At 62.8% G+C, this 55475-nt stretch carries 53 protein-coding genes and 1 tRNA gene (2 of these 54 only partly in view); 25 read left to right on the forward strand and 29 right to left on the reverse strand.

All coding sequences use genetic code 11. The features are described from left to right. Positions 1 to 19, reverse strand: the beginning of a protein-coding gene (tauA, locus tag R9B85_RS13685) for a taurine ABC transporter substrate-binding protein (protein WP_112251292.1). It extends 953 nt beyond the left edge of the window; the window shows 19 of its 972 coding nt (coding positions 1-19); it begins with the start codon at positions 17 to 19; its stop codon lies off the left edge, out of view. A gap of 621 nt (positions 20 to 640) precedes the next feature. Here tauA and R9B85_RS13690 point away from each other — a divergent pair. The 8 genes from R9B85_RS13690 to R9B85_RS13725 all read left to right on the forward strand — a co-directional run bounded on the left by R9B85_RS13690 (position 641) and on the right by R9B85_RS13725 (position 7770). Beyond that, entirely contained in the window at positions 641 to 1966 is a 1326-nt protein-coding gene (locus R9B85_RS13690; protein WP_274078830.1) for an OprD family outer membrane porin, read from the forward strand. Between the two features lie 165 nt (positions 1967 to 2131). After that, complete coding sequence (locus R9B85_RS13695; protein WP_015268594.1) at positions 2132 to 2770, forward strand: peroxiredoxin; 639 nt, start codon at positions 2132 to 2134, stop codon at positions 2768 to 2770. A 289-nt stretch (positions 2771 to 3059) separates the two neighbouring features. After that, on the forward strand, positions 3060 to 3653 hold the full coding sequence (gene ssuE, locus R9B85_RS13700) for an NADPH-dependent FMN reductase (protein WP_112251296.1): 594 nt from the start codon (positions 3060 to 3062) through the stop codon (positions 3651 to 3653). A gap of 84 nt (positions 3654 to 3737) precedes the next feature. Continuing rightward, a complete protein-coding gene (locus R9B85_RS13705; protein WP_252378462.1) occupies positions 3738 to 4703 on the forward strand; it encodes a sulfonate ABC transporter substrate-binding protein in 966 nt (321 codons plus the stop codon). Positions 4704 to 4761: 58 nt separating this feature from the next. Next, complete coding sequence (gene ssuD / locus R9B85_RS13710; protein WP_025337326.1) at positions 4762 to 5910, forward strand: FMNH2-dependent alkanesulfonate monooxygenase; 1149 nt, start codon at positions 4762 to 4764, stop codon at positions 5908 to 5910. 10 nt (positions 5911 to 5920) lie between these two features. Next, positions 5921 to 6718: an aliphatic sulfonate ABC transporter permease SsuC gene (ssuC, locus tag R9B85_RS13715; protein WP_112251300.1), complete on the forward strand. Its 798-nt coding sequence runs from the start codon at positions 5921 to 5923 to the stop codon at positions 6716 to 6718. Next, on the forward strand, positions 6715 to 7527 hold the full coding sequence (gene ssuB / locus R9B85_RS13720) for an aliphatic sulfonates ABC transporter ATP-binding protein (protein WP_423770298.1): 813 nt from the start codon (positions 6715 to 6717) through the stop codon (positions 7525 to 7527). The genes ssuC and ssuB overlap by 4 nt, the downstream gene beginning before the upstream one ends. A gap of 27 nt (positions 7528 to 7554) precedes the next feature. After that, entirely contained in the window at positions 7555 to 7770 is a 216-nt protein-coding gene (locus R9B85_RS13725) for a TOBE domain-containing protein (RefSeq protein WP_003255829.1), read from the forward strand. 128 nt (positions 7771 to 7898) lie between these two features. On the opposite strand, the gene R9B85_RS13730 is transcribed toward R9B85_RS13725, so the two are convergent. From R9B85_RS13730 to R9B85_RS13745, 4 genes are all read right to left on the reverse strand, one after another. Next, positions 7899 to 8525, reverse strand: coding sequence for a TetR/AcrR family transcriptional regulator (locus R9B85_RS13730; RefSeq protein ID WP_423770299.1), 627 nt, complete (start codon positions 8523 to 8525; stop codon positions 7899 to 7901). Further along, positions 8525 to 10102 carry a glutamate--cysteine ligase gene (gene gshA / locus R9B85_RS13735; RefSeq protein ID WP_215521027.1) on the reverse strand — a complete coding sequence of 526 codons (1578 nt, stop codon included), beginning with the start codon at positions 10100 to 10102 and terminating at the stop codon, positions 8525 to 8527. The genes R9B85_RS13730 and gshA overlap by 1 nt, the downstream gene beginning before the upstream one ends. Positions 10103 to 10388: 286 nt before the next feature. Then, positions 10389 to 10772, reverse strand: coding sequence for a PaaI family thioesterase (locus tag R9B85_RS13740; protein ID WP_112251310.1), 384 nt, complete (start codon positions 10770 to 10772; stop codon positions 10389 to 10391). Beyond that, on the reverse strand, positions 10772 to 13096 hold the full coding sequence (locus R9B85_RS13745) for a Tex family protein (RefSeq protein ID WP_112251312.1): 2325 nt from the start codon (positions 13094 to 13096) through the stop codon (positions 10772 to 10774). Before R9B85_RS13745 ends, R9B85_RS13740 begins: the two co-directional genes overlap by 1 nt. A gap of 217 nt (positions 13097 to 13313) precedes the next feature. Between R9B85_RS13745 and ompR the strand changes: the two genes are divergently transcribed. Both ompR and R9B85_RS13755 read left to right on the forward strand, forming a co-directional pair. Continuing rightward, positions 13314 to 14054 carry a two-component system response regulator OmpR gene (ompR, locus tag R9B85_RS13750; protein ID WP_112251314.1) on the forward strand — a complete coding sequence of 247 codons (741 nt, stop codon included), beginning with the start codon at positions 13314 to 13316 and terminating at the stop codon, positions 14052 to 14054. A 13-nt stretch (positions 14055 to 14067) separates the two neighbouring features. Next, positions 14068 to 15381, forward strand: coding sequence for an ATP-binding protein (locus R9B85_RS13755; protein WP_112251316.1), 1314 nt, complete (start codon positions 14068 to 14070; stop codon positions 15379 to 15381). 114 nt (positions 15382 to 15495) lie between these two features. Here the strand turns inward: R9B85_RS13755 and rimK are convergent, their stop codons facing one another. Further along, positions 15496 to 16401, reverse strand: coding sequence for a 30S ribosomal protein S6--L-glutamate ligase (gene rimK, locus R9B85_RS13760; RefSeq protein WP_015268602.1), 906 nt, complete (start codon positions 16399 to 16401; stop codon positions 15496 to 15498). Beyond that, positions 16398 to 16880 carry an ATP-dependent zinc protease gene (locus R9B85_RS13765; RefSeq protein WP_041166351.1) on the reverse strand — a complete coding sequence of 161 codons (483 nt, stop codon included), beginning with the start codon at positions 16878 to 16880 and terminating at the stop codon, positions 16398 to 16400. The genes rimK and R9B85_RS13765 overlap by 4 nt, the downstream gene beginning before the upstream one ends. A 109-nt stretch (positions 16881 to 16989) precedes the next feature. Between R9B85_RS13765 and R9B85_RS13770 the strand changes: the two genes are divergently transcribed. Next, the gene (locus R9B85_RS13770) at positions 16990 to 17391 is read left to right on the forward strand and encodes an RNA-binding S4 domain-containing protein (protein ID WP_013970457.1); all 402 of its coding nucleotides are present in this window, start codon (positions 16990 to 16992) and stop codon (positions 17389 to 17391) included. A gap of 111 nt (positions 17392 to 17502) precedes the next feature. On the opposite strand, the gene R9B85_RS13775 is transcribed toward R9B85_RS13770, so the two are convergent. After that, the gene (locus R9B85_RS13775) at positions 17503 to 18297 is read right to left on the reverse strand and encodes a phosphatase PAP2 family protein (RefSeq protein WP_112251318.1); all 795 of its coding nucleotides are present in this window, start codon (positions 18295 to 18297) and stop codon (positions 17503 to 17505) included. A gap of 120 nt (positions 18298 to 18417) precedes the next feature. Here R9B85_RS13775 and hslO point away from each other — a divergent pair, with 120 nt between their 5' ends. The 3 genes from hslO (at position 18418) to R9B85_RS13790 (ending at position 21714) form a co-directional block, all read left to right on the forward strand. Continuing rightward, positions 18418 to 19317, forward strand: coding sequence for an Hsp33 family molecular chaperone HslO (gene hslO / locus R9B85_RS13780; RefSeq protein WP_015268604.1), 900 nt, complete (start codon positions 18418 to 18420; stop codon positions 19315 to 19317). A 179-nt stretch (positions 19318 to 19496) separates the two neighbouring features. Continuing rightward, positions 19497 to 21038 carry a phosphoenolpyruvate carboxykinase gene (locus R9B85_RS13785; RefSeq protein ID WP_133969941.1) on the forward strand — a complete coding sequence of 514 codons (1542 nt, stop codon included), beginning with the start codon at positions 19497 to 19499 and terminating at the stop codon, positions 21036 to 21038. Between the two features lie 235 nt (positions 21039 to 21273). After that, positions 21274 to 21714, forward strand: a complete 441-nt coding sequence (locus R9B85_RS13790) for an acyl-CoA thioesterase (protein WP_112251320.1) — start codon at positions 21274 to 21276, stop codon at positions 21712 to 21714. A 55-nt stretch (positions 21715 to 21769) separates the two neighbouring features. Here the strand turns inward: R9B85_RS13790 and R9B85_RS13795 are convergent, their stop codons facing one another. The 3 genes from R9B85_RS13795 to fdhD all read right to left on the reverse strand — a co-directional run bounded on the left by R9B85_RS13795 (position 21770) and on the right by fdhD (position 25751). After that, the gene (locus R9B85_RS13795) at positions 21770 to 22252 is read right to left on the reverse strand and encodes a glycine zipper domain-containing protein (RefSeq protein WP_112251322.1); all 483 of its coding nucleotides are present in this window, start codon (positions 22250 to 22252) and stop codon (positions 21770 to 21772) included. Positions 22253 to 22569: 317 nt separating this feature from the next. Further along, positions 22570 to 24915 (reverse strand): FdhF/YdeP family oxidoreductase, encoded by a 2346-nt coding sequence (locus R9B85_RS13800; RefSeq protein ID WP_423770300.1) that lies wholly within the window; start codon positions 24913 to 24915, stop codon positions 22570 to 22572. Positions 24916 to 24920: 5 nt separating this feature from the next. Continuing rightward, positions 24921 to 25751, reverse strand: a complete 831-nt coding sequence (gene fdhD, locus R9B85_RS13805; protein WP_313857480.1) for a formate dehydrogenase accessory sulfurtransferase FdhD — start codon at positions 25749 to 25751, stop codon at positions 24921 to 24923. A gap of 180 nt (positions 25752 to 25931) precedes the next feature. Between fdhD and lysM the strand changes: the two genes are divergently transcribed. Next, positions 25932 to 26372, forward strand: coding sequence for a peptidoglycan-binding protein LysM (gene lysM / locus R9B85_RS13810; RefSeq protein WP_215521029.1), 441 nt, complete (start codon positions 25932 to 25934; stop codon positions 26370 to 26372). Between the two features lie 83 nt (positions 26373 to 26455). On the opposite strand, the gene yrfG is transcribed toward lysM, so the two are convergent. Next, positions 26456 to 27136, reverse strand: a complete 681-nt coding sequence (gene yrfG, locus R9B85_RS13815; protein ID WP_112251329.1) for a GMP/IMP nucleotidase — start codon at positions 27134 to 27136, stop codon at positions 26456 to 26458. A gap of 64 nt (positions 27137 to 27200) precedes the next feature. Between yrfG and nudE the strand changes: the two genes are divergently transcribed. Together nudE and cysQ are read left to right on the forward strand one after the other, a co-directional pair. After that, positions 27201 to 27767, forward strand: coding sequence for an ADP compounds hydrolase NudE (gene nudE / locus R9B85_RS13820; RefSeq protein WP_015268611.1), 567 nt, complete (start codon positions 27201 to 27203; stop codon positions 27765 to 27767). Further along, complete coding sequence (cysQ, locus tag R9B85_RS13825) at positions 27764 to 28582, forward strand: 3'(2'),5'-bisphosphate nucleotidase CysQ (protein ID WP_112251331.1); 819 nt, start codon at positions 27764 to 27766, stop codon at positions 28580 to 28582. The genes nudE and cysQ overlap by 4 nt, the downstream gene beginning before the upstream one ends. 171 nt (positions 28583 to 28753) lie before the next feature. On the opposite strand, the gene R9B85_RS13830 is transcribed toward cysQ, so the two are convergent. The 4 genes from R9B85_RS13830 to rfbC are packed head-to-tail and all read right to left on the reverse strand — an operon-like array spanning position 28754 to position 33014. Further along, positions 28754 to 29209 (reverse strand): YiiD C-terminal domain-containing protein, encoded by a 456-nt coding sequence (locus tag R9B85_RS13830; protein ID WP_112251333.1) that lies wholly within the window; start codon positions 29207 to 29209, stop codon positions 28754 to 28756. Further along, positions 29209 to 30615 (reverse strand): sigma-54-dependent transcriptional regulator, encoded by a 1407-nt coding sequence (locus R9B85_RS13835; protein WP_112251335.1) that lies wholly within the window; start codon positions 30613 to 30615, stop codon positions 29209 to 29211. Before R9B85_RS13835 ends, R9B85_RS13830 begins: the two co-directional genes overlap by 1 nt. Continuing rightward, positions 30612 to 32426 carry a sensor histidine kinase gene (locus tag R9B85_RS13840; RefSeq protein WP_207879670.1) on the reverse strand — a complete coding sequence of 605 codons (1815 nt, stop codon included), beginning with the start codon at positions 32424 to 32426 and terminating at the stop codon, positions 30612 to 30614. Before R9B85_RS13840 ends, R9B85_RS13835 begins: the two co-directional genes overlap by 4 nt. Positions 32427 to 32468: 42 nt before the next feature. Further along, positions 32469 to 33014 carry a dTDP-4-dehydrorhamnose 3,5-epimerase gene (gene rfbC / locus R9B85_RS13845; protein WP_112251601.1) on the reverse strand — a complete coding sequence of 182 codons (546 nt, stop codon included), beginning with the start codon at positions 33012 to 33014 and terminating at the stop codon, positions 32469 to 32471. A gap of 279 nt (positions 33015 to 33293) precedes the next feature. Between rfbC and aguA the strand changes: the two genes are divergently transcribed. After that, positions 33294 to 34400, forward strand: coding sequence for an agmatine deiminase (aguA, locus tag R9B85_RS13850; protein WP_112251339.1), 1107 nt, complete (start codon positions 33294 to 33296; stop codon positions 34398 to 34400). A gap of 184 nt (positions 34401 to 34584) precedes the next feature. Further along, on the forward strand, positions 34585 to 34782 hold the full coding sequence (locus tag R9B85_RS13855) for a hypothetical protein (protein ID WP_080563721.1): 198 nt from the start codon (positions 34585 to 34587) through the stop codon (positions 34780 to 34782). A 133-nt stretch (positions 34783 to 34915) separates the two neighbouring features. On the opposite strand, the gene R9B85_RS13860 is transcribed toward R9B85_RS13855, so the two are convergent. Next, on the reverse strand, positions 34916 to 36991 hold the full coding sequence (locus tag R9B85_RS13860; RefSeq protein ID WP_423770301.1) for a TonB-dependent receptor: 2076 nt from the start codon (positions 36989 to 36991) through the stop codon (positions 34916 to 34918). Positions 36992 to 37496: 505 nt separating this feature from the next. Here R9B85_RS13860 and R9B85_RS13865 point away from each other — a divergent pair. Then, positions 37497 to 38816 carry an OprD family porin gene (locus tag R9B85_RS13865; protein WP_112251343.1) on the forward strand — a complete coding sequence of 440 codons (1320 nt, stop codon included), beginning with the start codon at positions 37497 to 37499 and terminating at the stop codon, positions 38814 to 38816. Positions 38817 to 38950: 134 nt separating this feature from the next. Here the strand turns inward: R9B85_RS13865 and R9B85_RS13870 are convergent, their stop codons facing one another. The 3 genes from R9B85_RS13870 to R9B85_RS13880 form a co-directional block, all read right to left on the reverse strand. Continuing rightward, positions 38951 to 40618: an FMN-binding glutamate synthase family protein gene (locus R9B85_RS13870; protein WP_112251345.1), complete on the reverse strand. Its 1668-nt coding sequence runs from the start codon at positions 40616 to 40618 to the stop codon at positions 38951 to 38953. Positions 40619 to 40871: 253 nt separating this feature from the next. Continuing rightward, positions 40872 to 42239, reverse strand: a complete 1368-nt coding sequence (locus tag R9B85_RS13875) for an ATP-binding protein (protein ID WP_207879662.1) — start codon at positions 42237 to 42239, stop codon at positions 40872 to 40874. A 1-nt stretch (position 42240) separates the two neighbouring features. Next, positions 42241 to 42960, reverse strand: coding sequence for a response regulator (locus R9B85_RS13880; RefSeq protein WP_112251347.1), 720 nt, complete (start codon positions 42958 to 42960; stop codon positions 42241 to 42243). Between the two features lie 140 nt (positions 42961 to 43100). Between R9B85_RS13880 and R9B85_RS13885 the strand changes: the two genes are divergently transcribed. Further along, positions 43101 to 45398, forward strand: coding sequence for a TonB-dependent siderophore receptor (locus tag R9B85_RS13885; protein WP_112251349.1), 2298 nt, complete (start codon positions 43101 to 43103; stop codon positions 45396 to 45398). Between the two features lie 447 nt (positions 45399 to 45845). Here the strand turns inward: R9B85_RS13885 and R9B85_RS13890 are convergent, their stop codons facing one another. Further along, complete coding sequence (locus R9B85_RS13890) at positions 45846 to 46052, reverse strand: DUF3079 domain-containing protein (RefSeq protein WP_112251351.1); 207 nt, start codon at positions 46050 to 46052, stop codon at positions 45846 to 45848. Positions 46053 to 46229: 177 nt separating this feature from the next. Here R9B85_RS13890 and R9B85_RS13895 point away from each other — a divergent pair, with 177 nt between their 5' ends. Next, positions 46230 to 46583: a type II toxin-antitoxin system HigB family toxin gene (locus R9B85_RS13895; protein WP_112251353.1), complete on the forward strand. Its 354-nt coding sequence runs from the start codon at positions 46230 to 46232 to the stop codon at positions 46581 to 46583. Between the two features lie 46 nt (positions 46584 to 46629). Then, complete coding sequence (locus R9B85_RS13900; RefSeq protein WP_061550697.1) at positions 46630 to 47103, forward strand: helix-turn-helix domain-containing protein; 474 nt, start codon at positions 46630 to 46632, stop codon at positions 47101 to 47103. 78 nt (positions 47104 to 47181) lie between these two features. Here the strand turns inward: R9B85_RS13900 and R9B85_RS13905 are convergent. After that, positions 47182 to 47257 (reverse strand) — tRNA-Thr (locus tag R9B85_RS13905). A gap of 98 nt (positions 47258 to 47355) precedes the next feature. Next, on the reverse strand, positions 47356 to 47604 hold the full coding sequence (locus R9B85_RS13910) for a hypothetical protein (RefSeq protein ID WP_112251364.1): 249 nt from the start codon (positions 47602 to 47604) through the stop codon (positions 47356 to 47358). A gap of 572 nt (positions 47605 to 48176) precedes the next feature. Here R9B85_RS13910 and R9B85_RS13915 point away from each other — a divergent pair. Then, positions 48177 to 48452, forward strand: coding sequence for a DUF3077 domain-containing protein (locus tag R9B85_RS13915; protein ID WP_207879648.1), 276 nt, complete (start codon positions 48177 to 48179; stop codon positions 48450 to 48452). Positions 48453 to 48816: 364 nt separating this feature from the next. Here the strand turns inward: R9B85_RS13915 and R9B85_RS13920 are convergent, their stop codons facing one another. The 5 genes from R9B85_RS13920 to R9B85_RS13940 form a co-directional block, all read right to left on the reverse strand. Further along, positions 48817 to 50022 (reverse strand): methyltransferase, encoded by a 1206-nt coding sequence (locus R9B85_RS13920; protein WP_423770302.1) that lies wholly within the window; start codon positions 50020 to 50022, stop codon positions 48817 to 48819. A gap of 127 nt (positions 50023 to 50149) precedes the next feature. After that, positions 50150 to 50839 (reverse strand): ABC transporter permease, encoded by a 690-nt coding sequence (locus R9B85_RS13925; RefSeq protein WP_085677908.1) that lies wholly within the window; start codon positions 50837 to 50839, stop codon positions 50150 to 50152. Next, the gene (locus tag R9B85_RS13930; protein ID WP_112251370.1) at positions 50839 to 51531 is read right to left on the reverse strand and encodes an ABC transporter permease; all 693 of its coding nucleotides are present in this window, start codon (positions 51529 to 51531) and stop codon (positions 50839 to 50841) included. The genes R9B85_RS13925 and R9B85_RS13930 overlap by 1 nt, the downstream gene beginning before the upstream one ends. Positions 51532 to 51585: 54 nt before the next feature. Beyond that, positions 51586 to 52341: an ABC transporter substrate-binding protein gene (locus tag R9B85_RS13935; RefSeq protein WP_075044342.1), complete on the reverse strand. Its 756-nt coding sequence runs from the start codon at positions 52339 to 52341 to the stop codon at positions 51586 to 51588. A gap of 11 nt (positions 52342 to 52352) precedes the next feature. Beyond that, on the reverse strand, positions 52353 to 53126 hold the full coding sequence (locus R9B85_RS13940; RefSeq protein WP_003255746.1) for an ABC transporter ATP-binding protein: 774 nt from the start codon (positions 53124 to 53126) through the stop codon (positions 52353 to 52355). A gap of 663 nt (positions 53127 to 53789) precedes the next feature. Here R9B85_RS13940 and gabP point away from each other — a divergent pair. Further along, entirely contained in the window at positions 53790 to 55175 is a 1386-nt protein-coding gene (gene gabP / locus R9B85_RS13945; protein WP_112251372.1) for a GABA permease, read from the forward strand. Between the two features lie 181 nt (positions 55176 to 55356). On the opposite strand, the gene R9B85_RS13950 is transcribed toward gabP, so the two are convergent. Continuing rightward, positions 55357 to 55475, reverse strand: partial view of a hypothetical protein gene (locus R9B85_RS13950; protein WP_112251374.1) — the final stretch only. Its footprint extends 325 nt past the window's final position; 119 of the gene's 444 nt are visible here — the last part of the coding sequence; its start codon lies beyond the right edge, outside the window; the stop codon is at positions 55357 to 55359.

Genomic DNA, 55475 nt, shown 5'->3' on the forward strand with positions numbered 1-55475 from the left:
GCGGAGCGTGCGGGATCATGGTGAACCTCTCGTCAGGCAATCGGGTGTGATGGATGGCGAGAAGGCTAAATGATCTAAGAAAACTAAAATAAATAACTTTTTTGCATTAGCTTAGGAGCCAATTGCTAATCCATGCCACCGTAGTGCGACCGATGTGGGAGCGGGCGTGCCCGCGAACACCGGCGACGCCGGTGCCATCCACCGCGTCGCCTGCTTCGCGGGCATGCCCGCTCCCACATCGATCGCATTACGGCGCGACTCGGGGTGATTTCGCTCAATGGCGAAACCAGAGACCGCTGCTAGGCTTTTCCGTCCCGATAGAACGATCCGGAATTAGGTTATGAGCAAACGTTTGCAAATAACCTTTAGTTATGACAATGGCCGTTGATACAACGAAATGCAGTAACAGTTCCTAACATATTCCGTAAAAATCTTAGCAATTCATAAAACGGTCATTTTGGATTTATAGGATTGTCATTATCCTGTAGCGCAGCTGGCGTCTTAGACCAAAGTCGCGAAACGTTTAGAAACGATTGACTTCATGGTCACGCTTTGGGACTAAATCGCCAATCCACGGTGAGCGGGGCAGCAGATCCCACCGCCAGAGATACACAAAAATTAGAACGTAGAGGAGCAAAACATGTACAAGTCCAGCCTGGCCCTGGCCGTGGCACTGGGGGTTCTCGCCCAACAAGCAGGCGCTGCCGGTTTCGTTGAAGACAGCAAACTGTCGCTCAGCTCGCGCACCATGTACTTCAACGATGACAACCGCGAAGGTGGTGCTGACAACCGTGAGTCGGGTCAGGGCTTCAAGCTCGACTACCTTTCCGGTTTCACCGAGGGCACCGTAGGCTTCGGCGTAGACGTACAAGCTCTGTGGGGGATCCACCTCGACGGCGGTCGCGGCAAGCACCCGAATAGCAGCACCTTCTTCCCGAGCGACACCGATGGTTCCGCCGTGAGCCAGTGGGCTCGTATTGGTGGCAACGCCAAGGCTCGTTTCTCCAAAACCGAGGCCCACTTCGGTAGCGCCCTGGCGCCGAACCTGCCGATTCTGGTCTCCAACGATGGTCGTTTGCTGCCGCAAACCTTCGAAGGCGGCACCATCCAGTCGAAAGAAATCGACAACTTGACCATCAACGCCGGTCAGCTGACCCACGCTATGGGGCGTGCTTCGAGCAACCGCACTGGGCTGTCGGTCAACGGTGCTACTGCCGACAGCAACAAGTTCATCTACGGTGGCCTGGACTACAAGCTCACCCCTGACCTGACGCTGCAGTACTACTACTCGAATCTGAAAGACTTCTACAAGCAGCACTTCCTGGGTGCTACCCACATCTTCAAGATTTCCGATGACCAATCGTTCAAGACAGATCTGCGATACTTCGACAGCAGTAGCGATGGCAAGAACGGGCCTGGCGAATACAGCTTCAACAACAACGGCGGCTATCGCAAGAACAATGGCGAGGTCGACAACAAGACCTGGTCTGCCATGTTTACCTACAGCTTGGGTGGCCATGCCTTGATGCTGGGTCATCAGCAAGTTAGCGATGACGGTGGTTTCGTCTGGTTGAACCAAGGTTCGGTGACCGATGGCAATGGCCGACCAGAAGGTGCAGGTGGCGCGAGCTTCTACCTGTTCACCGATAGTATGATCAACCAGTTCGCCCGTGCTGGTACCAACACCACCTTCGGCCAGTACAGTTATGACTTCGCCCGCGTTGGCGTGCCTGGCCTGAAGGCTTCGGTCGCCTACCTGCGCGGTACCGATATCCGTAACTTCTCCGGTAACGGTACTTACCACGAGTGGGAACGTGACGCTCGTATCGACTATGTCATCCAGGAAGGCACCCTCAAGGGCCTGGGCGCTAGCCTGCGTCACGGTGTCTACCGTGGTGAGGGTGAAGCGCCAGTCGACAAAGATCAGACTCGCTTCATCGTGAACTACACTTACAACTTCATGTAAGCAGTAGCTGAACAAGAAGCCTCGCCTAGTGCGAGGCTTTTTTATGTCTGAAATTCTAAATTCCTGCAGGTTATAAATAAATCAGTATTTATTCTTTTTATTTTTAATCGAATGCAGGCACATTGAACCCATACGGTACAGAACCCAGCACAGGAGCCGCAGCCCATGAGCCTAAAACTCGGCGATATCGCCCCCGATTTCGAACAGGATTCCAGCGAAGGCAAGATCCGCTTCCATGAGTGGCTGGGCAACAGCTGGGGGGTTCTGTTCTCCCACCCGGCCGACTTCACCCCGGTTTGCACCACCGAGCTGGGCCTGACCGCCAAGCTGAAGGACGATTTCGCCAAACGCGGTGTCAAGGCCATTGCCCTGTCGGTAGACCCGGTCGATTCGCACCACCGCTGGATCGATGACATCAACGAAACCCAGAACACCGTGGTCAACTTCCCGATCATCGCCGACGCCGACCGCAAGGTGTCCGACCTGTACGACCTCATCCACCCGAACGCCAGCGACACCCTGACCGTGCGCTCGCTGTTCGTCATCGACCCGAACAAGAAGGTGCGCCTGACCATCACCTATCCGGCCAGTACCGGGCGCAACTTCAACGAAATCTTGCGGGTGATCGACTCGCTGCAGCTGACCGACAACCACAAGGTCGCCACGCCAGGGAACTGGCAGGACGGTGACGATGTGGTGATCGTGCCGTCGCTGAAGGATGAGGAAGAGATCAGGCAGCGCTTCCCCAAAGGTTACCGGGCGGTCAAACCCTATTTGCGGCTGACCCCGCAGCCCAATCGTTAAAGGATTCCTCGTTGCATTGCTCTTAGCCATAGCAGGGATATTCGGGCCGTTTCGACGGCCCTTTTTTATGCCTGCTGAAACTGCATGGGCTTCTTCGCGGGTAAACCCGCTCCCACAGGGATAACGGAAGCCCCAGGCCTGGTGCGGTCCCTGTGGGAGCGGGTTTACCCGCGAAAGGGCCAAAATAGGAAATTGATAAAAATGGAATAAACAAATGAAAAAATATGATTTCTAGATATATGCGTCGGCTGTTAATGTCACCTCCAACAGAACACAAGGAAGCGCTGCAATGCTGGTCGTATCAATCGGTGGAAGCCCCAGTACCCGTTCACGCTCCGGCGTGCTGCTGGAGCGTTCTCGCCAGTGGCTGCAGGACCAGGGCGTCGAGGTAGTGACGTTCCAGGTACGTGACTTTCCCGCCGAAGACCTGCTGCACGCCCGTTTCGACAGCCCGCAGGTGCAGCACTTCCAGCAGCTGGTGGCCCAGGCCGATGGCCTGATCGTCGCCACTCCGGTGTACAAGGCCTCGTTCGCCGGTGCCCTGAAAACCTTGCTCGACCTGCTGCCCGAACGCGCCCTGGCACACAAGATCGTGTTGCCAATCGCCACCGGCGGCAGCATCGCCCACATGCTGGCGGTGGATTACGCACTGAAACCCGTGCTGTCGGCACTCAAGGCGCAAGAGACCCTGCAAGGGATCTTCGCCGACGACAGCCAGGTCGCCTACGCAGAAGGCAGCAGACCCGCGCAGCTGGCAGCGGCGCTGGAAGAACGCCTGCAGGACGCGCTGGAAACCTTCCATGTTGCGCTGGCCCGCCGGCCGCGCCCCGTGGCTCCCGGCGTATTGAACGAACGCCTGATCAGCGCTCGCTGGAGCATCTGACTGGCTTGACCCGCTTCACCACCTTACTCGCCCGACAACGAGGCAAGCAGGTGCAACCCGAACCCACTCGCACAGGAGAGCGCCATGCGCACAGTCTTCTTGCGTCGCGGTCTGGTCGCCCTGTTTGCGGCGGCTGTGTCCTTCGGCGCCATTACCCAAGCCCAGGCCGAGAGCCTGCGTATCGGTTACCAGAAATACGGCACCCTGGTGCTGCTCAAGGCCAAGGGCACGCTGGAAAAGCGCCTGGCCGAGCAGGGCGTGCAGGTGCAATGGACCGAGTTCCCCGGCGGCCCGCAACTGCTTGAAGGGCTGAACGTTGGCTCCATCGATTTTGGCGTGACCGGCGAAACCCCACCGGTGTTCGCCCAGGCTGCCGGTGCCGACCTGCTGTACGTCGCCTACGAGCCGCCAGCGCCGCACAGCGAGGCGATCCTGGTGCCGAAGGGCTCGCCCATCCAGTCGGTCAAAGACCTCAAGGGCAAGAAAGTCGCTCTCAACAAAGGCTCCAACGTCCACTACCTGCTGGTTCGCGCCCTGGACGACGCAGGCCTGAAATACAGCGATATCCAGCCGGTGTACCTGCCCCCGGCCGATGCCCGGGCCGCCTTCGAGCGCGGCAGCGTGGATGCCTGGGTGATCTGGGACCCGTACCAGGCTGCCGCCGAGAAACAGCTGCAGGCTCATGCCTTGCGCGACGGCAAGGGCCTGGTCGACAACCATCAGTTCTACCTGGCCACTCGCAACTACGCGACCCAGCACCCGGCGGTGATCAACACCCTGATCGAAGAAGTGCGCGCCGTGGGTGAATGGTCCCGGGCCAACCCGCAGGAAGTGACCGACCAGGTCGCACCACTGCTCGGCCTGCCCGCCGACATCACCCTGACCTCGGTCAAGCGCCAAGGCTACGGTGCCGCGCCGCTCACCCCGGAAGTGGTGGCTGCGCAACAGAAGATCGCTGACACGTTCCAGGCACTGAAGCTGATTCCCAAGCCGCTGAGCATCAAGGACGTGATCTGGACACCCCCGGCCAAGGTCGCCAGTGCGCCTTGATTGATTTGCCTGCGCCGGGGCGTCGCCCTGGCTGAGCCCCCTTGAGGAGACAACTCCAATGAGCCTGAACATCTTCTGGTTTCTTCCTACCCACGGTGACGGCAAGTACCTGGGCACCTCCGATGGCGCGCGCGCCGTCGACCATGGCTACCTGCAGCAGATCGCCCAGGCGGCCGACCGGCTTGGCTTTGGTGGCGTGCTGATCCCTACCGGGCGTTCCTGCGAGGACTCCTGGCTGGTCGCGGCATCGCTGATACCGGTGACCCAGCGCCTGAAGTTCCTGGTCGCCCTGCGCCCCGGGATCATTTCGCCGACCGTGGCGGCACGCCAGGCCGCAACCCTTGATCGCCTGTCCAATGGCCGCGCGCTGTTCAACCTGGTGACCGGTGGCGACCCGGACGAGTTGGCCGGTGACGGCCTGCACCTGAACCATCAGGAACGTTATGAAGCCTCTGTGGAGTTCACCCGTATCTGGCGCAAGGTGCTGGAAGGCGAAGTGGTCGACTACGACGGCAAGCACATCCAGGTGAAGGGCGCCAAGCTGCTCTACCCGCCAATCCAGCAACCACGCCCGCCACTGTATTTCGGCGGTTCCTCCGAAGCCGCACAGGATTTGGCTGCGGAGCAGGTCGAGCTGTACCTGACCTGGGGCGAGCCGCCGAGTGCGGTCGCTGAAAAAATCGCCCAGGTGCGTGAGAAAGCTGCCGCCCAGGGCCGCGAAGTGCGCTTCGGCATCCGCCTGCACGTGATCGTGCGGGAAACCAACGAAGAAGCCTGGGCCGCTGCCGACAAACTCATTTCGCACCTGGACGACGACACCATCGCTCGCGCCCAGGCCTCGCTGGCGCGCTTCGACTCGGTCGGCCAGCAACGCATGGCAGCCCTGCACAACGGCAACCGTGACAAGCTGGAGGTCAGCCCCAACCTGTGGGCTGGTGTCGGCCTGGTGCGTGGTGGTGCCGGCACCGCGCTGGTGGGTGACGGCCCGACCGTCGCGGCGCGGGTCAAGGAGTACGCCGAGCTGGGTATCGATACCTTCATCTTCTCCGGCTACCCGCACCTGGAAGAGTCGTACCGGGTGGCCGAGCTGCTGTTCCCGCACCTGGATGTGCAACGCCCGGAGCAAGCCAAGACCGGTGGTTATGTGAGCCCGTTTGGTGAAATGGTGGCCAACGATATCCTGCCCAAGTCCGTTGCGCAGAGCTGAGGGCCAGGCCATGAGTCGTGCAACCTCCAACAACCTTGGCCAGCGCCTGGCACCATGGGCGCTGCCGGTACTGCTGCTGGCCGTCTGGCAGCTGGCGGTCAGCGCCGGCTGGCTGTCGACGCGCATCCTGCCGGCGCCCAGCGCCGTGCTCAGTGCCGGCGTCGAGCTGGTGCGCAGCGGCGAGATCTGGACCCACCTGGCCATCAGTGGCTGGCGTGCCGGGCTGGGCTTCCTCATCGGTGGCAGCATCGGCCTGGTGCTGGGCTTCATCACCGGCCTGTCGAATTGGGGCGAACGCCTGCTCGACAGCTCGGTGCAGATGATCCGCAACGTGCCGCACCTGGCGCTGATCCCGCTGGTGATCCTGTGGTTCGGTATCGACGAGTCGGCAAAGATCTTCCTGGTCGCGCTGGGCACGCTGTTCCCGATCTACCTGAACACTTACCACGGCATCCGCAACGTCGACCCGGCGCTGGTGGAAATGGCGCGCAGCTACGGCCTGTCCGGCTTCAGCCTGTTCCGCCAGGTGATCCTGCCTGGGGCGCTGCCTTCGATCCTGGTAGGCGTGCGTTTCGCTCTGGGCTTCATGTGGCTGACCCTGATCGTTGCCGAAACCATTTCGGCCAGTTCCGGCATCGGCTACCTGGCAATGAACGCTCGTGAGTTCCTGCAGACCGACGTGGTGGTGCTGGCCATCGTCCTGTATGCCGTGCTCGGCAAACTCGCCGACCTCGCCGCCCGCGGCCTGGAACGTGTGTGGCTGCGCTGGCACCCGGCCTATCAAGTGGCGAAGAAGGAGGGCGCATGACCGTACTCAAGGAACAGCCGCCGCGCTTGCTGCGTGGCATCCCGCTGGCTTCCAGCGGCCTGCGCAAGACCTTTGGCCAGCGCGAAGTGCTCAAGGGCATCGAGCTACACATTCCTGCCGGTCAGTTTGTCGCCATCGTCGGCCGCAGTGGTTGCGGCAAGAGTACCTTGCTGCGCCTGCTGGCTGGTCTCGACCAGCCCACTGCAGGCCAGTTGCTGGCCGGTGCGGCGCCGCTGGAACAGGCCCGCGAAGAAACCCGCCTGATGTTCCAGGACGCACGCCTGCTGCCGTGGAAGAAGGTAATCGACAACGTTGGCCTGGGCCTGTCTGGCGACTGGCGCCCGCGTGCGCGGGAAGCTTTGGAGTCGGTTGGCCTGGCCGACCGCGCCAATGAATGGCCGGCGGCTCTGTCGGGTGGCCAGAAGCAGCGCGTGGCCTTGGCCCGGGCGCTGATTCATCAGCCGCGCCTGCTGCTGCTGGACGAGCCGCTCGGTGCGCTGGATGCATTGACTCGTATCGAGATGCAGCAACTGATCGAGCGCCTGTGGCGTCAGCACGGCTTCACCGTGTTGCTGGTTACCCACGATGTCAGCGAGGCAGTCGCCGTGGCTGACCGGGTGATCCTGATCAAGGATGGCGAGGTCGGGCTCGACCTCACTGTCGACCTTGCACGGCCTCGGGCGCGTGGTTCGCACCGCCTGGCCGCGCTGGAAAGCGAAGTGCTCAACCGTGTTCTGTCGGCCCCGGGCGCTGCGCCCGAGCCGGATCCTGTAGCCCCTTTGCCCACGCAACTGCGTTGGGCGCACTGAACCCCAGAAGCCAAAAGGAAGCAAATCATGACTATCAAAGCCATCAACGTTCGCAACCAGTTCAAAGGCACCGTGAAGGAAATCCTCGAAGGCCCGGTACTGTCGGAAATCGACGTGCAGACTGCCTCGGGCATCGTCACTTCGGTCATCACTACCCGCTCCGTGCGTGAGCTGGAGCTGCAGGTGGGCAGTGAGGTTATTGCCTTTGTGAAGTCGACCGAAGTGTCCATCGCCAAGCTGTGATGGATGTGGGCCATGGGGCTGCTTTGCAGCCCAATCGCCGGCAAGCCAGCTCCCACAGGTACCCCACAAGCTTCAGGCCTTGTGCTGTACCTGTGGGAGCTGGCTTGCCGGCGATGAGGCCATCAAATTCAACGCTTGGCCAGAAACGGCGGCAGATACAACCCCAGGTACGCCTCGAACACCCGCTTGCCTTCCTCGGCCATGCGCGGTGTGATCGCCTCATGCAGCTGCACCGACCGTGCATAAACCCGGTCGCTCAGCTCCATGGCCAGGGCAAACACGTCCACATCCGCCGGCATCACCGGCAGATGAAAGTGCTGGTCGAACAACTTGTGCATCAAGTCGCCCAGTTCCATGTCGTGCTGCCGATCGGCCTGCACCACTTCGCTCAGGCCATGCTGGGCCAGGATCAGCTGCCGCGCCGCCGCGTCCTCGTTGTAGATATCCAGCATGCGCTGCTCGATCAGCCGTGACAGTTCGTGCCAGGTGTTGACCGCACTGCTGTCGATAGGCGCGCTCAGCGCTTCACGGAAGGCCCGGTGTACATCGGTCGTCAACGCCTCCAGCAGCGCCGGCACGCTGGCGAAAAAGTGGTACACCGAAGACGGTGGAATCTGCGCGCGCTCGGCCACGCTGTAGATCGACAGGCTTGCCACCCCCAGCTCGGCCAGCAACTCGCGTGCAGCCGCCAGAATCGCCTCGATCCTGGCCTGGCTGCTGGCGCGCGGCCTGCGCGGGGAAGCAGTGCGGGTCATCAGTTGCTGATCGCCAGGATGCTGGCCTGGTAGGCGCCGACGAACAGATCGAAGTCGCCGACCTCCTGCTGTTCCAGGCGCGACTGCTCGGCCAGCGAGTCGCGGGCGAGGGTTTCGAAAGCCTGCTGGCGCTCGACCGGCAGTGGCTGCTCGCGGAAGGTTTCGGCGTGGATACGGCTTTGGCGCAGGGAAAACTGGACGAAGCTCTCGTCATGCTCGGTCATGCGTGCCAGCACCTGGGCCGAAGGCGTCAGCGAGGCATCGTCGACCTTGGCCTGTTGGGCATCCAGGGCCTTGCCGTGTTCTGCACTGCCTTGCGCCTGGTCGAGCAGCTCGGCCAGTGGGCGGATATGCTCGATCAGCTCGCTGGCCCAGGCCTTCAGGCCAATCGGCTGGCCATTGCGGCGCAGTTCCAGGCCCGGGCGACGGCCTTCCTTGACCACGGTCAGGAAGTTGCTGGTGCACTGGCCGCATTCGCCGTTATCCAGTTGCGGGCTGTCTTCCAGCGCGCAGAACAGCAGGAACGCGTCGAGGAAGCGTGCCTCGGTCAGGTCGATGCCCACCGGCAGGAACGGGTTGATGTCCAGGCAACGCACTTCCACGTACTGCACGCCGCGCGAGGTCAGGGCCTGGATCGGCCGCTCGCCGGTGTAGGTGACGCGCTTGGGGCGAATGTTCGAGTAGTACTCGTTCTCGATCTGCAGGATGTTGGTGTTCAGCTGTACCCACTCGCCATCCACGTGCGTGCCGACTTCGACGTAAGGCGGGTAGGGCGTGCCCACCGCCTTGCGCAGGCTGTCGGTATAGCTGGCCAGGTTGTTGTAGCACGGCGTGAGGCCGGCCTGGGCGTTGCTCTGGTAGCCCAGGTCGCTCATGCGCAGGCTGGTGGCGTAGGGCAGGTACAGGGTTTCGGCGTCCAGCTCTTCGAGCTGGTGCGGGCGGCCACGCAGGAAGCCTTTGTCCAGTGCCGGCGAGGCGCCGAACAGGTACATCAGCAGCCAGCTGTAGCGGCGGAAATTGCGGATCAGCGCGATATAGGCCGACGACTGGTAGTCGCGGTCGCTCTCGCTGCCGCCTTCTGCGGCGCGCAGCAACGGCCACAAAGCTTCGGGCAGCGAGAAGTTGTAATGGATACCGGCGATGCACTGCATGGTGCGGCCATAGCGCAGGGCCAGGCCCTTGCGGTAGACGTGCTTGAGCTTGCCGATGTTCGAGCTGCCGTACTCGGCGATCGGGATGTCCTCCTCGGCCGGCAGCGTGCAGGGCATCGACGGGCTCCACAGGTATTCGTCGCCCAGCTTGCTGTAGACGAAACGGTGGGTCTCTTCGAGGCTTTCCAGCACCTTGGCCGGGTCGGGCAGGGCCGGGGTGATGAACTCCAGCAGCGACTCGGAATAATCGGTGGTGATCTGCTCGTTGGTCAGCGCCGATCCCAGGGCTTGCGGATGCGGGGTCTGGGCCAGGCGACCTTCGTTGGTCACGCGCAGGCATTCGCGCTCAATACCGTGCAGGCACTGCTTGAGCAGGGGGAGATTGGCGCCGAGCAGGCTCAGGCGGCGGTTGAGGAGGTCGCTCAAGATGTATTCCTTCACGCGTCGGTCGCCCCAATATGGGGGTAGAAAAGACGGTCTACAAGGGTAGTGGGAAAAGGAACTGGCGTTGTCGCCTGGTTTACGCGGTTCCGGCATTGCGCAGCGCCGACTTCGGGGGCCGCTTCGCAGCCCATTGCCGGCAAGCCGGGCTCCCACAGGTGCACCACGATTTCAGGCTTGTGGATTACCTGTGAGAGCCCGGCTTGCCGGCGATGGGGCGCGAAGCGGCCCCTTGCTGTTGCCGAAAATACCGCAGATACCGCCTGGTGGGCTAGAGAACGGCAAAGGTTCCTTGCGCTTTCGCCACCAGCTTGTCGCCCTGAACTACGTCGGCGTCGACCACCAGGGTGCGCCGCCCGGCGTGCAGCACACGGGCGGTGCACAGCACCTCACCGTCACTGACGGCGCGCATGTAGTTGATCTTGCACTCGATGGTGACGCTTTGCTGGTCGAAGCCATGGCTGGCCGAGCAGGCCAGGCCCATGGCGATGTCCACCAGGCTGAAGATCGCCCCGCCGTGCAGCTTCTGGCCACGGTTGCGCAAGTGTGGTTCGAGCGCCAGGGCTACCTCGGCAACACCTGTTTCCAGGCGTTGCAGGCGGCAGCCCAAAAGCTGGCTGAAGGCGCTTTCGACGTACTCGCTTGGTACGTCCATCACTTCTTCTTCAGCTGCTTGGCGTTGGCGAACAGCGCGGCCATGGCGTTATTGGCCGGGGCAGCAGTGGCGGTTTCGCGCTGGCGCGGCGCCTGCTGCTGACGGTTGCCGCCATTGCCACGGTTACCGCCGCGGTTGCCTTCGACCTTTTCGCCCGGGGTGTCGCTCATGCGCATGGACAGGCCGACGCGTTTGCGCGGGATGTCCACTTCCATGACCTTGACCTTGACCACGTCGCCGGCCTTGACCGCTTCACGTGGGTCCTTGATGAACTTCTCCGACAGCGCCGAGATATGTACCAGGCCGTCCTGGTGCACGCCGATGTCGACGAAGGCACCGAAGTTGGTGACGTTGGTCACCACGCCTTCGAGGATCATGCCCGGTTCCAGGTCCTTGAGGTCTTCGACGCCGTCCTGGAAGGTGGCGGTCTTGAACTCGGGGCGTGGGTCGCGGCCAGGCTTGTCCAGTTCCTGCAGGATGTCGGTGACGGTCGGCAGGCCGAAGGTTTCATCGGTGAACTTCTTCGGGTCCAGGCGCTTGAGGAAGCTGCTGTCACCGATCAGCGAACGAATGTCGCGGTCGGTGTCGGCGGCAATACGCTGCACCAGCGGGTAGGCCTCGGGGTGTACTGCGGAGGCGTCCAGCGGGTTGTCGCCGTTCATCACGCGCAGGAAGCCGGCGGCCTGTTCGAAGGTTTTCTCACCCAGGCGGCTGACCTTTTTCAGTGCCGCACGCGTGGCGAACGGGCCGTTGGCATCGCGATGGGCGACGATGTTCTGCGCCAGGGTGGCGTTGAGGCCGGAGATGCGCGTCAGCAGCGCCACCGACGCTGTGTTGACGTCGACGCCCACGGCGTTCACGCAGTCCTCGACCACGGCGTCCAGGCCACGCGCCAGTTTCAGCTGGGACACGTCGTGCTGGTACTGGCCGACACCGATGGATTTCGGGTCGATCTTCACCAGTTCGGCCAGCGGGTCCTGCAGACGGCGGGCAATCGACACGGCACCACGGATCGACACGTCCAGGTCCGGGAATTCACGGGCGGCCAGCTCCGAGGCGGAGTACACCGAAGCGCCGGCTTCGGAGACCATGACCTTGGTGATCTTCAAGGCCGGGTACTTCTTGACCAGTTCGGTCACCAGCTTGTCGCTTTCGCGGCTGGCGGTGCCATTGCCGATGGCGATCAGTTCCACCGAGTGCTTGGCGCACAGCGCGGCCATGATCGAAATGGTGCGGTCCCAGTCGTTCTTTGGCGCGTGCGGGTAGACCGTGGTGTGGTCCAGCAACTTGCCTGTGGCATCGACCACGGCGATCTTGCAGCCGGTACGCAGGCCCGGGTCGAAGCCCAGGGTGGCGCGAGGGCCGGCCGGGGCGGCCAGCAGCAGGTCGTGCAGGTTGTGGGCGAACACATTGATCGCCTCGCCTTCGGCGTTGTCGCGCAGCTCGCCGAACAGGTCGGTTTCCAGATGGGTGTACAGCTTGACCTTCCAGGTCCAGCGCACCACTTCACCCAGCCACTTGTCGGCAGGGCGGTTGCGGTTCTCGATGCCGACATGGTTGCTGATCATGAGTTCGCACGGGTGCAGGGTGCCGGGCAGTTCCTCACCGACTTTCAGCGAGGCGCTCAGCACGCCTTCGTTACGCCCGCGGAAAATTGCCAGGGCGCGGTGCGACGGGGCGTTGCGCAGCAGTTCGTCATGGGCGAAGTAGTCGCGGAACTTGGCGCCTTCTTCTTCCTTGCCAGGCACGACACGGGCGCTGAGCACCGATTCCTGCTTGAGGAAACTGCGCAGCTTGTCGAGCAGGGCGGCGTCTTCGGCGAAGCGCTCCATGAGGATGTACTTTGCGCCTTCCAGCGCGGCCTTGACGTCGGCCACGCCCTTTTCGGCGTTGACGAAGCGTGCGGCTTCGCTTTCCGGGGCCAGGTCGGGGTTGTTGAACAGGCCGTCGGCCAGCTCGCCGAGGCCGGCTTCCAGGGCGATCTGGCCCTTGGTGCGGCGCTTCTGCTTGTACGGCAAGTACAGGTCTTCGAGGCGGGTCTTGGTATCGGCCAGCTTGATTTCGCGGGCCAGTTCCGGGGTCAGCTTGCCCTGCTCCTCGATGCTGGCCAGGATGCTGGCGCGGCGTTCGTCGAGTTCGCGCAGGTAGCGCAGGCGCTCTTCCAGATGGCGCAGCTGGGTATCGTCCAGGCTACCGGTCACTTCCTTGCGGTAACGGGCGATGAAGGGCACGGTCGAGCCTTCGTCCAACAGGCCCACGGCCGCCTCGACCTGCTGGGGGCGTACGCCCAGTTCCTCGGCGATACGGCTGTTGATGCTGTCCATGTAAACCACCTGACATTTGTGAATACGGGGGTCGCCTGTGGGTCTTTCGCCCGGCGGCGCTGGATGAAAGCCGCGCATTATACCCATCGCAAACGGCTTGCGGTGATGGCGCCCGGCCAGTCGGAACTGGCGCCGGGGGAAAAATCTGCTAACAATGCTCACGCTACGTGCAGCAATGGCTACGCCATAATGCGCGGCGATATCAGAGGAGTTATTCATGACCGGCACGCCAAACACCGCTGAAGGTGACAAGATTCTCATCGTCGACGACGACCCGGGGCTGAGCAGCCTGCTGGAACGTTTCTTCACCAGCAAGGGCTACCGTGCCCGCGCAGTACCCAACACCGAGCAGATGGACCGCCTGCTGCAGCGTGAGGTGTTCAATCTGGTGGTGCTCGACCTGATGCTGCCCGGCGAGGATGGCCTGTCGGCGTGCAAGCGCCTGCGTCAGCAGAACAACCAGATCCCGATCATCATGCTCACTGCCAAGGGCGACGAGTTCAGCCGTATCAAGGGCCTGGAGCTGGGCGCCGACGACTACCTGGGCAAACCGTTCAACCCGGACGAGCTGATGGCCCGGGTCAAGGCCGTGCTGCGCCGCCAGGCACCGAGCGTGCCGGGTGCGCCTGGCAGCGAAGACGAGTCGGTCACCTTCGGCGACTACGAGTTGTCGCTGGCTACCCGCGAACTCAAGCGTGGCGACGAAGTGCACATGCTCACCACCGGTGAGTTCGCCGTGCTCAAGGCGCTGGTGATGCACGCGCGCGAGCCGCTGACCCGCGACAAGCTGATGAACCTGGCGCGTGGCCGTGAATGGGATGCGCTGGAACGCTCCATCGATGTGCAGATCTCGCGTCTGCGCCGCATGATCGAGCCGGACCCGTCCAAGCCGCGTTATATCCAGACCGTCTGGGGCGTGGGCTACGTGTTCGTGCCGGACGGAATCGCCGGTAAATGATGCCGCGCCATCGATGAAGACACCGCTCTGGTTTCCGCAAAGTTTCTTCGCCCGCACCCTGTGGCTGGTGTTGATCGTCGTCCTGTTCTCCAAGGCCTTGACCCTGGTCTACCTGTTGATGAACGAGGACGTGCTGGTCGACCGTCAGTACAGCCACGGTGTGGCGCTGACCCTGCGCGCCTATTGGGCGGCCGACGAAGAAAACCGCGACAAGATCGCCGAAGCGGCAGGCCTTATCCGGGTCACCGGTTCGGGCGTGCCCGAGGGCGAGCAGCACTGGCCCTACAGTGAAATCTACCAACGGCAGATGCAGGCCGAGTTGGGCGAGGACACCGAGGTACGGCTGCGCATTCATGCGCCGCCAGCGTTGTGGGTCAATGCGCCAAGCCTGGGCCCGGGCTGGTTGAAGGTACCGCTGTACCCGCACCCGCTGCGTGGGCAGAAGATCTGGAACGTGTTGGGTTGGTTCCTGGCCATCGGCCTGTTGTCCACCGCCTCGGCCTGGATCTTCGTGCGCCAGCTGAACCAGCCGCTCAAGCGCCTGGTGTTTGCTGCCCGGCAGCTGGGCCAGGGGCGCAGCGTGCGCCTGCCGATCAGCGACACGCCCAGCGAAATGACCGAGGTGTACAAGGCCTTCAATCAGATGGCAGAGGATGTCGAGCAGGCCGGGCGCGAGCGCGAGCTGATGCTGGCGGGGGTTTCCCACGACCTGCGCACACCGCTGACGCGCCTGCGCCTGTCGTTGTCGTTGCTGGACAGCGACAACGAACTGAGCGACGACATGGTCCGCGATATCGAGGACATGGATGCGATCCTCGACCAGTTCCTGGCCTTTATCCGTGATGGCCGTGACGAGCCGGTTGAAGAGGTCGACCTGGCCGACCTGGTGCGCGAGGTGGTGGCGCCGTACAACCAGCCGGAAGAACGGGTGCGCCTGTGCCTGGAGCCGATTCCGCCGTTCCCGCTGCGCCGGGTTTCGCTCAAGCGCATGCTGGGCAACCTGATCGGCAATGCCTTGCACCACGCCGGCAAGGGGGTGGAGGTGGCCGCCTATGTGTCGGGCGACGAGAGTGCGCCGTACGTGGTGCTGAGCGTGCTGGACCGTGGAACGGGGATAGACGAGTCGGAGCTTGAGACCATCTTCAACCCGTTCATTCGTGGTGACCGGGCCCGGGGGGGCAAGGGCACCGGACTGGGGCTGGCGATCGTCAAGCGGATCGCGGCGCAGCATGGTGGGAATGTGGAGTTGCGCAATCGCTCTGGTGGAGGGATCGAGGCGCGGGTACGGTTGCCTTTGGGGTTGTTGCTGCCGCGTAATGCCGTGTGATTGCCGGGGCCGCTTTGCGGCCCTTTCGCGACACAAGGCCGCTCCTACAGAGGATCGCGTAATCCTGTAGGAGCGGCCTTGTGTCGCGATGGGCTGCGCAGCAGCCCCAAAATCTCAGCCCTTACCCTTGGTCCGAGTCTGATTAGGCCCGCCATTTTTCTCCAGATGCTCGATGATCATCCCGGCCACGTTCTTGCCAGTGGTCACTTCGATGCCTTCCAGCCCCGGCGACGAATTCACCTCCATCACCAGCGGCCCATGGTTGGAGCGCAGGATATCCACACCCGCCACGCTCAGGCCCATCACCTTGGCCGCGCGAATGGCAGTCATGCGTTCTTCCGGGGTGATCTTGATCAGGCTGGCCACACCACCGCGGTGCAGGTTGGAGCGGAATTCACCCGGTTTGGCCTGGCGCTTCATCGAGGCGATGACCTTGTCGCCGACCACGAAGCAGCGGATATCCGCGCCACCAGCTTCCTTGATGTATTCCTGCACCATGATGTTCTGCTTCAACCCCATGAACGCCTCGATCACCGATTCGGCGGCCTTGGTGGTTTCGCACAGCACCACGCCGATGCCCTGGGTGCCTTCCAGCACCTTGATCACCAGCGGGGCGCCGTTGACCATCTGGATCAGGTCGGGGATGTCGTCCGGCGAGTGGGCAAAGCCGGTGATCGGCAGGCCGATGCCGCGCCGCGACAGCAGTTGCAGCGAACGCAGCTTGTCGCGGGAGCGGGCGATCGCTACCGACTCGTTGAGCGGGTACACACCCATCATCTCGAACTGGCGCAGCACCGCGCAGCCATAGAAAGTCACCGATGCGCCGATGCGCGGGATCACCGCGTCGAAGCCTTCCAGCGGCTTGCCGCGGTAGTGGATCTGAGGCTTGTGGCTGGCAATGTTCATGTAGGCCCGCAGGGTGTCGATCACCACCATTTCGTGGCCCCGCTGGGTACCGGCCTCGACCAGGCGGCGGGTGGAATACAGACGCGGATTGCGCGACAGCACAGCGATCTTCATGCAGCACCTGTTACAGGAGAAAGGGTGGCCGGGAAGGCCGGTTTGTCTTGTACGTATTTGAGACCCGGGTTGACCACCAACTGGCCATGGATCAGGGCCTTGGACCCCAGCAACAGGCGATAACGCATGTTCTTGCGACAGGCCAGGGTGAACTCCACCTCCCACACACCATCGCCCAGGGCCAGTGACGTGCGGATGACATAGCGGGTCTGGGCCTGGCCATTGGAGCTCTTGATGGTTTTCATGGTCACCAGCGGTGCCTCGCAGCGACGGTGGCGCAACTGCACCACCGAGCCAAGGTGTGCGGTGAAGCGGACCCAGGGCTGGCCGTCGCGCTCGAACGGTTCCACCTCGGTGGCGTGCAGGCTGGAGGTGCTGGCGCCGGTGTCGATCTTGGCGCGCAGCCCGGCCACGCCAAGGTCGGGCAGGGCGACCCACTCGCGCAGGCCGATCACAGTCAAATGGTCAAATGTCTTCACGAAACGCACCCTGCGAATGAGGTGATGAACTGTAAGCACGGCGGGGATTTTTTGCATCCGATCGTTACGGTAGTACAGTTCGATGAAACACAGCGTTCGAGGTAACGGGATGGCACAAAAAGCCGAAGACGACGACAAGGTCCGCCTGGACAAATGGCTGTGGGCGGCACGCTTCTACAAGACCCGTGCGCTGGCCAAGGCGGCGATCGAGAGTGGCAAGGTGCATTGCCGGGGTGAGCGCTGCAAGCCGGGCAAGGAACCGCGGGTGGGGGACGAGTTCGTGCTGCGCACCGGGTTCGATGAGCGCACCGTGGTGGTGAAGGCCTTGTCGGTGGTGCGGCGTGGTGCGCCAGAGGCGCAGACGTTGTACGAAGAGACCGAAGACAGCGTGCGCCGGCGTGAGCAGGCGGCGGAATTGCGCAAGGCCGGGGCGATGGGCGTTACAACCGATGGCCGGCCGACCAAGAAGCAGCGGCGGCAGATTCACCAGTTGCATGGGAGCTTCGAATAGCCGGGGCCGCTTTGCGGCCCTTTCGCGACACAAGGCCGCTCCTACAGGAAATCGCGGCCCCCTGTAGGAGCGGCCTTGTGTCGCGATGGGCTACGCAGTAGCCCCATGGCCCTAACGGGTGACAGCCATCCGTCCGACCAGCGGTAACCGGGCCAGCAGGTTGAACAACGGCGCCGTCCAGCGCAGCAGCACCGCACTTCCCTTGGCCGCCAGCGGCGTGTAGCAGCTCCAGCCCAGCGCCAGCACCGCCATCAGCAGCCCGCCGATGTAGTCATCTTGCCCCCAGTGGGCACCGGCCACCAGGCGCGGCAACATGAACAATACCGCCAACCCCCAGACCACCAGGTACTGCACCAGGCGGCGGCTGAACACGCTCATGAACAGCGCCCAGACCAGCAGCACCGAGGCATGATCCCCCGGGAAACTCTTGCTGGAACGGTCCTTGAGCTCCCAGGCCGCCTCCAGGTCCGGATAGTAGTCGCTGAGGTGCACCACCTCGTCGAACATCATCGACGGGCTCTTGTGCTGCCAGCCGGCTGCATCCACCCACTTGGAAAACAGCGCGCGAATCACCACTAAGAGGATTAGCGTGACCAGGAAGCCGAAAAAGGCCTGGCGCACCTGGGTTGCCTTGAACACCCAGTCGCCTCGGATAAGCACTGCCAGAAGGATCAGGCCGACGACGATGTCGAACGGGCGCAAGCTGCCGACAGTCCAGATATAGCGCCAGGTAGTGTTGTCGGCTAGCGGCGCATTCAGGCTGTGGAACAGCCACTCGTCGAAAGTCAGGCACAAGATCTGGCCAATGGGCCATAACCAGAAACACAGTAGAGCGATGGGAAGCAGCGTACAGGCTGCCAATGGCCCCCAGGACCACCTTGCTTGGAACAGTGGTCGATTGTCCATAAAATACCTCTATTGCAAACAGGAATCGGAGCGCCTTGTGAGCGCTCTGTCATGGGGTTCTCGCTTGTTTTCGACAACCCTTGTAACCATTTTGTCATCATTTTCAGATAGCCAAAACCTATGAGCGATTTGCCTGATACCGATTTCACCCAACGTTTCATCTTCGACGAGCGCGATGTGCGCGGCGAGTGGGTGTCTCTCGATGACAGCTACGCCGCGGTGCTGGCGCGTCATGAGTACCCGCAGCCGGTGCAGGCACTGCTGGGCGAGCTGATGGCCGCCACCGCCTTGCTGGTCGGGGCGCTGAAGTTCGACGGCCTGCTGATTCTGCAGGCGCGCTCTGCCGGGCCGATCCCGCTGCTGATGGTCGAATGCTCCGGCGACCGCGATATCCGCGGCATGGCACGTTACGAAGCGGACCAGATTCCGGCGGATGCAACCCTGTCGCAGCTGATGCCCGACGGCCACCTGACCTTGACCATCGATCCGGTCAAGGGCCAGCGCTACCAGGGCACCGTCGACCTCGATGGCGCCACGCTGTCGGAGTGCTTCACCAACTACTTCGTCCAGTCGCAACAGCTCAACACGCGCTTCTGGCTCAACGCCGAAGGCGGCAAGGCACGTGGCCTGCTGCTGCAGCAACTGCCGCGCGACCGCCAGCCGGACGATGAAGAGCGTGAAGAAAGCTGGCAGCACGTTGTGGCATTGGCCACCACGCTCAAGGCTGATGAGTGGGCGCTGGACAACGAAACACTGCTGCACCGCCTGTACCACGAAGATGCCGTACGCCTGTTCGATATCCAGCCGCTGCGCTTCAATTGCAGCTGCTCGCGCGAACGTTCCGGCAATGCGCTGGTCAGTTTGGGCGAGCACGATGCCAAGGCGCTGGTGGAAGAGTGCGGCGGGCAGGTGGAGATCGATTGCCAGTTCTGCAACGAGCGCTATTTCTTCGACGCCAGTGATGTGGCGCAATTGTTTGCCGGTGGCGGTACTGACGTAGCCTCAGAAACTCGTCACTGAAACGTTTAACTACAGGACAATCTCCTGTCGAATTGCGCAAAAGCGCAGTTCTGACAGGAGGGGCCTACTTTTTTTGGGCGTTTCTGGCATAATCCGGCCACTTTTTTCGCTGTAGTAGTTTTTTTGAGACAACTACAAAACGTTTGGAGCACTCGGCCTCGGGCCGGATGGGGTATCTCATGACGCAAGCCAACAACACCGTGTACACCGACCTGAGCGTCGATGAGCTGGTAAAAGAAGCGCTGCAACGCGGTGAAGGCGTACTAGCCGATACTGGCGCACTGGTCGTGGAGACTGGTCACCGTACTGGCCGTTCGCCGGCTGACCGTTTCATCGTCGAAGAGCCTTCCACCCAGGACGCCATCGCCTGGGGCCCGATCAACCGCAAGTTCCCGGCCGACAAGTTCGATGCCCTGTGGGCTCGCGTCGAGGCGTTCAACAACGCCCAGGATCACTTCGTTTCCTACGTTCACGTAGGGGCGGCCGCCGAGCACTACCTGCCGGTGAAGATGACCACCCAGACTGCCTGGCAGAACCTGTTCGGTCGTTGCCTGTTCATCAATCCGGAGCAGTACAACCCGGCTGGCCGTGGCGAGTGGCAGGTCCTCAACGTCGCCAACTTCGTGTGCGAGCCTGAGCGTGACGGCACCAACTCCGATGGCTGCGTGATCATCAACTTCGCCCAGAAGAAGGTGCTGATCGCTGGCATGCGCTACGCCGGCGAAATGAAGAAAGCCATGTTCTCGGTGCAGAACTTCCTGCTGCCGGCTGCCGACGTACTGCCGATGCACTGCGCCGCCAACATCGGCGAAGCAGGCGATGTGACCCTGTTCTTCGGCCTTTCCGGTACCGGCAAGACTACCCTGTCGGCCGACGAAAGCCGTTACCTGATCGGTGACGACGAGCACGGCTGGGGCGAGGGCGTGGTCTTCAACATCGAAGGCGGCTGCTACGCCAAGTGCATCGACTTGTCCGAAAAGAACGAGCCGGTCATTTGGAAAGCCATCAAGCATGGCGCCGTGCTGGAAAACGTCGTTCTCGACGCCAACAAGCACGCCGACTACAGCGACGTCAGCCTGACCCAGAACAGCCGTGCGGCCTACCCGCTGGAGCACGTTGCCAAGCGTTCCGAAGCGAACCTGGGCGGCGAGCCTAACGCAGTCATCTTCCTGACCTGCGACCTGACTGGCGTTCTGCCTCCGGTTTCGATCCTGAACAACGAACAGGCGGCCTATCACTTCCTGTCCGGCTACACCGCGCTGGTCGGTTCCACCGAAATGGGTTCGGGCAGCGGCATCAAGTCGACCTTCTCCACCTGCTTCGGCGCCCCGTTCTTCCCGCGCCCGGCTGGCGAGTACGCCGAACTGCTGATCAAGCGTATCAAGGGCTTCGACTCCAAGGTCTACCTGGTCAACACCGGTTGGACCGGCGGTGGCTACGGCGTTGGCAAGCGCTTCAGCATCCCGACCACCCGTGCCGTGATCGCTGCGATCCAGAGCGGCGCGCTGATCGGCGCTGAAACCGAACACCTGGACATCATCAACCTGGATGTGCCCAAGGCCGTTCCGGGCGTTGATACCGAGCTGCTCAACCCGCGCACCAACTGGGCTGACAAGGCTGCCTACGACGAGGCCGCCAAAGGCCTGGCCAAGCTGTTCATCGAAAACTTCAAGAAGTTCGAAGTTTCCGACGCCATCAAGGCCGCTGGCCCGCAGCTGTAAGCTGACCCGTCCGCAACGAGAAAGCCGCCCCCTTCGGGCGGCTTTTTTGTTTTTTCTACAAGCCTGTGCGGGCCTCTTCGCGGGTAAACCCGCTCCCACAGGTTCTCCGCCGCCCTCAAGACTCACGCCACACCTGTGGGAGCGGGTTTACCCGCGAAGAGGCCCGCACAGGCAGCGAAAATCCGGTTTTTCTGTTTCACTGTCAGCATCCATTGCGAAGACAAGAGCCAGCCAGATGACCGAATCCCCTCAGCGCACTGCCTTCTCCCACTTCCACCCCATCCTCACCCGTCCCCAGGACAACGACCTGAACGGCCACATTGCCGGTGCCACCGTGCACGGCTTCTTCGAAACCGCCATCCAGGCGTTTCTTGTCGAACAGGCCGACCTGGACCTGCGTGACGGCGAGCTCGCGGCCTTCGTGGTCAGTTCGGCGGCGGATTTCTACGCGCTGCCAGGCTTCCCGGATGTGCTGGAAGTGGGGCTGGGGGTGGCGCGCCTGGCGGGCAGCACGGTGGAGTACCGCCTGGCCCTGTTCCGCCCAGGGGAGCCGGAGGCGTGTGCAGCAGGCACGGTGGTGCAGGTGTTCATCGAACGGGCCAGCGGCCGGCCAGTGGCCTTGCCACAGACGCTGCAGGTGATCCTGTCTGGTGTACTGCAGGAACAGCAGGCATGAAAAAGCCCCGCTGGCAGGGGCGGGGCTTTTGTTGCCGGGGCAAGGCCCTCAGGCGTTAGTCGCGCCAGTGGCGCTTGTGCTTGCGATGGCCGTAGTGGTGGCCACGGTCCCAGTGGCGACGGTCGTCGTCATAACCACGACGGTAGCGGCGGCCTTCGTGGTAATCGTCTCTGTCGGCCTCTTTACCCATGTAGTTACCCAGTGCGCCACCGGCGCCACCGCCGGCTGCCGCGCCAATGTAGCTACCGGTAGTACCGCCCACGGAGCGGCCGACCACGTTGCCGCCTGCGGCGCCCAATGCGCCACCGATGGCTGCCTCACCACGCTGGTGCTTGTCGGCACCGACCGCACTGCCAGCTGCGCCGCCCAGGCCAGCACCGATCGCGCCGCCTGTGCTACCACCAATGGACTGGCCCACGACAGAGCCCAGTACCCCACCCAATGCGCCGCCAATGCCGGCCTCGGTGGTGCCGCCTGCCATGGCAACGCCGCTGAGCAAGCTGAAAGACAACAACAGTATCGAGGAGTACTTCTTCATCAAGAAAGCCTCATAAGGATGACGAGGCGATTTTTGAGCCTTACAGGCGCGCCTGGCAACGGAAATCCGACGAGTAACACGAGTTGTACACAATTCTCTAACTTACTGTATTTACTGTGAAACTTTATCGTTTTTTCGCTGTCTTAAACCTTTATGACGAAGCCCTGAACCACATTGGAACAGGGCTTTTTTCGTTTTTGGCGGCACGGCTTCTGGCCTCTTCGCGGCTAAAGCCGCTCCCACAGGGATACCACTGCTCTCAGGCCTTGTGATTTCCCTGTGGGAGCGGCTTTAGCCGCGAAGAGGCCGGCGCATTTCTAGAGGATACGCCCGTCGTCCCGCGCCCGCTCCAGCTTGATGGCAATGAACTTCGACGTCGGCGTATGGCTGCCATCGCCAATGCTTTCCAGCGGCACCAGCGGGTTCACTTCCGGGTAGTACGCCGCCGCCTGCCCGGCCGGGATGTCGAACGCCAGCAGGGTGAAACCGTGCACACGGCGTACATGCCCATCCCCCCACAACGACACGATGTCGACCTGCTGCCCCGGTTGGAAACCCAGGCGGATGATGTCGGCTTCGTTGACGAACAGCACCTCGCGCTGGCCACGCACGCCACGGTAGCGGTCGTCCAGGCCGTAGATGGTGGTGTTGTACTGATCGTGCGAGCGCATCGACTGCATGATCAGGTCCGGCACCTGGCCGCTGGCGCGTACACGTTCGTCAAGCAGCGTGTCGGGCAGCAGGTTGGCCTTGAAGTTGGCGCGGCCGGTGCTGGTCTTCCATTCGCGGCTGGCGGCGCTGTTGCCCAGGTAGAAACCGCCCGGCTCGCGCAGGCGCTGGTTGAAGCCGCTGAAGCCGGCGATGGTGTCGCCGATCAGCTCGCGAATACGGTCGTAGTCAGCCACCAGCCAGTGCCAGTCCACAGGCTTCTTGCCCAGGGTGGCGGCGGCGATACCGGCGATGACCGCCGGCTCCGAGCGCATCTGCGTCGACAGCGGCTTCAGCTGGCCATTGGAGGCGTGAACCATGCTGAACGAGTCTTCTACCGTTACCGCCTGTGGCCCTTCGGCCTGCAGGTCGATGTCGGTGCGCCCCAGGCACGGCAGGATCAGTGCCTGCTTGCCATGCACCAGGTGGCTGCGGTTGAGCTTGGTGCTGATGTGCACGGTCAGCTCGCAGTTGCGCAGTGCCTGGGCGGTGCGCTCGGTGTCTGGCGTAGCCTGGGCGAAGTTGCCGCCCAGGCCGATGAATACCTTGGCCCGGCCGTCGAGCATGGCGTGGATTGCCTCGACGGTGTTGTGGCCGTTATGCCGAGGCACGGGGAAGCCGAAGCGCTGCTCGATGGCATCCAGCAGGGCCACCGGCGGGCGCTCGTTGATGCCCATGGTGCGGTCACCCTGCACGTTGCTGTGGCCACGCACCGGGCACAGGCCGGCACCTGGTGCGCCAATATTGCCGCGCAGCATCTGCAGGTTGACGATTTCCTGAATGGTCGGCACCGAGTGGCGGTGCTGGGTAATGCCCATCGCCCAGCACATGATCACCCGCTTGCCACGGCAGTACATGCGCGCGGCCAGTTCGATGTCTGCCAGCGCCAGGCCGGACTGGGCCTGGATGTGCTCCCATGGCGTGGCGTCCACTACCGCCAGGTAGTCGTTGATGCCGTGGCCATGTTCAGCGATGAAGGCGTGGTCGAAGACTGCCGGTTCGCCGTTGGCCTGGGCTTCGCGTTCCCATTGCAGGACGAACTTGGCCATGCCGCGCAGCATCGCCATGTCGCCGCCCAAGGCCGGGCGGAAGAATGCGGTGTTGGTCGGCCGGTCGCTGTTGGTCAGCATTTCCAGCGGGTTTTGCGGGTGCTGGAAGCGCTCCAGGCCACGCTCCTTGAGCGGGTTGATGCACACCACCTGGGCACCGCGTTTTACCGCATCGCGCAGCGGGTCGAGCATGCGCGGGTGGTTGGTACCGGGGTTCTGGCCCCAGACGAAAATCGCGTCGGCGTGCTCGAAGTCGTCGAAGGTGACGGTGCCCTTGCCGACCCCGATGCTTTGCCCCAAGGCCACGCCACTCGCCTCGTGGCACATGTTCGAGCAGTCCGGGAAGTTGTTGGTGCCGTAGGCTCGCACGAACAACTGGTACAGGTACGCTGCTTCGTTACTGGCGCGCCCCGAAGTGTAGAACTCGGCCTGGTCAGGGCTGGCCAGCTTGTTCAGCTCGCGAGCGATCAGGGTGAAGGCGGCGTCCCAACTGATCGGCTGGTAGCGGTCGCTGAGTGCGTCATAGACCATCGGCTCGGTCAGGCGCCCCTGGTACTCCAGCCAGTAGTCGCTCTGCTGCAGTAGCGAAGTGACGCTGTAGCGGGCGAAAAAGGCGGCATCGACGCGGCGCTTGGTCGCCTCCCAGTTCACTGCCTTTGCACCGTTCTCGCAGAACTTGACCATGCCGCTTTCCGGCGAGTCGCCCCAGGCACAGCCGGGGCAATCGAAACCGCCGTTCTGATTGGTCTTGAGCAGCGCGCGAATGTTCTTCAGCGCGTTATCGCTGCCGACCCAGGCCTTGGCCACGCTGCGCAACGCACCCCAGCCACCGGCGGGGCCGTGGTAGGGCTTGTAGCGAGGGGAGGAGGCTGGGGCGTTTTCCGGGAGGTGTTGGTACGAGGTCACGACAGTTACGACTCCGCCGCTGGGCTGTAGACCCGCGGTACGCTGTGCTTGGGCAGATGGATAAGGTTGAGGTTGTGCTTGCGCGCCCATTGCAGGGCAAGGCCGGTGGGCGCCGACAGGCTGACAAGGGTCTGGATACCGGCCCGCAGCACCTTCTGGATCAGCTCCAGGCTGCAGCGGCTGGTGACGATGGCCAGGCCGCCCTGGCTGTCGATGCCCTGGCGCAGCAAGGCGCCGATCAGCTTGTCGAGGGCGTTGTGCCGGCCGATGTCTTCGCGGCCGAGCAGCAGTTCGCCATGGCGGTCCATGAACAGCGCCGCATGCACCGCGCCGCAGTGCTGGCCGAGGGGCTGGAAGGCATCGATGCGCTCACGCAGGCCGACCAGCCACTGCGCCGGTGGCAAGGGTGCGCCAGGCAGTTTGGCCAGCTCTGGCAGTGCCTGCTCCAGCGCTTCGACCCCGCACAGGCCGCAACCACTGGTGCCGGCCAGTTGACGGCGCTGGTTTTTCAGGTTCCAGAACGCACGGCTGGAAATCTCCAGGTCGGCATACATTGCCGAGCCGCTGCCGGAGAGTTTCAGGTCGTAGATTTCCGTGGTGCCTTCCACTATGCCGCTGCCGACACTGAAACCAACGGCGAAGTCTTCCAGGTCGGTGGGGCTGACCAGCATCACCGCCTGGTTCAGGCCGTTGTAGACAATGGCCAGGGCCACTTCTTCGGCCAAGGGCGTGCTGTCGCGCCTGGCGTCGCTGAGCTGGACGTAATCGTAGGTGTTGCTGGCGGCGGGCATGGACAAGGGCGATGAGGCCGCGCAGACCGGAGGCTTGCTTTTCATCGGGGCGATATCGGGCTATCGGCAGCTCTTTGATAGCACAAGCCTAGGCGTGTGGGCCGGCGGCGTCTAATCGCTAGGGTCTATGCCTTGATAGACCGCGTCGATTGGTCGCACGGGGGCGCAAGGGGAAAAGCTGGCCTAGACTGCTGTGTCCAAGGTTTCGTCAACAAGGAGAGCGCTATGAGCTTGTTCAGTTTCGTCAAGGAAGCGGGCGAGAAGTTGATCGACCTGCTGACCCCCGGCAATGCCAATGCCGAAGAGCAGCTGAAGAAACACGTGGAAAGTGTCGGCCTGGGCAACCCGAACATCACGGCCACTGTAGAGGGTGACACGATCATCCTCAAGGGTGAGGTGACCAGCCAGGAGGAGAAGGAGAAGATCATCCTGGCGGCGGGCAACATCGCCGGGGTTGCCAGTGTCGATGACCAGATCACCGTGACTGGCCCGGTAGCCCAGGCCGCGCGGTTCGTGACGGTGGAGAAGGGCGATACGTTGAGCGCCATTTCGAAGAAGGTGTATGGCGACCCCAACAAGTACCAGAAGATCTTCGAGGCCAACAAGCCGATGCTCAAGCACCCGGACAAGATCTACCCGGGGCAGGTGTTGCGTATTCCTGACTGATCTCTGCAGCCTATTCGCGGGCTCGCCCGCTCCCACAGGGATCACACACAGTTCAAACCTGTGGTGAGCCTGTGGGAGCGGGTTTACCCGCGAAGAGGCCCGTGCAGGCCTACCAACAATTCCCGGTAATCCTCGACCGCCTCAAACTCTTCGGTATCCCGCGGCCCGGCCTGGCTATCCGGCTGGCGCACCGCCAGCAGGTGCCCCACGCCAAACCGCCGCGCACTGCGCAGAATCGCCAGGGTGTCATCGATGAACAGGCTGCGCTCCGGTTCAAAGCCGATGTCCGCCTGCAATGCGTCCCAGAATTGCGGGCTTTCCTTCGGGTAGCCATAGTCATGCGAGCTGATCAGCCGTTCGAAATACGGCGCCAACTCCACCCGCTCCAGCTTCAGCGACAGCGAATCCCGATGCGCATTGGTGATCATCACCACGCGCTTGCCCGCGTTGCGGATAGCTGCCAGGAAGGTATCGGCATCCGGTCGCAGGGCGATCAGGTCGGCGATTTCCTGTTTCAGCTCGCGGATGGGCAGCCGCAGTTCGCGGCTCCAGAAGTCCAGGCAATACCAGTTCAGCGTGCCGGCATTGCGTTCGAACAGCGGCTGCAGCTCCATTTCCGCCATGGCCCGGCTTACCCCGTGCAGCTCGGCATAGCGCTGGGGCAGGTGGTCCAGCCAGAAGCGGTTGTCGTAATGCAGGTCAAGCAAGGTGCCATCCATGTCCAGCAGGACGGTATCGATGGCAGACCAGGGAAGAACAGGCATGGGAAACTCTCGATCAGTCGGCAAGCCACGGTATAGTAACCCGTTCACGCCAAGGAGCCGCCCCATGCGCCAGAAACCCACCGTCCTCAGCCGCGAAATCGTCGCCAGCAGCCGCCTGTTTCGCGTCGAAGCCGTGCAATTGCGCTTCAGCAATGGCAACGAGCGTACCTACGAGCGCCTGGTGGGCCGGGGTAATGGCTACGGCGCGGTCATGATCGTGGCCATGCTCGATGCCGAGCACGCGGTGCTGGTGGAGGAATACTGCGGCGGCACCGACGAATACGAGCTGTCGTTGCCCAAGGGCCTGATCGAGCCGGGCGAGGATGTGCTGGCGGCAGCCGACCGGGAGCTCAAGGAAGAAGCCGGTTTTGGCGCGCGCCAGTTGGAGCACCTGACCGAGCTGTCGCTGTCGCCGGGCTACATGAGCCAGAAGATTCAGGTGGTGCTGGCCAGCGATCTTTACGAGGAGCGCCTGGAGGGCGACGAGCCGGAGCCGATGCGGGTCGACAAGGTCAACCTGCGCGAACTCTCGGCCTTGGCCATGCACCCGCAGTTCACCGAAGGTCGGGCGCTGGCAGCGCTGTACCTGGCCCGTGACCTGCTGATTCAGCGGGGGCTGCTGGAAGCATGAACGACCTGCAACTGATGCACGAAGTGGTCAGGCTGGCCCTTGCGGCTGGCGAGGCGATCCTGCCGTTCTGGCGCGCCGATGTGGCCGTGACCAACAAGGCCGACGATTCGCCGGTTACCGCCGCTGACCTGGCGGCGCACCGGGTGATAGCCGATGGCCTGCTGGCGCTGGCGCCGCAGATCCCGGTGCTGTCCGAAGAGGACAGCAACATTCCGCTGGCCGAGCGCCAGGGCTGGAGCCGCTGGTGGCTGGTCGATCCGCTGGATGGCACCAAGGAATTCATTGCCGGCAGCGAGGAGTTCACGGTCAACATCGCCCTGGTCGAAAACGGTGAGGTGGTGTTTGGCGTGGTGTCCATGCCGACCAAGGGGCGCTGCTACTTCGGCGGTCGCGGGTTGGGCGCCTGGCGTGCGGAAACGGGTGAGACTGCCCAGCCGATCCAGGTTCGCAGCGCACCGCCGGCGGGGGGGCGTTTCACCGTGGTTGCCAGCCGTCGCCATTCCAGCCCGGAACAGGAAGCGCTGTTGGCCGGGTTGGGGGCTGCGGTGGGTGACCTTGAGCTGGCCAATATCGGCAGTTCGTTGAAGTTCTGCCTGTTGGCTGAGGGTAGCGCCGATTGTTACCCGCGCCTGGCGCCGACTTCGCAGTGGGATACTGCGGCGGCACAGGGGGTGGTGGAAGGGGCTGGTGGTGAAGTGATCGGGCTGGATGGCCTGCCGTTCCGGTACCCGGCGCGGGATTCGTTGCTCAATCCGCATTTCCTGGCGTTGCCGGCAAAAGCTGCGTGGCGCCAAGCTTTCCTGAACCTGATCTGATCGCCGCTTCGGCACGATCTTGTGGGAGCGGCCTTGTGTCGCGAAAGGGCCGCAGCGCGGCCCCAGTGTTCATAGTTCGCCGCCTATTTTTCTGGGGCCGCTTTGCGGCCCTTTCGCGACACAAGGCCGCTCCCACAGGGATCGTGCCAGCCTGTTACCAAGTGGTCCGTGTCAGCGGTGCAGCACGTACTGGCCGCTGAATTTCACCGCAGGCTCGTCACTACCGGCATTGCTCACCGTGGTCTCCAGCGTCAGCCGCGCCCGCCCACGGCGCTGGTACAGGGCCAAGAACCGCTCCCAGGTCTTCTCATCCGGCGCCGCACAGCGCGCCACCGCTGCCCCGGTAACTGGCAACGGATAACTGATCTGCCCTTCCTGGATGACAATATGCCCGTCATCGATACCCGACTCGCGCAGGCGCAGGTGCAGCCAGCCCCAACCCACCAGCACCGCGGCGCAGTACAGGCTGCCGCCGAACATGGTGCTCTTGTGGTTGACGTTGGCCGCCAGCGGCAATTGCAGGCGCAGGGTGTGCTGCTGCCAATCGAGCACTTCCAGGCCCATCTCGCGGGTCAGGGGGATGTCGCCGTGCAGTACGGACTGCAGGTACTGGCTATCGGTGTTCATTAACGATTGTCCTCTTGATCATCATGCCCGCCGCTACCGCCGTCGAAGCTCAAGCCATGCTTGCGCAGCTTGTCGTGCAGGGTCTTGCGGGGGATGCCCAGCGCCTCGGCAAGGCTGCGCATGGAGCTGTGTGGCTGGGCCAGTTCGGCAGCGATCAGCGAGCGTTCGAACTGCTCGACCTGTTCGCTGAGGTTGCCGCTCGGCATCGGTACCGCAGGCATTGCCGCAGGTGGCGCCTGGCCGTCCAGTGCCAGCTCCAGGCCAAGGGCGAAACGCTCGGCGGCGTTCTGCAACTCGCGTACGTTACCGGGCCAGTCATGGCGCAGCAGCATGGCGCGCTGGACCGGCTGCAGGGCGTGCGGCGGCAGGCCATGGCGCTGGCTGGCGGCGTCGGCGAAGTGCTGGAAAAGCACCAGGATGTCATCGCCGCGTTCGCGCAACGGCGGAATACGCAGCGGTGCCACGTTCAGGCGGTAATACAGGTCGGCGCGGAAACGCCCCTGGTCGGCCGACTGGCGCAGGTCCTCCTTGGTCGCGGCGATGATGCGGATGTCCAGCGGGATCAGCTGGTTGCCGCCCAGGCGCTCGACTACCCGTTCCTGCAGCATGCGCAGCAGTTTCACCTGCACGTCCAGGCTCATGCTTTCGATTTCGTCGAGGAACAGCGTGCCGCCGTTGGCGAACTCGAACTTGCCGATGCGGCGTTTTTGCGCGCCGGTGAACGCCCCGGGCTCGTGGCCGAACAGCTCGCTTTCGACCACCGACTCGGCCAGTGCGCCGGCGTTGATCGCCACGAACGGCCCGTCGCGGCGGCTGGACAGGTCGTGCAGGGCACGAGCCACCACCTCTTTGCCGGCACCGGTCTCACCCAGGATCAGCACGTCGGCGCGGGTGCCGGCCAGGGCGCCGATCTGCTCGCGCAGGCGCTGCATGGACGGCGACTGGCCCACCAGGCGGGTGGCCAGTTGCTGGCGGTCGCTCAGGGCCAGGCGCAAGCTGCGGTTGTCCAGCACCAGGCGGCGCAGGGCCAGGGCGCGGCGCACGCTGTCCAGCAGGGCGTCGCTGGCAAAGGGTTTTTCCAGGAAGTCATAGGCGCCGGCGCGCATTGCCTGCACCGCCAGCGGCACATCGCCGTGGCCGGTAATCAGCAGTACCGGCAGCTCGTTGTCACGGCCGTGCAGTTGTTCCAGCAGTTGCAGGCCATCGATGCCTGGCATGCGGATGTCGCTGACCACCACCCCCGGCCAGTCAGCCTCGATGCGTTCGGCCAGGCCCTGGGCATCGGCCAGGGCGACCACCTTGAGCCCGGCCAGGTCCAGGGTCTGGCTCAGGGCCTGGCGCAGGTGCGGGTCATCATCGACCAGGATGACCTGGGCTCGGCTGTCGATCAGTGTCTCGGTGGTCATGCCGAGGGGTCCTCCGAATTGGGCAAAGTAGCGCCAGGTGCGGCCACACGCAGCTGCAGGGTCAGCAGTGCGCCACCTTCCGGGTGGTTGGCCAGCAGCAGTTCACCACCCAGGGCGCGCATCAGGCTCTCGCAGATGGCCAGGCCCAGGCCCAGGCCCTGGGTGCGGGTCTTGGTGGTGAAGAACGGCTCCTTGGCGTGCTCCAGGGCCTGGCGGCTGAAGCCGGGGCCGTTGTCGCGAATGTACAGGTAGACGCAGTCATCGCGCTGCTCGGCACTTAGCCACAGGCGGCGCGGGTTGGCCTTTTCGGTCAGGGCGTCGAGGGCATTGGCCAGCAGGTTGCCGAGCACCTGGCGCAGGCGGGTTTCGCCGGCCTGTACCCACAAGGTGGCTTCCGGCAGGTCGCGAATCAGCTCGACGGCCATTGCCCGACGGCGCTTGGCCAGCAGCGCCAGGGCATCGTCCAGGGCCGGCTGCAGGGCCACGCTCTCCGGGGCATGGCGGTCACGGCGGGCGAAGGCGCGCAGGTGAGCGATGATCGAGGCCATGCGTCCGGTCAGCTCGCCGATCAGCTTGAGGTTGCCGCGGGCGTCTTCGATACGCTGGTGGTCGAGCAGGATCTCGGCGTTTTCCGCGTAGCTGCGGATGGCGGCCAGCGGCTGATTGAGCTCGTGGCTGATGCTGGCCGACATGGTGCCAAGCACTGACAGCTTGCCGGCCTGCACCAGTTCGTCCTGGGCGCGCACGGCCTCCTGTTGGGCGTTCTCGCGCTCCAGCACGGCGCTCTTGAGCCGGGTGTTCAGGCCTTCGAGGTCGGCGGTGCGCTCGGCCACGCGCTTTTCCAGTTCCTGGCGGCCGCGCGCCTCGAAGTCGATGCGGTCGATGTAGTGGCGGCGCCGCTGCATCACCAGGCCGGCCAGCAGCATCAGCACCAGCAGGGTGCCAGCGCCGATGGCCATCACGGTTTGCACCGAACGGTCGACCAGCGTGCGGGGTGCGAGGATGCTGACCTGCCAGCCGGTTTCCTTGATGTCGCGGGTTTGGGTGATCCAGGCGTCCTGGTTGAGCACCAGCGGCTGCGGGGCTTGGGTCGGGTAGGGCTGGATGGCGATGATGGCTTGGCGCTCGGCCTCGGTCAGCGCGCGGGTCGCGCGGAAGCGCCAGTCCGGCTGCGAGGTCAGGATGACCACGCCATTGTGGTCGGTCAGCAACAGCTGCTCGGGGGTGCGGCCCCACAGGGTTTCGGTGTGGTCGAGATCGACCTTGACCACCAGTACGCCAACGATGCGCTCGCGGTCATGCACGGCGGCGGCAAAGAAGTAGCCGCGCTTGGCCGATGTGGTGCCCTGGCCGAAGAAGCGCCCCAGGCGGCCGGCCATGGCTTCGTTGAAGTAGGGGCGGAACGCGAAGTTGCGGCCGACGAAGCTGTCGCGCTTGTCCCAGTTGGAGGCCGCCAGGGTGTTGCCGCTGACGTCCATCAGGTACATCACCTCGGCGCCAGTCTGCTGGACGATGTCCTTGAGCAGGCGGTTGGCGTTGGTCACTGCTTCCAGGCGCAACGGGTCGGCCAGTACCCCGCGCAGCGCCGGCAGGTCACCAAGTATCTGCGGCAAGGTTTCGTAGCGGTGCAGGGTACCGAGCAGGTTGGCGACGTACAGGTCGAGAGTCTGGCGGTTCTGCGAGGCCAGTTCTTCCTGGTAGTAGCGTTCGGCCAGGTGATGCAGGGGCCACAGTAACGGGGCCAGGCACAGGGCCAACAGGGCCAGGCTGCGCCAGCGGGGACGGCGTGGGGGCGTGGGTTTTGCAATCATCACGTAAAGGCGCCAGAAAAGTCTGCCGCAATTATGCGCTAGTTAAGGCAGCAGTTCCGCCTCTGCCAGCGGCAGGCCGAGCTTGTCCTTGTCCGACAGCACCGGTGGCTGCTGCAGCCCCCAGTCGATGGTCAGTGTCGGGTCATCCCAGCGGATGCAGCGGTCGGCGCTCGGGTTGTAGTAGTCGGTAGTCTTGTAGAGGAACTCGGCCGACTCGCTCATCACCGCAAAGCCATGGGCGAAGCCGGGTGGGATCCACAACTGGCGATGGTTGTCGGCCGACAGCTGTACCGCGACCCATTGGCCGAAGGTTGGCGAGCTCTTGCGCACATCCACGGCAATATCACGGATTTCCCCGTGCACCACGCGCACCAGCTTGCCTTGGGTGTTTGCCACCTGATAGTGCAGACCACGCAGCACACCCTTGATCGAGCGCGAGTGGTTGTCCTGGACGAACTCGACATTCACGCCGGTTTGCCGGGCGAACTCGCGGGCGTTGAACGCCTCGAAGAAAAAACCACGGCTGTCACAGAACACCTTCGGCTCGATGATCAGTACATCAGGAATTGCGGTGGGGATGATGTTCATGGTGGTGCGCTTGCCCGTTTTGCTCATGTATTGACCCTAGCCGGTCTGGCCCGTTTTTTCCGCCTAGGGCTTCAACGGCATGCACCAGGGCTGGCTATGGTTGATGTCGTGCCGCAGTGGTTCGCGGCCAGCGATGCGTCTGTATCGATTGTTATCGATTTATTTGCCTCAGGCTTTACTGTTTTCCCGATTTTCGGGCTTCTAATATCGATATATATCGGTTATAAATTGACAAACGCCCCAGCACAGTCCGGCTCAGGGCCATCACAGAGGTCAACCATGAAAACCCTCAACTCCACTCCCCGTGCCGATGGTTTCCACATGCCCGCCGAGTGGGCCCCGCAAACCCAGGTGTGGATGGTCTGGCCGGAGCGCCCGGACAACTGGCGCCTGGGTGGCAAGCCAGCGCAAGCTGCCCATGTGACCCTGGCGAAGGCCATTGCCCGTTTCGAGCCAGTAACCGTCGCGGTTTCGGCTGGCCAGTACGAAAATGCCCGCCGCCAGCTCGACCAGCCGAACATCCGTGTGGTCGAGATCAGCAACGACGACGCCTGGGTGCGCGACACCGGCCCGACCTTCGTCATCAACGACCAGGGTGAAGTGCGTGGCGTGGACTGGGGCTTCAATGCCTGGGGCGGCTTTGACGGCGGCCTGTACGCACCGTGGAACCGCGACGAGGAACTGGCGGCCAAGGTGCTGGAAATGGAGCGATGCCAGCGCTACCACACCGAAGGCTTCGTACTCGAGGGCGGCTCGATCCATGTGGACGGCGAAGGCACCGTGATCACCACTGAAGAATGCCTGCTCAATCGCAACCGCAACCCGCACCTGAACCGCGAGCAGATCGAAGCGGTGCTGCGCGATCATCTGGCGGTGGACACCGTGGTCTGGCTGCCGGATGGCCTGTACAACGACGAGACCGACGGCCACGTCGACAACTTCTGCTGTTACGTGCGCCCGGGTGAAGTGTTACTGGCCTGGACCGATGATTCCAACGACCCCAACTATGCCCGCTGCCATGCTGCCATGGAGGTGCTGAAGAGCACCCGCGATGCCAAGGGGCGTGAGTTCATCGTGCACAAGATGCCGATCCCGGGCCCGCTGTTCGCCACTGCCGAAGAGTGTGCCGGTGTCGATCAGGTGGCCGGCAGCCAGGAGCGTGACCCATCGGTGCGCCTGGCCGGCTCGTACGTTAACTTCCTGATCGTCAACGGCGGCATCATCGCGCCAAGCTTCGACGACCCGGCAGATGCCGAGGCCAGAGCGATCCTGTCGAAGATCTTCCCCGACCACGAAGTGGTGATGATCCCTGGTCGCGAGCTGTTGTTGGGCGGTGGCAACATCCACTGCCTGACCCAGCAGCAGCCGGCGCCGGTCAAGCGTTGAGCGCTCGGTGAATGAAGGGGCCCGTCACATGACGGGCCTTTTTGTTTCCGGGGCTGTCCGCAGGCCTGTGCTGGCATATGTTTTGTATTGTTTTCAGTCAGATAGCTCGGCCATGCCGCGCTCTCGGATCTGTAACAATCCTTACGTAGATTAGCCGCTCACGGGCCAGGGAGTACGTGTAGAAATGAACGCAGCAAGTGAGTCGGCTTTGCGCCCATCGGCAGTGAATCACCAATCGCTCAGGCTTGTGGCGAAGTGGTTGAAACACCATGGAAGCATCAGGGTCAGGACGACCGACCCACGACGTCTGCTTGCCGGACGATATCCCCAAGGGCTGATCAGCGAAGCAGAAATGCAGGCGCTGATGGCGGTTTGGCACTGATCGAATCGGTATTACCTGTACCGGCCTCTTCGCGGCTAAAGCCGCTCCCACAAGTACCCAACTGGGCTCGATACATGTGGGGTACCTGTGGGAGCGGCTTTAGCCGCGAAGAGGCCGGCACAGGCGCTAGAGATCAGAAGCTGTAGCTGCCAGTCACCACCAGGCTACGCGGGTCACCCACCTGGATCTGTGCCGCACTGGTCGCCGAGCTGTAATAGGTCTTGTCGGCAATGTTGCTCAGTGCCGCCCGCACATCCCAGTCATGCGTGCGGTACCCGGCCAATGCATCCCAGCGGCCATACCCCGGCAGCACCGTGGTGTTCTGGTTGTCCGCATAACGCTCGCCCACCAGCGTCAGGCCGGTTTCGGCGTACCAGCCCAGCTCCGGTTTCCAGGTCACGAACAGGCTGCCGTTGCGCTTTGCCACGTCATTGATGCGGTTGCCTTCCTGGCCGTTGTTGTCCTTGACGATGGTCGCGTCCTGCAGGCCGATACCACCACGTACATACCAGTTGCCGACGATGTTGCCGGTGGCGGTCAGCTCGATGCCGCGTGAACGCTGCATGCCGCTGAGCAAGATGTTTTCCGGGACCAGCGGATCGCGGGTGCGGCGGTTGTACAGCTCCAGCTCGTAGATGGCAAGGGTGGTGGTCAGGCGTTGGTCGAGCCAGTCGCTCTTCACGCCGATTTCCTTCTGGCGGGTTTCTTCCGGCTTGGCGTCGTTACCGTTGCCCTTTGCGCCCGGAATGATGCCGATCAGACCGCCGCCAACCGGCGAGAAAGTCTTGCTCCACGAGGCGTAGAACGAATGGTCGCGCCACGGTGTGTAGACCACACCCAGGCGTGGGCTGGTGCTGTTGCTGTCCTGTGTTTCGCGCACGCCATCCTTGTTGGTGGTTTCCACTTTGAACTGGTCGAAGCGTACGCCAGCCAGGATTTGCCACTGATCGTCCAAGCGGATCTGGTCTTGCAGATAAAGGCCGCGGCTATCGACCACGGTATGGTTGTCACTAAACAACGTCATTGGGCCATTGAGCTGCTGGTCGCGGCCGGGCTTGCCCAGGCCCTGCAGCTTCTGGTCGACCGCTTTATACAGCACCGGGTCGCGCTTCTGGTTGCCGAATTCCAGGCCCAGCAACAGCTTGTGCTCCAGGCCCAGGGTGTCGAAGTCGCCCTCGGCCTCCAAGGTGTTGAACAGGTTGCGGGTGTTCAGGTCCTGCTGCCAGCGCTGGCGGGTCAAGGTGTCTGTGTTGGCGTTGTAGCCTGTGACGTAGGTGTTGTCGAACTCACTGTCCAGCTTGAACAGGCCCAAGGTATGGCGCAGCTGCCAGGTTTCGTTCAGCTGATAGTTCAGGCGCGAGCGCAGCGACTGGGCACGGTCGTCGATGTAGTCGCGCTGGTCGCCATAAGTGGTGCTGCGGCTGACATCGGCCGGGCGACCGTTGACCCCCGGGACGCCACGATCCGGGGTGCGGTTGTAGCGGCTGTACTCGTATTGCACCAGCCAGTTCAGGTCGGGGCTGACCTGCCACATGATCGACGGGGCGAACAGTTGGCGGCTGCCATCGATACCGTCGCGGAAGCTGTTGTTGTCCTGGTTGCCCATGTTCAGGCGCAGGCTGACGGTGTCGCTGGGGTCGGCACTGAGGTCGGCATACAGGCTGCGCAGGTCTTCGCTGCCGGCCTGCGCCTCGATGCTTGAACGGCGGCCGGGCTCCGGCGCCTTGCTCACCCGGTTGACGATACCGCCCTGGCTGCCACGGCCATACAGCACCGCTGCCGGCCCCTTGAGTACTTCGACCCGCTCGATGTTATTCAGGTCGCGGATGTACTGGCTGTCGTCGCGAATGCCGTCCAGGTAGAAGTCGTTGCTGGCTTCGAAGCCGCGAATGCGCACGCTGTCGAAGCGGGTGTCGGCACCGCTGCTGACGTTGGGAATGCCTTCCAGCGCTTTGCCCAGGGTATGGCTGCCGTAGTCCAGCACGTTGACGGTCTTCACCGTGTCGATGGCCTGCGGCACGTAGCGCACCGGCGTCGAGGTGCGGGTCGCGGTGCTTACCTCCTTGACCTGCGGGTTGTCCTTTTCGCGATCGCTGTCGGCGTTAACCGACAGTTCCGGCAGGGTGGTGGTGGCGGCACTGGCCAGGCTGGCGCTGAACAGCAGCGACAGGCCAAGCGCCAGGGGTGAAAGACGGCAGGGTACAAGCATGGGGACATCCGGATCGAGCAGGTGAAAAAGAGATGCGGATGGTAATGCTTGCCATTTGCTATTGCCCGAGTGTTTGTAAAGGGTTGTCATTACATCTGTGTCAGGTTGTTACAGCTCCTGCCCTGTCGCCTTTCCCTGTAGGAGCAGCCTTGCGCTGCGAAGGCGCCCTGACAGGAAAATTGTCCGTTCGATCAAAAGGCTATTTCCTACACAAGATAAATTCTCCGCTGATAGCGCGAACCTGCATGGAAATGCACCAGAGCCGCCGGCGATTTTGGTTATATCAACCTGCATTTCACGAGTTTTTGACATTTGTAATCGCACACGGCTAGGATTCGGCCAACGCCTGCTGGCCATGATTTTGGCCATGCTGCTGCCAGAGGCCGCCGTGTTGTTATCGGCAGGCCTTCCAGTCTGGATCCGCATAGCGTCGAACCTACGAAGGGGCGTTGGTTCCTGGCGTCATATTGCAGAGCGTTTTTGATTAGGAAATAAGGAAAACAACATGTTGAAAACCAGGATCAGCCTGGTCGCCCTGGCGATGATCGCCGCGACCCAGGCACAGGCCAATGATCAGGCCGACAGCAAAGGCTTCATCGAGGACAGCCACGCCAACGTCCTGCTGCGTAACGCCTACATCAACCGCGACAAGAAACACGGCACCGACGACCAGATCGAATGGGGCCAGGGTGTCATCGCCAACTTCTCCTCCGGCTTCACCCAAGGCACCGTCGGTGTCGGCGTCGATGCATTCGGCCTGTACGCCGTGCGTCTTGACGGCGGCAAGGGCCACAACGGTGGCGCCGGTGTCGACTTCTTCAAGCCTTCGGACTTCAAGGACGAGAACGGCAACGCCAACTCGCCGCACAACCTGGCCCGTGGTGGCGCTGCAGTGAAGTTCCGCATCTCCAACACCGTGCTCAAGTACGGTGACCAGATGCCGGCACTGCCAGTACTGCAGTACGACGACGCCCGTCTGCTGCCAGAAAGCTTCACCGGTACCCTGATCACCTCCAAAGAGATCCAGGGCCTGGAACTGAACGCCGGTCGCTTCACCCAGGAAGCGCGCAAGAGCGCCGAGCGCCGTGACGGCGGCGGCCTGAAGTCGATCAACGTCTTCGGCGGTAGCTACAAGTTCACCGACAACTTCACCGCTTCGTTGTACACCGCCGACAACGAAGATGTGATGAAAAAGCACTACCTGGGCTTGAACTACGTCTTCCCGATCGCCAACGACCAGTCCCTGACCTTGGACTTCAACGGCTACAAGTCGGACATCGACAACAAGTTCGTCAAGAGCGCCGAACTCAACGGCGACTCCAACACCATCTGGAGCCTGGCAGCCACCTACGCGTATGGTGCGCACTCGTTCACCATCGCCCACCAGCGCAGCACCGGCAGCACCGGCTACAACTACGGCTGGTACCAGAACGCGGGTGGCGTGGGTGACGGTGGTTCGACTATCTACCTGGCCAACTCGTACTGGTCCGACTTCAACGCCGAAGACGAGCGCTCCTGGCAGCTGGGCTACGGCCTGGACTTCGGTGCCTACGGCATCCCGGGCCTGACCTACAAGCTGGCCTACGTGGTGGGCGACAACATCAACACCCGCAACGTCGCCAACCCGCAGGGCTTCGGTGAAGGTAAAGAGCGCGAGATCTTCAACCAGATCCGTTACGTGGTGCAGGACGGCCCGGCCAAGGACCTGTCGATCAAGCTGCGTAGCTCGTTCGTGCGTACCAACAACGCCGTGCAGCAGAACGGTTACAACGACGACGGCAACGAAGTTCGCGTATTCGTCGAGTACCCGATCAGCATCTTCTGATCCTGATCTGATGGCCTAGGGGCTGCTTTGCAGCCCATCGCGACACAAGGCCGCTCCCACATTGACCGGCATGCGCAGGACCATTGTGGGAGCGGCCTTGTGTCGCGAAAGGGCCGCAACGCGGCCCCAGGCTTTCATGCCGTCTCCACCACTTCCTTGCGCCGCACCCCGGCAACCTTCACCTCTCCCTCCCCAGTCTCCGGCGCAAAGCTGTCACTACGCGCCATCCGCCACATCCGCGCATAAAACTCGCTTTCAATCGAGCCACTGAGCAATTCGCCAGGCTTGAGGAACGTGTGCAGGTCCGAGAACAGCCCGATTTCGCTGGAGCTGATACGCCGTGCCAGATGCTTGGGCTTGAGCTCCGCAGGATGTTCCAGGCCCGCAGCAGCCAACATTTCGGCCAGCGCATGCAGCGTGTTGCGGTGGAAACTGGCTACCCGTTCGGCCTTGTCTGGCACCACCAGGGCGCGCTGGCGCAACGGGTCTTGCGTAGCCACGCCGGTCGGGCATTTGTTGGTATGGCAGCTCTGCGACTGGATGCAGCCAATGGCGAACATGAAGCCACGCGCGGAGTTGACCCAGTCCGCCCCGATGGCCAGCACGCTGGCGATGTCGAAGGCGCTGACGATCTTGCCCGCTGCGCCAATGCGGATGCCGGCGCGCAGGTTCAGGCCGACCAGAGTGTTGTGCACGAACATCAGGCCCTCGCGCATCGGCACGCCCATGTTGTCGCTGAACTCGCGTGGCGCCGCCCCAGTGCCGCCTTCCTTGCCATCGACGACGATGAAGTCCGGAGTGATGCCAGTGGCCAGCATAGCCTTGGCAATGCCCATGAATTCCCAAGGGTGGCCCAGGCAGAATTTGAACCCCACCGGCTTGCCGCCCGACAGCTCGCGCAGGCTGGCAACGAACTGCAGCAACTCGACCGGGGTGCGGAAGGCACTGTGCGCCGCCGGCGAGATGCAATCCTCGCCCTCGCGCACGCCACGGGTTGCGGCAATCTCGGGGCTGACCTTGTGCCCTGGCAGGATGCCGCCGTGGCCCGGCTTGGCGCCCTGGCTGAGCTTGATCTCGATCATCTTCACCTGTGGCGAGCGTGCCTGCTCGGCGAAGCGCTGCGGGTCGAAGCGCCCGTCCTCGGTGCGGCAGCCGAAGTAACCACTGCCGATTTCCCAGATCAGGTCACCGCCATGTTCGCGGTGGTACGGGCTGATGCTGCCTTCGCCGGTGTCATGGGCAAAGCGGCCCATGCGTGCACCGCGGTTCAGGGCAGCGATAGCGTTGGCACTGAGGGCACCGAAGCTCATGGCCGAGATGTTGAAGATCGACGCCGAATAGGGCAGGCGGCATTGCGGCCCGCCAATGGCGATGCGGAACGACGCCGGGTCTGGCGTGGCCACTGGCAGCATGGAATGGCTGATGAACTCGAAGCCGGGCTTGTAGGCATCGTTGAGGGTGCCAAAGGCTTTCTCGGCGCTTTCGTTCTTGGCCCGGGCATAAACCAGCGAACGCTGCGAACGGGAGAACGGTAGCTTGTCGTCGTCGCCCTCGATCAGGTACTGGCGGATTTCCGGGCGGATGGTTTCGATCAGGTAGCGGATGTTGCCCAGGATCGGATAGTTGCGGCGCACGGCGTGGTGGCTTTGCCGCAGGTCGTTCAGGCCGACCAGGCTGAGCAGCGCGGTGATCAGCGTCAACGGCCACAGCCAGGCATGCTGGGGTAGCAGCGGCAGGCTGGCGAAGGTGAACAGCAGGCAGAGGGCGAGGCAGGCGTAGCGGCTGGGTAGAGAGTGTTTCATGGGTCCATCGCAGGCAGGATGACCGGGCCTAGGATAGGCAAAGGTGGGGAGGGGAAAACCTGGGTAATCGGTAAAAGACTGTTACTTGAATGTAGGGCTCTGTACATGGCTCAAGGCCGATGCGGTCCATGTGGGAGCGGCCTTGTGTCGCGAAAGGGCTGCGCAGCAGCCCCAGAATTCGCAGCCATAGCGAAGATCGCTGGGTCTGCTACGCAGCCTTTTCGCGACACAAGGCCGCTCCCACAAAAAGGTGTTAGCGAGGCAATAACACGCTAACCCGCAACCCACCCCCCTCGCGGTTCGCCAGCAGCAACTCGCCCCCATGGCTGGTGGCAATCCGCTGAGCAATACTCAACCCCAGCCCATACCCCCCGGAAGCCTGGTTGCGTGACCCCTCACCGCGCACGAACGGGTCGATGATGGTCGCCAGCAGGCTCGGCGCAATCCCCGGCCCGCGGTCATCGACATGGATGAACACCCCCGTGGTCGCCTGTTCCAGCGTGACCGAAACCTCTTTGGCATAACGCAACGCATTGACCAGCAGGTTCTGCAGGCAGCGCTGCAGCAGCAGGGCATCGACCCGCAGGCTGCCCGCCCGGCCATGCACCGGCAGCGGCTCTTCGGCAGTGGCCAGCTCCGCGCACTGGCGCACCACCAGCCGGTTCAGGTCTACCTGCTGCAAGTTCTGCTGCTCCCCCGCGCGCAGGTAATCGAGTACCTGGCCGATCATGTCGTCCATCTGCGTGATGTTCTGCCGCAGGCGCTGCCGGTGTTCGTCGTCCGGCAGGCGCTCCAGGCGCAGGCGCATGCGCGTCAGCGGGGTGCGCAGGTCGTGGGACACGGCGGCCAGGAAGTAGGCCTTGTCATTGACCATCGCGATCAGCCGCTGCTGCATGGCATTGAAGGCCTGGGCCGCCTGGCGTACTTCCTCCGGGCCATCCAGCGCCAAAGGCGGCTGCTCGAGGTTGCTACCAAGACCGCGCGCGGCATCGGCCAGGCGTCGCAACGGGCGCAGGCACAGGCGCACGGCGATCAGGCACACCAGCAATACCGCGACGATGCGCAGCGCGTACACCCGCAACAGATAATCGCTGATCAGCACCCAGGCCGACTCGCCGCTCCAGCCTTGCAGTTCCTGGCCCTCGATGGTCAGCCAGTGCCCATCGGCCAACGGCACCGCGAACTGCAGATGCGCCTGGGCGGTGCGCAGGCCGAACAGGCTGCGCCAGACGATCGCCTGGCCCTGTTCATCGGTCAATTGCACCTTGATCAGGCGCACGTCCTGGGCATGCCCCAACTCGTACTCGAGGGCCTGGTGCAGCAACAGCTCGACGCGCCTGCGCCCGCGGCGCTCGTCCTGCACCGGCGTGGGTAGGGTTTCGCTGCAACGCAGTTGGTAATGCGCTGGCGCCTGCAGTGCACCGGCGCGGCAGTCAGCCTGGGCGATCAACGGCGCGCTGCGTGCGGCGATGAGCCGGACAGGGGCCTCGAGTACCTGGGCAAAACGCACATCGAACCAGATGCTGCTGGACATCAACTGGACCAGCACGGTGCCGCTGACCATTATCAGCAGCAGCTGGCCGAACAATGTGCGTGGCCATAGCCGGCGCAGCCAGCGCATGTCAGGCATCGGCCCCGTTGGCGGCGATGCTCAGCAAATAGCCTTCGTTGCGGATGGTGAGAATTTGCGCGGCACCCGCCGGAGCGTGGCGCAGGTGCTGGCGCAGGCGGCTGACGCACATGTCCACCGAACGGTCGTCGGGCAGGTGGTCGCGGCCGAACGCGCTGCGCGTCAACTGGTCGCGCGACACCACGCGGTTGTTGGCTTCCAGCAGTTCGCGCAGTACGCGGTGGTCGGAGCGGGGCAAGGTCAGGGTCTGGCCATCAGGGCGGGTGAGCAGGCGCTTCATGTGTTCCAGGCGGAAGCCGGCGAACAGCTGGGCATCTTCTACCGGCTCTGCGGCGGGTGCATCCAGGCGTTGCGGACGGCGCAGCACGGCCTTGATCCGGGCGATCAGCTCGCGTGGCTCGAACGGCTTGGCCAGGTAGTCATCGGCACCCACTTCCAGGCCGATGATGCGGTCCAGCGTGCTGCCCTTGGCCGACAGCATGATTACCGCCAGCCCGGGCGTGGCTTGCAGCTGGCGGCACAGGCTGAGGCCGTCCTCGCCCGGCAGCATCAGGTCGAGCACCACCAGCTCCACCTTGTGCCGGGCCAGTTGCTCGCGCATCTGCTCGCCGTCAGCTGCTGCCAGCACGTTATAGCCGGCATCTGTCAGGTAATCACAAAGAAGTTCGCGGATCTCGTCGTCATCATCGACAACAAGCAAAGTTGTGCTCATGCAGAAAAACACCTGTTCGGTGAGGGCCGGTGGCGCTCGTTACGTTCGATTACATCCCCGTACAAGCCGGGTCTGGAGCCCGGGGGGCCGATCCCTAGAATCCTAACAAAAAATCATCTGCAAATACGAAGCCTTCCCAAATGAACTCCGAGAGCACCCCGAACGCCTTCTCCTCCATCAGCCGAGGCGGCACGCGCCTCAAACCGCTGGCCCTGTTCATTGCCGTGGCCGTCAGCGGTGGCGCGATGGCTGCCGACAGCAAGCCCCTGGAGCTGGACGCCACGCAGATCGAAGACAGCGCCCTGCTGCCTGCCGACGAAGCCGGCCAGCTGGGTTACACGGTCGAAAGCACCCGCAGCTCCACCGGCCTGGCGCTGACGCCGCGCCAGACGCCGCAGTCGGTCACCACCATTACCCGCCAGCAGATGGATGACCGCGACATCCACACCATCGAGCAAGCGCTGGAAACCACCCCAGGTGTGACCGCGAGCAAGTCCGAAGTGGGCGGGCGTACCGACTACCGTGCCCGTGGTTACTCGATCAGCAACTGGAAGGTCGATGGCCTGCAGTTCCAGGGTGGCTCCGACTTCAGTGGTGGCGGCAACGCGCTGAACATGGACCTTTACGAGCGCATCGACATCGTGCGCGGCGCCAATGGCCTGCTGGGCGGTACCGGCGACCCGTCGGCCACCGTCAACCTGATCCGCAAGGCGCCGACCAGGACGTTCGGCGGCAGCGCCTATGCCACCTACGGCAGCTGGGACAAACGCCGCCTGGGCGCCGACCTCAACCTGCCGCTGTCCGAAGACGGCCGCCTGCGTTCGCGCTTCGTGATGACCCAGCAGGACGCCAACTCATTCCGCGACAACCAGTCCGAGCGCTCCCGCGCCGCGTTGGCCAACTTCGAGTTCGACCTGGACGACGCCACCACCCTCGGTGCCGGCTACCAGTACGAGTACAACAAGATTGTCGGCGGTGGCTGGGGCGCGAACATCCCGATCTGGTACCGCGATGGCAGCAAGACCGACCTGCCGCGCAGCACCAACGTGGTACCCAGCTGGAGCTTTGGCGAGTACACCACCCGCACCGCGTTCGGCTCGCTGGAGCACCGCTTCGACAACGATTGGACGCTGGACCTGAAAGCCGCCCAGAGCACCGCCGAAACCCTCAACCACCGCGGCCTGGCCAAGGTCAACTCGGCGGGCCGAGGCAGTTACGGCGGCTACTGGGACCAGGATGGCAGCGGTGCCGTGCTCAACGGCCTGCACAGCTCCACCGACACCACCCAGCAGTCGGCGCAGATCGACCTGTCCGGCCCGTTCCAGCTGTTCGGCCGTAGCCACCAGGCGATGGTCGGCTACAACGACAGCCGCACCGTGGCCTGGTCGCCGGAATACACCTGCACCATGGTTGGCGACGGCATGGCCAGTTCGCCTGCGCTGGGGTGCCAGTTCCGCGCCAACAACGGCTTCCCGCTGACCGACTGGCACAATGGCGTGGATGACGACTACAACATCATCGCCTCGCGCACCGGCCGCCACAGCAAGACCACCACCCGCCTGCAGGGCATGTACGCGGCAACCCGCCTGAGCATCACCGACCCACTGTCGGTCATCCTCGGCGTGCGCACCAGCAACTACTCGGCCACCACCCGCAGCGTGGCTGGCGCACGTACCAGCCAGGAAGAAAACGGCATCGTCACCCCGTACCTGGGCGCGGTGTACGACCTCAACGACAACTACTCGCTGTACGCCAGCTACACCGACATCTTCACCCCGCAAACCGCTGAAACCAGCAGCGGCAGCAAGGTCGAGCCGATTCGCGGGCAAAGCTACGAGACGGGTATCAAGGGAGAGTGGTTCGATGGCCGCTTGAACGCCTCGGCGGCGTACTTCCGCACCAAGCAGGAAAACAAGGCAGTGCTCGACGGCGACCTGACCACGCCCACCGGTGGCGACGCCTACAAAGCCGGTTCCGGCCAGGAAACCGACGGTATCGACCTGGAAATCGCCGGCGCCCTGACCCCCAGCTGGAACGTGTACGCCGGCTACACCTACCTGCACTTCCGCCGCGTCGACAGCGACGGCCGCAGCGACCCATCGCACCTGTTCAAGGCCTCGACCACCTACCGCCTTTCCGGCCCGCTCGACCGCCTGACCCTGGGCGCCGGGGTGACTGCGCAGAGCAACATCCGCGCAATCTCCAGCCCGGCGGGCCAGCCGAGCAATGGTGTGAGCACCGGTGCCACTGATGTGAACTGGTCCGGTTATGCCATCTGGAATGCCATGGCCAAATACCAGCTGACCGACGACACCAGCGTCAGCCTCAACGCCAACAACCTCTTCGACAAGCATTACTACACCCGCTATGGGTTCTATGCCGGGGCGATTTATGGTGACCCACGCAACCTGTCGCTGACGGTCAGCACAGCGTTCTGATCAAACGCACCTGGGGCTGCTGCGCAGCCCATCGCCGGCAAGCCGGGCTCCCACCGCTACTTTGGGAGCAACTGCCTTGCTCAATTTCTAACAGGTGGCGCGATCCCTGTGGGAGCGGGCGCGCCCGCGAACACGGGCGAAGCCCGTGCCATCCACCACAGCACCTGATTCGCTGGGGCGGCGCCAGGCTCAAACCATGCGCTGTACCTGTGGTAGATGGCCCAGCCCTTTGGGCTGCGCTGTCGCGTAGATAACTGAAATTGCAAGCAATCCGCGTACCCTGTGGGAGCGGCTTTAGCCGCGAAGAATCCAACGCGGTGCATGCCACCGGCTGCGCCGCTGTTCGCGGCTAAAGCCGCTCCCACAAGGCCCCTGCTAATTCAATGAGTTATGTGCAGTTCTATGAGAGCCCGGCTTGCCGGCTATGGGCCGTAAAGCTGCCCTATTTCACCTAGGGCCAGTCCCTTGCTCGCGATCAACCGGCTTCTCCAGCCGATCCTCGAAACTGTCCCAGTCCTCACCAAACAGTTCCACCGGGTGCATGGTGCGACTCGCCCCATTGCCACAGGCCAATGCCTTGGCCGGGCAATACAGGTCGCAGCCCCAGCAGATGCGCTCCGGGTGGCTGGGGTTTGTGGGGAACTTCTTGGCCATGGTCAGCTTCCCTCAGGACTATGTCCCAAACCTATACCTCGGCCCGCTATTCAGCTTGATCGACATCAATATCCAGGTGACCCTCAGCGGAGCGCATATTCCGGATCCAGATATCTGCTTGACAGATATCTGGATCCGGAATAATTTGTAGGCACCTTGGTACGCCGAGACAACACGATGCGAGTGATTACGAAAGCGGCGGTTACCAAAGCCATCGAAGCTCACGCCCAGTGGAAAGCCCCCCTGAGCCTGTGGCTCACGACCTTTGATAGGGGGACGCTGCGCTTCGAGTCTTTTGAGCAGCTAAGGGATACGTGGTCTACCGCCTCTGGCTGGAACGTTGACCGCATTCCTTGTTCAAAACTCAGGCCCTCCAGCCGAAAAGGGCCGCTTGATGTCTATGTGTTCGATATCAAGAAAAACGAATGCCGTCTGATCGCATGGCTCAACACACGAACGGGCACCCTCTATATCAAGGCCATTCTGTCGCACGCGGAGTACGACAAGTGGTGCAAGAGCGATGTCAGGTAGCCGCCTGGCACTTGCCCAAAACCTACCGATTCGACAGGTGACAACCATGAAGCGGGATAAAATCGAAGCCAATGGACTAGATGCCTTCATCGCTAATATTTCACCCATGCTGGATGGCCTGAACGCCCAGATGGCAACCATGGCCCAGCTTCTTGCTGCCTGCCATGACCCCATCAAGGACGATGCTGAGCTCCAGGCGCGGATGGCATTGATCGATGAGCTCTACTCGCATGCCGACAGCGAAGGTCACGCAGCAGCGCGCTTTGCGGAGATGGTGGCGGATCGTGTCTACGAGTATGAGAGTGAGTCGGTACTCGTGCCGTTTGCGAGCCAGGCCGAAGCGTTGGCCTTCCTGCTGTCGGACAGGGGCGTGAAGCAGAAGGACCTTGCCTCGATAGCGACCCAGAGTGCGGTTTCAGAGATTCTGAACAACAAGCGGAAGATGACGGTTGCCCAGATAAAGGGCTTTGCTGAGTTTTTCAGCGTACCGGTTGAATTTTTCATGCATGGGGTGGTTTGAAATCGGTAGGGGCGCTGGGACGGGACACAGAAAGCAAAAAAGGCCCACCTTTCGGTGAGCCTTTTTTGATACTGCGTATGGTGCCGGCACCAGGAATCGAACCCGGGACCTACTGATTACAAGTCAGTTGCTCTACCATCTGAGCTATACCGGCAATGGGGCGTCATTATAACGATCGGTTGGCGCCTGTAAACCACTTCGTTGCGAATGTTCGCAAATGACCTAAGTCACCGACCTGAAAGAAGAATTTTCCTACCAGCCGCGATGGATGGTGGTGACGCTCGGCTCGGTTTTGCCCGGGTTGAAGAACAGCTTGTCGTTGTCGCAGCCACGCTTGCGGCAGGGGCTTTCGGTGCGCAGGGGCAGGCCGTTGTCGCCGCCCAGCTGCATGGCGGGGTGGTTCCAGCCCAGGCTGCTGGTGGGGTGGGGCGCGGTGCCGCTGGCGCAGCCGGTCAGGGCCAGGGCAAGGGTCAGCAGGGCGAGGGGCTTGGTCTGGGTCACGATGGTCGGGTCCGTTAGTCCATGTCGGTTCTGGCGCAACGCCAGAAGGTCGCGGGGCTGGCGGGCAGCGCGCGACGTCACTTTTTAATGATTTGGGGGGCGGATGATACACCGTAGGGCGGGATCAGCGGTGAAGCTTTAGCTTTATTGTTGCCTGTTCAGGCCTCTTCGCGGGTGAACCCGCTCCCACAGGTATATCACTGTTCTCAAGCCTTGTGAGATTCCTGTGGGAGCGGGTTTACCCGCGAAAGGGCCATCAGCTGTACGAAGATTCTGAACTAGGGGGCTAATGGCTTCAGCGTTTGGATGCTTCGGAACTATCCTACGGGCGCCGCCGAAGTATCGCTGTTGTCGGGGAAATGGCTCACGGATACCGTTTTCGGGTCGCTCTGGCGACCGGGTGTGAGAACCCTGATCGAATAAGCGCTACCCATTTATGGTGGCCGTACGCGGGCAGACTTCGGTCTGGCCGGGCTTCCTTATTCGACCGGTTTCTCACCCCGCGTACGGCTGCCACCCAAATCCGTGAGAAAGATTTCTGGCAGTCCCCTCCCCGAGTAAGGATTTATGCCATGAAGAAAACCATCATCGAACCCATCACCACCGCAGGCGTTGAAACCTTCCTCGCAGCCGGTAACCCATCCCTCAATCTGCTACGCGTGGAGCCTGGTGTCCCCGTCGATGCTGCCTATGAGCATGTCTCGATCCTGATGGGCTACATCAAGCATCTGGTGCGCGAGGGGGATATGGAGGATGACCATAAATTCCTGGGCGCTGCCGATTATCTGTGCGACATGGCCAAGGCGCTGATGAACGATATCGAGATTGCCAAGAACAAGACGCACTGAAGGCTCACGCGGTCAGTGTAGGAGCGGCCTTGTGTCGCGATGGGCCGCAAGGCGGCCCCCATTTTCGATGCAGTTTCAGGAATCGCCGGGGCTGCGTTGCAGCCCTTTCGCGACGCAAGGCCGCTCCTACAAAAGACCGTGTATGCAGCTCTAACTCCAACCACAAGAAATGTTTATGCACAAGTGGCATCGGCGACTTGCGCGAAAGGCATGCCGGACCGCTACACCGCTGGTCTTTGCGCAAACGCCTGTTTTTACTGGCCTTGGCGTGCAAGCGGGAATAAGCCGAACGCTTGAAATAGCGCTTGGATCCAACAGGTAATCACAAGCTTGTTCACAGAGTTATCCACAGGTTGTGCTGCGGCTAACAGTCGCGTTCGGCGAGGATGAGCAGGTTGCGTGGAGTGAGTGGGTAGTCGCAGAACAGGCCAAGGCGCACGTTGTAGCCTTGTTCTTCGAGGAACAGGGCACGATCGAGTACCAACCACAGCTCCAGCGGCCGGCGGAACAGGTTGCGCACCCGCTCCAGGTTGCGGACCTCGGCCAGGCGCTGCCAACCGGCGGCTTCCAGGGCGGCCCAGTCCGGGTTGCCAGTCAGCTGCAATTGCTTGAGGTCGGCCAGGTCGCCGCAGTACTGCTCGAAGGGCTTCTCCAGCCAGGCCACGGGTAGTGACGGGGTCGGCAGGTACGCGTCGGTTTGGCGCTGCTGGCGTTGTAGCAGGTCGAAGCCCAGGCGCCGAGCCATCGAGGTGTCGCGCTGGCGCCGCACGCGGGCGCCGGCGGTAACGGTTTCGCTCAAGGGCAGGCCCAAGTCGTCCAGTGACAGCCGTAGGCTGGAGGCTTGGGCGGCTGTGGATAAAGGCTGGTATTGCTGCGCCCCGATGCGGTTGTAGCAGCAGGGCGCCACGGCCAGTTGCCGGCAACCTTGCTGGCTGGCCAGTTGCATCAGGCGCACATGCAGGTCGCCACAGGCGTGCAGGGCGACCACGCTTTTGTCGCCAGCCAGGTGGCGGGCGCTGTCGTTGGCCATCACATCCTGGTGCACGTGTTGCGCCGGCAGGTGGTGGTGCGCGCTCAGGGCCTGGCCGGCGACGACCAGTTCGGCGTCGTATTCCAGGCAGGTCAGGTGTTGACCGGGTTGCAGAAGGCGGCGGCCGAGGTGGCCTTTGCCGGAGCACCAGTCCAGCCAATGATGGGGCTGTTCGCGAAAGGCCAGGTGGCTGGCGAAGGCTTCGATCTGTTGCCATTTACGGCCGGGGACGGCGACGTCGAGGCGGTGGGCGGCGGGGGGCAGGTCGGTTGCCGGGAGGCTGCCGACGGCCGAAAGCTGTCGGGCTTGCTGGGCCAGTTGCGGGAATGGGGCGGGCAACGGGGCAGCGGGGGTGTCGGTTTCGGCGTCTGCCAGGGAGCATTGGCGCAGGTGGGCGGCAAGCTCGGGGTGGGCGGTTTCCCAGGCCAGCTGCAGGGTGGTGAAGGGGCGGGGTTTCCACAGCTGCTGGTGCTCGATCAGGAACTGGTCGAGGGCCTGGAAGCGGGTGCTTAGGTGGGGGCTGTGGAGGTGGTTGGGCATGGGGGGAAGTGTGTTGGGTTTTAGGGCCTCTTCGCGGGTGAACCCGCTCCCACAGGTATAGTGCACAGCTTGAGGGCTGTGGAGACACTGTGGGAGCGGGTTTACCCGCGAAGAAGGCTAAGTAGTGTCAGCGGCCCTGGCACGCATCCACGCGCAACCAGCGCTCCAGCAACTTGAAGCCTTGCACCAGCACGAACGAGATCACCAGGTAGAACACCCCGGCGGCAAAGAAGATCTCCACCGGCAGGTAGGTGCGGGCAATGATGGTACGGGCCATGCCGGTCAGTTCCAGCAGGGTCACGGTACTGGCCAGGGCGCTGGCCTTGAGCATCAGGATCACTTCGTTGCTGTACGCGGGCAGGCCGATGCGCGCGGCGCGTGGCAGCATGATGTAGAACAGCGCCTTGCCCCGCGACATGCCCAGCGCCCGTGCCGCCTCGATCTCACCCTTGGGGATCGACTGCAACGCGCCGCGCAGGATCTCGGCGATGTAGGCAGCAGTGTGCAGGGTCATGGTCAGCACGGTGCACCAGAACGGGTCGCGCAGGTACGGCCACAGCGAACTCGAACGCACCGCGTCGAACTGCGCCAGGCCGTAGTAGACCAGGAACAGCTGCACCAGCAGCGGCGTGCCACGGAAGAAGAAGATGTAGCTGAACGGCACCGCGCGCACGTACCAGTGGCGCGAGGAGCGGGCGATGCCCAGCGGGATGGCCAGGATCAACCCGGCAACTACCGCGATGGCCACCAGCTCCAGGGTCAAGGTGGCGCCCTGGGCCAGGCGTGGCAGCCACTTGATGATGACTTCCCAATTCATTATTCGGCCCTCGCAAAGCCGCGAGCGGCGCGTTTTTCCATGAAGTGCATGCCGGTCATGGCAATGACGGTCAGGCTCAGGTAGATGCAGGCCGCGACCATGTAGAAGGTGAACGGCTCTTTGGTCACGGTCACGCCGATTTGTGCGTGGCGCATGATTTCTTCCAGGCCGATCACCGACACCAGGGCGGTGTCCTTCATCAGGATCATGAACAGGTTGCCAAGGCCGGGCAGGGCGATGCGCCACATCTGCGGCAGGATGATCCGCGACAGGATGCGGCCCTTGGACAGGCCCAGCGCCAAGCCGGCTTCGCGGTGGCCCTTGGGGATTGCCAGGATGGCGCCACGGAACACCTCGGTGGCATAGGCGCCGAAGCACAGGCCCAAGGCAATCACACCCGCAGCGAAGGCGCTGAGTTCCAGGCCAGGCAGGTTAAGGGCTTCACCCAGGGCATTCATCAAGCCCACGGTGCCGAAATAGATAAGCAGTACCCAGAGCAGTTCGGGCACGCCGCGAACCAGGGTGGAATAGAAGCCACCAAGCCATTGCAGCGGCTTGATCGTGGAAGTCTTGGCCAGGGCGCCGAGCAGGCCCAGGACCAGGCCCAGCAGCAAGGCGCAAAGCGCCAGTTTTACGGTCATCAGGGTGCCGGCCATCATGGCCGGACCGAATCCGTGCAGGTCGATATTCATGGGCAGGTCATTCTAGGGACTGGCGCGCCGCAAGGGCGCGCCGGTCGGGGCGGATCATTCGATGCTGAACGGGAAGTACTTGTCGTTGATCTTCTTGTACGTGCCGTCGGCCTTGATCTCTGCCAGGGCCTTGTTCAGGTCGTCGCGCAGCTTGGTGTCACCCTTGCGCACGGCAATGCCGATCTTGTCGCTGTCCATCACCGGCTCGCCCTTGAACTCGAAGTTCGAACCGTCTTTGCTCTTCAGCCACTCGTACTGCACGTACTTGTCGGCCAGGATGCCGTCGATGCGGCCGGAAACCAGGTCGAGGTAGGCGTTTTCCTGGGTGTCGTACAGCTTGATCTCTACGTCGTCACCGTAGTTGTCTTCCAGCCAGGTGCCAGCCAGGGTGGCGCGCTGGGTGCCGATCACCTTGCCTTTGAGCGAGGCCTTGTCGGTCTTGAAGTCGACGTTTTTCGGCGCGATGAACTGCAGCTTGTTGGAGTAGTACGGTTCGGTGAAGTCCACGGCCTGCTTGCGCTCGTCGGTGATCGACAGCGACGACACCAGGAAGTCGAACTTCTTGGCGTTCAGGGCCGGGATGATGCCGTCCCAGTCGGAGGTGACGACCGAGCACTCGACTTTCATCTTGGCGCACAGGGCGTCGCCGATGTCTTTGTCGAAGCCGACCACGTTACCGCTGGCATCCTTGTTGTTGAACGGTGGGTAGGCAGCTTCGATACCCATGCGCAGTTTTTCTGCGGCCAGGGCGTTGGCCGACATCACCAGCGTGGCAGCAGCTGCCAGGAGGAACTTCTTGTAAGTGTGCATGTATTGCTCCGTTAGCGGTGGCTGGACATGAATTGCTTGCAACGCGCCGAGGTCGGGTTCTCGAAGACCTGCTGCGGCGATCCCTGCTCTTCTACCAGGCCCTGGTGCAGGAAGACGACTTCACTGGACACATGGCGGGCAAAGCTCATCTCGTGCGTCACCAGCAGCATGGTACGGCCTTCTTCGGCCAATGCGCGGATAACGTTTAGCACTTCCTGGACCATTTCCGGGTCGAGCGCCGAAGTTGGCTCGTCGAACAGGATGACCTTGGGCTTCATGGCCAGGGTACGGGCAATGGCGGCGCGCTGTTGCTGGCCACCGGAAAGCTGGGCGGGGTAGCTGTGGCGCTTGTCGTAGATGCCCACCTTGTTCAGCAGGGCTTCGGCGGCTTCGATGGCCTCGGCCTTGCTCTGGCCGAGCACGCGGCGTGGCGCCTCGATGATGTTGTCGAGAATCGACATGTGCGGCCACAGGTTGAAGTTCTGGAAGACGAAACCGATCTCGCTGCGCAGGCGGTTGATCTGGCGGTTGTCGGCGGCGATCAGGTCGCCGTTCTTGGCGGCCTTGAGCTTGAGGGCTTCACCGGCGACCAGGATTTCGCCCTGGTGCGGGTTTTCGAGCAGGTTGATGCAGCGCAGCAGGGTGGACTTGCCGGAGCCGGACGACCCCAGGATAGAGATCACGTCACCGTCGCGCGCGGTCAGCGAAATGCCCTTGAGAATTTCCTGCTCGCCGTAGCGTTTGTGCAGATTGCGGATTTCCAGCGCGGGCGTGGCCTGAGCCATGTGCGGTCCTCATGTGTACGGGTGCGTTCCCAGCTGTTGGCGGCCTTCCTGGCGTGCGCCAAGCTAGCATAGCGGCATTATCACGGCCAACAGGGTTGCTGGGGACTCGGGGCGCTGGTGGGGCAGTTTGTCGCATCGCTGCAGCGCAACGTCGCGCGGATGTCCGCGCAGGTGTCGCCCAGCACCAGAGCCTTGATGAAAAAAGGCGCGATGGTGCCAGCTTTGGCCCGCTCATGGAAGCGGTTTTAGACCATTCGCGGGCATGCCCGCTCCCACTGCATCTGTAAATAGCCGAAATGGTTGCACCTTACCTGTGGGAGCGGGCGCGCCCGCGAAGGGGCCGCCCAGATCTCGAAGTTGTACCCCGCGGTTGCACTTTTCTGCATTGCGCTGGTGCACAGGTGTTACCGTGGAGCACCTTTGGTGCGTTTGTAAGTGGGTATTTCAGTAATCCGATGATTTGGCGGCCTTTCGGTCAGCCACTGGCCGAAAGCCCTCCAAACCGCATGCCAAAAGGGCCGCCGACTTTTCTGACGAATGCATTCAGCACATGGCGCGCTTATTGCCAGTAGGAAACCGCCGATTGCAGCGACGCCCAGGTCAACCCCGGGCGCGCTCTGTAAACGCAGTCGGAGTGGTCCACTCCTTACAAAGGTAGTTTCAATGAGCGGTAACAATTCCAATGACCTCGCTCAGGGGCTCAAACAACGGCATGTGACCATGCTGTCCATCGCTGGCGTCATCGGTGCCGGCCTGTTCGTTGGCTCCGGCCACGCCATCGCTGCTGCCGGTCCTGCCGTTCTGCTGGCTTACGCTGCCGCCGGTACGCTGGTCGTGCTGGTCATGCGCATGTTGGGTGAAATGGCAGTCGCCTCGCCTGACACCGGTTCGTTCTCTACATATGCCGACCGCGCCATCGGGCGCTGGGCCGGTTTCACCATTGGCTGGCTGTACTGGTGGTTCTGGGTGCTGGTGATTCCGCTGGAGGCCAACGCCGCCGCGGCCATCCTGCATGCCTGGTTCCCTGCGGTAGACCTCTGGGCGTTCTCGCTGGTCATCACCCTGGCGCTGACCTTGACCAACCTGTGCAGCGTGAAGAACTACGGCGAGTTCGAGTTCTGGTTCGCCCTGCTCAAGGTGCTGGCAATCATTGGCTTCATTGCTGTGGGTTGTGCGGCCATGTTCGGCTTTGTGCCTAGCAGCCAAGTGAGCGGTGCCAGCCACCTGTTCGACACCCAGGGCTTCATGCCTAACGGCCTGGGCGCGGTGTTGGCAGCCATGCTGACCACCATGTTCTCGTTCATGGGTACCGAAATCGTCACCATCGCCGCTGCCGAGTCGAAAGACCCGGGCAAGCAGATCAGCCGCGCCACCAACTCGGTAATCTGGCGTATCTGCCTGTTCTACCTGGTGTCGATCTTCCTGGTCGTGGCGTTGGTACCGTGGAACGACCCGGCGCTGGCCGAGACCGGTTCCTACCAGACCGTGCTGAGCCGCATTGGCGTGCCGAATGCCAAGCTGATCGTCGACATCGTCGTGCTGATTGCCGTGACCAGCTGCCTGAACTCGGCGCTGTACACCTCGTCGCGCATGCTGTTCTCGCTGAGCAAGCGTGGTGACGCCCCGGCCATTGCCCAGCGCACCACCAAGTCGGCTACCCCGCATGTGGCGGTTCTGCTGTCCACTGCAGCGGCGTTCCTCTGTGTGTTCGCCAACTTCGTGGCCCCGGCCCAGGTGTTCGAGTTCCTGCTGGCCAGCTCGGGCGCCATTGCCCTGCTGGTTTACCTGGTGATTGCCGTGTCGCAGCTGCGCATGCGTGCCCAGCGCGAGGCCCGTGGCGAGAAGATCACCTTCAAGATGTGGCTGTTCCCGGGCCTGACCTGGGCAACCATTGCCTTCATCGTTGCCATCCTGGTGGTAATGGCGCTGCGTGAGGACCACCGCGCCGAAATCATCGCGACCGCACTGCTGAGCATTGGTGTGGTGGCGGCTGGCTTGCTGGTGCACCGCAAGCGCGAAGCTGCCGGGCGGGTGGCGTTGGATAACTGATCCGCGCTGGTTGAAATGAAAAGGCCGCGTCCTGTGCAGGGCGCGGCCTTTTTTGTTGCCTGTACCGGCCCTTTCGCGGGTGAACCCGCTCCCACAGGTTCATCACAGGCCTGGATGCCAGTGGGATCCTTGTGGGAGCGGGCTTACCCGCGAAAAGGCCGACACAGTTCACGCAGCCATATCAGCCAAACTGCTTCTGCTGTTGCTGCTGCTTGGCCACCGCCTCCGAAGCCGCCACATAGGCTGCCTGGAACTCATCGCTTTCCAGCCAGGCCATGGTGGCTTCTTCATCGGCCCCAT

Source organism: Pseudomonas sp. NLJ1 (assembly GCF_049486705.1).
Taxonomy (GTDB): domain Bacteria; phylum Pseudomonadota; class Gammaproteobacteria; order Pseudomonadales; family Pseudomonadaceae; genus Aquipseudomonas; species Aquipseudomonas inefficax.

Excerpts from the sequence above, each read along its gene's own strand:
- R9B85_RS13690 (WP_274078830.1), top strand. The coding sequence starts at position 641 with ATGTACAAGTCCAGCCTGGCCCTGGCCGTGGCACTGGGGGTTCTCGCC.
- R9B85_RS13695 (WP_015268594.1), top strand. The coding sequence starts at position 2,132 with ATGAGCCTAAAACTCGGCGATATCGCCCCCGATTTCGAACAGGATTCC.
- ssuE (WP_112251296.1), top strand. The coding sequence starts at position 3,060 with ATGCTGGTCGTATCAATCGGTGGAAGCCCCAGTACCCGTTCACGCTCC.
- R9B85_RS13705 (WP_252378462.1), top strand. The coding sequence starts at position 3,738 with ATGCGCACAGTCTTCTTGCGTCGCGGTCTGGTCGCCCTGTTTGCGGCG.
- ssuD (WP_025337326.1), top strand. The coding sequence starts at position 4,762 with ATGAGCCTGAACATCTTCTGGTTTCTTCCTACCCACGGTGACGGCAAG.
- ssuC (WP_112251300.1), top strand. The coding sequence starts at position 5,921 with ATGAGTCGTGCAACCTCCAACAACCTTGGCCAGCGCCTGGCACCATGG.
- ssuB (WP_423770298.1), top strand. The coding sequence starts at position 6,715 with ATGACCGTACTCAAGGAACAGCCGCCGCGCTTGCTGCGTGGCATCCCG.
- R9B85_RS13725 (WP_003255829.1), top strand. The coding sequence starts at position 7,555 with ATGACTATCAAAGCCATCAACGTTCGCAACCAGTTCAAAGGCACCGTG.
- R9B85_RS13730 (WP_423770299.1), bottom strand. The coding sequence starts at position 8,525 with ATGACCCGCACTGCTTCCCCGCGCAGGCCGCGCGCCAGCAGCCAGGCC.
- R9B85_RS13740 (WP_112251310.1), bottom strand. The coding sequence starts at position 10,772 with ATGGACGTACCAAGCGAGTACGTCGAAAGCGCCTTCAGCCAGCTTTTG.
- R9B85_RS13745 (WP_112251312.1), bottom strand. The coding sequence starts at position 13,096 with ATGGACAGCATCAACAGCCGTATCGCCGAGGAACTGGGCGTACGCCCC.
- ompR (WP_112251314.1), top strand. The coding sequence starts at position 13,314 with ATGACCGGCACGCCAAACACCGCTGAAGGTGACAAGATTCTCATCGTC.
- R9B85_RS13755 (WP_112251316.1), top strand. The coding sequence starts at position 14,068 with ATGAAGACACCGCTCTGGTTTCCGCAAAGTTTCTTCGCCCGCACCCTG.
- rimK (WP_015268602.1), bottom strand. The coding sequence starts at position 16,401 with ATGAAGATCGCTGTGCTGTCGCGCAATCCGCGTCTGTATTCCACCCGC.
- R9B85_RS13770 (WP_013970457.1), top strand. The coding sequence starts at position 16,990 with ATGGCACAAAAAGCCGAAGACGACGACAAGGTCCGCCTGGACAAATGG.
- R9B85_RS13775 (WP_112251318.1), bottom strand. The coding sequence starts at position 18,297 with ATGGACAATCGACCACTGTTCCAAGCAAGGTGGTCCTGGGGGCCATTG.
- hslO (WP_015268604.1), top strand. The coding sequence starts at position 18,418 with ATGAGCGATTTGCCTGATACCGATTTCACCCAACGTTTCATCTTCGAC.
- R9B85_RS13785 (WP_133969941.1), top strand. The coding sequence starts at position 19,497 with ATGACGCAAGCCAACAACACCGTGTACACCGACCTGAGCGTCGATGAG.
- R9B85_RS13790 (WP_112251320.1), top strand. The coding sequence starts at position 21,274 with ATGACCGAATCCCCTCAGCGCACTGCCTTCTCCCACTTCCACCCCATC.
- R9B85_RS13795 (WP_112251322.1), bottom strand. The coding sequence starts at position 22,252 with ATGAAGAAGTACTCCTCGATACTGTTGTTGTCTTTCAGCTTGCTCAGC.
- fdhD (WP_313857480.1), bottom strand. The coding sequence starts at position 25,751 with ATGAAAAGCAAGCCTCCGGTCTGCGCGGCCTCATCGCCCTTGTCCATG.
- lysM (WP_215521029.1), top strand. The coding sequence starts at position 25,932 with ATGAGCTTGTTCAGTTTCGTCAAGGAAGCGGGCGAGAAGTTGATCGAC.
- yrfG (WP_112251329.1), bottom strand. The coding sequence starts at position 27,136 with ATGCCTGTTCTTCCCTGGTCTGCCATCGATACCGTCCTGCTGGACATG.
- nudE (WP_015268611.1), top strand. The coding sequence starts at position 27,201 with ATGCGCCAGAAACCCACCGTCCTCAGCCGCGAAATCGTCGCCAGCAGC.
- cysQ (WP_112251331.1), top strand. The coding sequence starts at position 27,764 with ATGAACGACCTGCAACTGATGCACGAAGTGGTCAGGCTGGCCCTTGCG.
- R9B85_RS13830 (WP_112251333.1), bottom strand. The coding sequence starts at position 29,209 with ATGAACACCGATAGCCAGTACCTGCAGTCCGTACTGCACGGCGACATC.
- R9B85_RS13835 (WP_112251335.1), bottom strand. The coding sequence starts at position 30,615 with ATGACCACCGAGACACTGATCGACAGCCGAGCCCAGGTCATCCTGGTC.
- R9B85_RS13840 (WP_207879670.1), bottom strand. The coding sequence starts at position 32,426 with ATGATTGCAAAACCCACGCCCCCACGCCGTCCCCGCTGGCGCAGCCTG.
- rfbC (WP_112251601.1), bottom strand. The coding sequence starts at position 33,014 with ATGAACATCATCCCCACCGCAATTCCTGATGTACTGATCATCGAGCCG.
- aguA (WP_112251339.1), top strand. The coding sequence starts at position 33,294 with ATGAAAACCCTCAACTCCACTCCCCGTGCCGATGGTTTCCACATGCCC.
- R9B85_RS13855 (WP_080563721.1), top strand. The coding sequence starts at position 34,585 with ATGAACGCAGCAAGTGAGTCGGCTTTGCGCCCATCGGCAGTGAATCAC.
- R9B85_RS13860 (WP_423770301.1), bottom strand. The coding sequence starts at position 36,991 with ATGCTTGTACCCTGCCGTCTTTCACCCCTGGCGCTTGGCCTGTCGCTG.
- R9B85_RS13865 (WP_112251343.1), top strand. The coding sequence starts at position 37,497 with ATGTTGAAAACCAGGATCAGCCTGGTCGCCCTGGCGATGATCGCCGCG.
- R9B85_RS13870 (WP_112251345.1), bottom strand. The coding sequence starts at position 40,618 with ATGAAACACTCTCTACCCAGCCGCTACGCCTGCCTCGCCCTCTGCCTG.
- R9B85_RS13875 (WP_207879662.1), bottom strand. The coding sequence starts at position 42,239 with ATGCGCTGGCTGCGCCGGCTATGGCCACGCACATTGTTCGGCCAGCTG.
- R9B85_RS13880 (WP_112251347.1), bottom strand. The coding sequence starts at position 42,960 with ATGAGCACAACTTTGCTTGTTGTCGATGATGACGACGAGATCCGCGAA.
- R9B85_RS13885 (WP_112251349.1), top strand. The coding sequence starts at position 43,101 with ATGAACTCCGAGAGCACCCCGAACGCCTTCTCCTCCATCAGCCGAGGC.
- R9B85_RS13890 (WP_112251351.1), bottom strand. The coding sequence starts at position 46,052 with ATGGCCAAGAAGTTCCCCACAAACCCCAGCCACCCGGAGCGCATCTGC.
- R9B85_RS13895 (WP_112251353.1), top strand. The coding sequence starts at position 46,230 with ATGCGAGTGATTACGAAAGCGGCGGTTACCAAAGCCATCGAAGCTCAC.
- R9B85_RS13900 (WP_061550697.1), top strand. The coding sequence starts at position 46,630 with ATGAAGCGGGATAAAATCGAAGCCAATGGACTAGATGCCTTCATCGCT.
- R9B85_RS13915 (WP_207879648.1), top strand. The coding sequence starts at position 48,177 with ATGAAGAAAACCATCATCGAACCCATCACCACCGCAGGCGTTGAAACC.
- R9B85_RS13920 (WP_423770302.1), bottom strand. The coding sequence starts at position 50,022 with ATGCCCAACCACCTCCACAGCCCCCACCTAAGCACCCGCTTCCAGGCC.
- R9B85_RS13925 (WP_085677908.1), bottom strand. The coding sequence starts at position 50,839 with ATGAATTGGGAAGTCATCATCAAGTGGCTGCCACGCCTGGCCCAGGGC.
- R9B85_RS13930 (WP_112251370.1), bottom strand. The coding sequence starts at position 51,531 with ATGAATATCGACCTGCACGGATTCGGTCCGGCCATGATGGCCGGCACC.
- R9B85_RS13935 (WP_075044342.1), bottom strand. The coding sequence starts at position 52,341 with ATGCACACTTACAAGAAGTTCCTCCTGGCAGCTGCTGCCACGCTGGTG.
- R9B85_RS13940 (WP_003255746.1), bottom strand. The coding sequence starts at position 53,126 with ATGGCTCAGGCCACGCCCGCGCTGGAAATCCGCAATCTGCACAAACGC.
- gabP (WP_112251372.1), top strand. The coding sequence starts at position 53,790 with ATGAGCGGTAACAATTCCAATGACCTCGCTCAGGGGCTCAAACAACGG.